Origin of the sequence: Pseudomonas sp. TH31 (genome assembly GCF_016650815.1) — a bacterium.
Taxonomy (GTDB): Bacteria; Pseudomonadota; Gammaproteobacteria; order Pseudomonadales; family Pseudomonadaceae; genus Aquipseudomonas.
Map to the genome: position 1 here is coordinate 1 of NZ_JAEKEZ010000034.1, position 56,630 is coordinate 56,630.

The 56,630-nt window shown below is 58.0% G+C and carries 46 protein-coding genes, 4 tRNA genes and 11 pseudogenes (1 of these 61 running past the window's edge); 38 read left to right on the forward strand and 23 right to left on the reverse strand.

What is annotated here, in order from left to right; all coding sequences use genetic code 11:
• Together JFV26_RS28445 and JFV26_RS28450 are read right to left on the reverse strand one after the other, a co-directional pair.
• Window positions 1-120: pseudogene (locus tag JFV26_RS28445) on the reverse strand (aldo/keto reductase); the annotation flags it as partial.
• Between the two features lie 185 nt (window positions 121-305).
• Window positions 306-1,453 (reverse strand): annotated as a pseudogene (locus JFV26_RS28450) (aldose epimerase family protein).
• Window positions 1,454-1,728: 275 nt separating this feature from the next.
• On the opposite strand from JFV26_RS28450, the pseudogene JFV26_RS28455 reads away from it, so the two are divergent.
• The 5 genes and pseudogenes from JFV26_RS28455 to JFV26_RS28475 all read left to right on the forward strand — a co-directional run.
• Window positions 1,729-2,465: pseudogene (locus JFV26_RS28455) on the forward strand (hypothetical protein).
• A gap of 70 nt (window positions 2,466-2,535) precedes the next feature.
• The gene (locus JFV26_RS28460) at window positions 2,536-2,700 is read left to right on the forward strand and encodes a hypothetical protein (protein ID WP_242487936.1); all 165 of its coding nucleotides are present in this window, start codon (window positions 2,536-2,538) and stop codon (window positions 2,698-2,700) included.
• Window positions 2,701-2,912: 212 nt separating this feature from the next.
• Window positions 2,913-3,698 (forward strand): sulfite exporter TauE/SafE family protein, encoded by a 786-nt coding sequence (locus tag JFV26_RS28465; RefSeq protein WP_201197025.1) that lies wholly within the window; start codon window positions 2,913-2,915, stop codon window positions 3,696-3,698.
• Window positions 3,699-4,038: 340 nt separating this feature from the next.
• Window positions 4,039-4,638, forward strand: a complete 600-nt coding sequence (locus JFV26_RS28470) for a biliverdin-producing heme oxygenase (protein ID WP_201197026.1) — start codon at window positions 4,039-4,041, stop codon at window positions 4,636-4,638.
• Window positions 4,635-4,763 (forward strand): annotated as a pseudogene (locus tag JFV26_RS28475) (hypothetical protein); the annotation flags it as partial. The gene JFV26_RS28470 and the pseudogene JFV26_RS28475, both read left to right, overlap by 4 nt.
• A gap of 36 nt (window positions 4,764-4,799) precedes the next feature.
• Here JFV26_RS28475 and JFV26_RS28480 read toward each other — a convergent pair.
• On the reverse strand, window positions 4,800-5,267 hold the full coding sequence (locus tag JFV26_RS28480) for a GNAT family N-acetyltransferase (RefSeq protein ID WP_207204077.1): 468 nt from the start codon (window positions 5,265-5,267) through the stop codon (window positions 4,800-4,802).
• Between the two features lie 227 nt (window positions 5,268-5,494).
• Here JFV26_RS28480 and JFV26_RS28485 point away from each other — a divergent pair, with 227 nt between their 5' ends.
• On the forward strand, window positions 5,495-6,058 hold the full coding sequence (locus JFV26_RS28485; RefSeq protein WP_201197028.1) for a DUF4174 domain-containing protein: 564 nt from the start codon (window positions 5,495-5,497) through the stop codon (window positions 6,056-6,058).
• Window positions 6,059-6,175: 117 nt separating this feature from the next.
• On the opposite strand, the gene JFV26_RS28490 is transcribed toward JFV26_RS28485, so the two are convergent.
• Window positions 6,176-6,970, reverse strand: a complete 795-nt coding sequence (locus JFV26_RS28490) for an SDR family NAD(P)-dependent oxidoreductase (RefSeq protein WP_201197029.1) — start codon at window positions 6,968-6,970, stop codon at window positions 6,176-6,178.
• Window positions 6,971-7,171: 201 nt separating this feature from the next.
• Complete coding sequence (ampC, locus tag JFV26_RS28495) at window positions 7,172-8,341, reverse strand: class C beta-lactamase (protein WP_201197030.1); 1,170 nt, start codon at window positions 8,339-8,341, stop codon at window positions 7,172-7,174.
• Window positions 8,342-8,487: 146 nt separating this feature from the next.
• On the opposite strand from ampC, the pseudogene JFV26_RS28500 reads away from it, so the two are divergent.
• Window positions 8,488-9,370: pseudogene (locus JFV26_RS28500) on the forward strand (LysR family transcriptional regulator).
• Here JFV26_RS28500 and JFV26_RS28505 read toward each other — a convergent pair.
• Window positions 9,367-10,314, reverse strand: coding sequence for a DMT family transporter (locus JFV26_RS28505; RefSeq protein WP_342215496.1), 948 nt, complete (start codon window positions 10,312-10,314; stop codon window positions 9,367-9,369). The pseudogene JFV26_RS28500 and the gene JFV26_RS28505 overlap by 4 nt on opposite strands.
• Window positions 10,315-10,388: 74 nt before the next feature.
• Between JFV26_RS28505 and JFV26_RS28510 the strand changes: the two genes are divergently transcribed.
• Complete coding sequence (locus tag JFV26_RS28510; RefSeq protein WP_201197032.1) at window positions 10,389-11,252, forward strand: LysR substrate-binding domain-containing protein; 864 nt, start codon at window positions 10,389-10,391, stop codon at window positions 11,250-11,252.
• 186 nt (window positions 11,253-11,438) lie between these two features.
• Here the strand turns inward: JFV26_RS28510 and trhP are convergent.
• Window positions 11,439-12,775 (reverse strand): annotated as a pseudogene (trhP, locus tag JFV26_RS28515) (prephenate-dependent tRNA uridine(34) hydroxylase TrhP).
• 160 nt (window positions 12,776-12,935) lie between these two features.
• Here trhP and JFV26_RS28520 point away from each other — a divergent pair.
• Complete coding sequence (locus JFV26_RS28520; RefSeq protein ID WP_201197033.1) at window positions 12,936-13,997, forward strand: AI-2E family transporter; 1,062 nt, start codon at window positions 12,936-12,938, stop codon at window positions 13,995-13,997.
• Here the strand turns inward: JFV26_RS28520 and JFV26_RS28525 are convergent.
• The 3 genes from JFV26_RS28525 to JFV26_RS28535 all read right to left on the reverse strand — a co-directional run bounded on the left by JFV26_RS28525 (window position 13,994) and on the right by JFV26_RS28535 (window position 15,058).
• Window positions 13,994-14,176, reverse strand: a complete 183-nt coding sequence (locus JFV26_RS28525) for a hypothetical protein (protein ID WP_201197034.1) — start codon at window positions 14,174-14,176, stop codon at window positions 13,994-13,996. The genes JFV26_RS28520 and JFV26_RS28525 overlap by 4 nt on opposite strands.
• 100 nt (window positions 14,177-14,276) lie before the next feature.
• Entirely contained in the window at window positions 14,277-14,471 is a 195-nt protein-coding gene (locus tag JFV26_RS28530) for a hypothetical protein (protein ID WP_123409983.1), read from the reverse strand.
• A 248-nt stretch (window positions 14,472-14,719) separates the two neighbouring features.
• Window positions 14,720-15,058: a hypothetical protein gene (locus JFV26_RS28535; RefSeq protein WP_201197035.1), complete on the reverse strand. Its 339-nt coding sequence runs from the start codon at window positions 15,056-15,058 to the stop codon at window positions 14,720-14,722.
• A 244-nt stretch (window positions 15,059-15,302) separates the two neighbouring features.
• Here JFV26_RS28535 and JFV26_RS28540 point away from each other — a divergent pair, with 244 nt between their 5' ends.
• On the forward strand, window positions 15,303-16,121 hold the full coding sequence (locus tag JFV26_RS28540) for a shikimate 5-dehydrogenase (protein WP_201197036.1): 819 nt from the start codon (window positions 15,303-15,305) through the stop codon (window positions 16,119-16,121).
• Window positions 16,122-16,290: 169 nt separating this feature from the next.
• Window positions 16,291-16,809 (forward strand): cupin domain-containing protein, encoded by a 519-nt coding sequence (locus tag JFV26_RS28545; RefSeq protein WP_201197037.1) that lies wholly within the window; start codon window positions 16,291-16,293, stop codon window positions 16,807-16,809.
• A gap of 159 nt (window positions 16,810-16,968) precedes the next feature.
• Here the strand turns inward: JFV26_RS28545 and JFV26_RS28550 are convergent.
• A pseudogene (locus JFV26_RS28550) lies at window positions 16,969-17,612 on the reverse strand (YceH family protein).
• 139 nt (window positions 17,613-17,751) lie between these two features.
• Between JFV26_RS28550 and JFV26_RS28555 the strand changes: the two are divergent.
• The gene (locus tag JFV26_RS28555; protein WP_201197038.1) at window positions 17,752-18,261 is read left to right on the forward strand and encodes a DUF1993 domain-containing protein; all 510 of its coding nucleotides are present in this window, start codon (window positions 17,752-17,754) and stop codon (window positions 18,259-18,261) included.
• A 165-nt stretch (window positions 18,262-18,426) separates the two neighbouring features.
• On the opposite strand, the gene sstT is transcribed toward JFV26_RS28555, so the two are convergent.
• A complete protein-coding gene (gene sstT, locus JFV26_RS28560) occupies window positions 18,427-19,659 on the reverse strand; it encodes a serine/threonine transporter SstT (RefSeq protein WP_201197039.1) in 1,233 nt (410 codons plus the stop codon).
• Window positions 19,660-19,994: 335 nt separating this feature from the next.
• Here sstT and JFV26_RS28565 point away from each other — a divergent pair, with 335 nt between their 5' ends.
• Window positions 19,995-21,149, forward strand: coding sequence for an MFS transporter (locus JFV26_RS28565; protein ID WP_201197040.1), 1,155 nt, complete (start codon window positions 19,995-19,997; stop codon window positions 21,147-21,149).
• Between the two features lie 4 nt (window positions 21,150-21,153).
• On the opposite strand, the gene nhaR is transcribed toward JFV26_RS28565, so the two are convergent.
• On the reverse strand, window positions 21,154-22,053 hold the full coding sequence (gene nhaR, locus JFV26_RS28570) for a transcriptional activator NhaR (RefSeq protein ID WP_201197041.1): 900 nt from the start codon (window positions 22,051-22,053) through the stop codon (window positions 21,154-21,156).
• 251 nt (window positions 22,054-22,304) lie between these two features.
• Here nhaR and JFV26_RS28575 point away from each other — a divergent pair, with 251 nt between their 5' ends.
• Window positions 22,305-22,547, forward strand: coding sequence for a hypothetical protein (locus JFV26_RS28575; RefSeq protein WP_201197042.1), 243 nt, complete (start codon window positions 22,305-22,307; stop codon window positions 22,545-22,547).
• Window positions 22,548-22,575: 28 nt separating this feature from the next.
• A complete protein-coding gene (locus JFV26_RS28580; protein WP_201197043.1) occupies window positions 22,576-23,325 on the forward strand; it encodes a TerC family protein in 750 nt (249 codons plus the stop codon).
• Between the two features lie 79 nt (window positions 23,326-23,404).
• Here JFV26_RS28580 and JFV26_RS28585 read toward each other — a convergent pair whose 3' ends face one another.
• Window positions 23,405-23,572, reverse strand: coding sequence for a hypothetical protein (locus JFV26_RS28585; protein WP_201197044.1), 168 nt, complete (start codon window positions 23,570-23,572; stop codon window positions 23,405-23,407).
• Between the two features lie 167 nt (window positions 23,573-23,739).
• Between JFV26_RS28585 and JFV26_RS28590 the strand changes: the two genes are divergently transcribed.
• The 3 genes from JFV26_RS28590 to JFV26_RS28600 all read left to right on the forward strand — a co-directional run bounded on the left by JFV26_RS28590 (window position 23,740) and on the right by JFV26_RS28600 (window position 25,018).
• A complete protein-coding gene (locus JFV26_RS28590) occupies window positions 23,740-24,468 on the forward strand; it encodes a peptidase C39 family protein (RefSeq protein ID WP_201197045.1) in 729 nt (242 codons plus the stop codon).
• A gap of 110 nt (window positions 24,469-24,578) precedes the next feature.
• On the forward strand, window positions 24,579-24,785 hold the full coding sequence (locus tag JFV26_RS28595; protein WP_201197046.1) for a DUF6021 family protein: 207 nt from the start codon (window positions 24,579-24,581) through the stop codon (window positions 24,783-24,785).
• Window positions 24,786-24,802: 17 nt separating this feature from the next.
• Window positions 24,803-25,018: a hypothetical protein gene (locus JFV26_RS28600; protein WP_201197047.1), complete on the forward strand. Its 216-nt coding sequence runs from the start codon at window positions 24,803-24,805 to the stop codon at window positions 25,016-25,018.
• A 54-nt stretch (window positions 25,019-25,072) separates the two neighbouring features.
• On the opposite strand, the pseudogene pbpG reads toward JFV26_RS28600, so the two are convergent.
• Both pbpG and JFV26_RS28610 read right to left on the reverse strand, forming a co-directional pair.
• A pseudogene (gene pbpG, locus JFV26_RS28605) lies at window positions 25,073-26,076 on the reverse strand (D-alanyl-D-alanine endopeptidase).
• Between the two features lie 629 nt (window positions 26,077-26,705).
• A complete protein-coding gene (locus JFV26_RS28610) occupies window positions 26,706-26,975 on the reverse strand; it encodes a hypothetical protein (RefSeq protein WP_201197260.1) in 270 nt (89 codons plus the stop codon).
• Window positions 26,976-27,493: 518 nt separating this feature from the next.
• Here JFV26_RS28610 and JFV26_RS28615 point away from each other — a divergent pair.
• The 4 genes and pseudogenes from JFV26_RS28615 to JFV26_RS35065 all read left to right on the forward strand — a co-directional run.
• Complete coding sequence (locus JFV26_RS28615; protein WP_201197048.1) at window positions 27,494-27,925, forward strand: hypothetical protein; 432 nt, start codon at window positions 27,494-27,496, stop codon at window positions 27,923-27,925.
• Between the two features lie 138 nt (window positions 27,926-28,063).
• Window positions 28,064-28,529, forward strand: a pseudogene (locus JFV26_RS33860) (anti-virulence regulator CigR family protein).
• A gap of 207 nt (window positions 28,530-28,736) precedes the next feature.
• Complete coding sequence (locus JFV26_RS28620; protein WP_201197049.1) at window positions 28,737-29,198, forward strand: hypothetical protein; 462 nt, start codon at window positions 28,737-28,739, stop codon at window positions 29,196-29,198.
• A gap of 214 nt (window positions 29,199-29,412) precedes the next feature.
• Window positions 29,413-29,496 (forward strand): annotated as a pseudogene (locus JFV26_RS35065) (phage tail protein); the annotation flags it as partial.
• A 252-nt stretch (window positions 29,497-29,748) separates the two neighbouring features.
• Here JFV26_RS35065 and folD read toward each other — a convergent pair.
• Window positions 29,749-30,603 carry a bifunctional methylenetetrahydrofolate dehydrogenase/methenyltetrahydrofolate cyclohydrolase FolD gene (gene folD / locus JFV26_RS28625; protein ID WP_201197050.1) on the reverse strand — a complete coding sequence of 285 codons (855 nt, stop codon included), beginning with the start codon at window positions 30,601-30,603 and terminating at the stop codon, window positions 29,749-29,751.
• Window positions 30,604-30,878: 275 nt separating this feature from the next.
• Between folD and JFV26_RS28630 the strand changes: the two genes are divergently transcribed.
• The 12 genes from JFV26_RS28630 to JFV26_RS34275 all read left to right on the forward strand — a co-directional run bounded on the left by JFV26_RS28630 (window position 30,879) and on the right by JFV26_RS34275 (window position 41,787).
• Window positions 30,879-30,955 (forward strand) — tRNA-Arg (locus JFV26_RS28630).
• Between the two features lie 32 nt (window positions 30,956-30,987).
• Window positions 30,988-31,063: transfer RNA gene (locus JFV26_RS28635), tRNA-His, on the forward strand.
• 57 nt (window positions 31,064-31,120) lie between these two features.
• Window positions 31,121-31,205: transfer RNA gene (locus JFV26_RS28640), tRNA-Leu, on the forward strand.
• A gap of 78 nt (window positions 31,206-31,283) precedes the next feature.
• Window positions 31,284-31,359: transfer RNA gene (locus JFV26_RS28645), tRNA-His, on the forward strand.
• Between the two features lie 403 nt (window positions 31,360-31,762).
• Window positions 31,763-33,073: a trigger factor gene (tig, locus tag JFV26_RS28650; protein WP_201197051.1), complete on the forward strand. Its 1,311-nt coding sequence runs from the start codon at window positions 31,763-31,765 to the stop codon at window positions 33,071-33,073.
• Between the two features lie 94 nt (window positions 33,074-33,167).
• Entirely contained in the window at window positions 33,168-33,803 is a 636-nt protein-coding gene (gene clpP / locus JFV26_RS28655) for an ATP-dependent Clp endopeptidase proteolytic subunit ClpP (RefSeq protein WP_201197052.1), read from the forward strand.
• 112 nt (window positions 33,804-33,915) lie between these two features.
• A complete protein-coding gene (gene clpX, locus JFV26_RS28660; protein WP_007901798.1) occupies window positions 33,916-35,199 on the forward strand; it encodes an ATP-dependent Clp protease ATP-binding subunit ClpX in 1,284 nt (427 codons plus the stop codon).
• Window positions 35,200-35,382: 183 nt separating this feature from the next.
• Complete coding sequence (lon, locus tag JFV26_RS28665) at window positions 35,383-37,779, forward strand: endopeptidase La (protein ID WP_201197053.1); 2,397 nt, start codon at window positions 35,383-35,385, stop codon at window positions 37,777-37,779.
• A gap of 148 nt (window positions 37,780-37,927) precedes the next feature.
• Window positions 37,928-38,200, forward strand: coding sequence for an HU family DNA-binding protein (locus tag JFV26_RS28670; RefSeq protein ID WP_002552737.1), 273 nt, complete (start codon window positions 37,928-37,930; stop codon window positions 38,198-38,200).
• Between the two features lie 234 nt (window positions 38,201-38,434).
• Complete coding sequence (locus tag JFV26_RS28675; RefSeq protein ID WP_201197054.1) at window positions 38,435-40,306, forward strand: SurA N-terminal domain-containing protein; 1,872 nt, start codon at window positions 38,435-38,437, stop codon at window positions 40,304-40,306.
• Between the two features lie 293 nt (window positions 40,307-40,599).
• Complete coding sequence (locus JFV26_RS28680) at window positions 40,600-41,454, forward strand: DUF2242 domain-containing protein (protein WP_201197055.1); 855 nt, start codon at window positions 40,600-40,602, stop codon at window positions 41,452-41,454.
• Window positions 41,455-41,661: 207 nt separating this feature from the next.
• The gene (locus JFV26_RS34275) at window positions 41,662-41,787 is read left to right on the forward strand and encodes a hypothetical protein (RefSeq protein ID WP_274610390.1); all 126 of its coding nucleotides are present in this window, start codon (window positions 41,662-41,664) and stop codon (window positions 41,785-41,787) included.
• Between the two features lie 4 nt (window positions 41,788-41,791).
• Here the strand turns inward: JFV26_RS34275 and JFV26_RS28685 are convergent, their stop codons facing one another.
• The 4 genes from JFV26_RS28685 to gltS all read right to left on the reverse strand — a co-directional run bounded on the left by JFV26_RS28685 (window position 41,792) and on the right by gltS (window position 45,631).
• Window positions 41,792-42,829, reverse strand: a complete 1,038-nt coding sequence (locus JFV26_RS28685) for an AraC family transcriptional regulator (protein WP_201197056.1) — start codon at window positions 42,827-42,829, stop codon at window positions 41,792-41,794.
• Window positions 42,830-42,832: 3 nt separating this feature from the next.
• Window positions 42,833-43,963, reverse strand: coding sequence for a carbon-nitrogen hydrolase family protein (locus JFV26_RS28690; protein ID WP_201197057.1), 1,131 nt, complete (start codon window positions 43,961-43,963; stop codon window positions 42,833-42,835).
• A 295-nt stretch (window positions 43,964-44,258) separates the two neighbouring features.
• Window positions 44,259-44,351, reverse strand: coding sequence for a helix-turn-helix domain-containing protein (locus JFV26_RS35070; RefSeq protein WP_446739954.1), 93 nt, complete (start codon window positions 44,349-44,351; stop codon window positions 44,259-44,261).
• 77 nt (window positions 44,352-44,428) lie between these two features.
• Window positions 44,429-45,631, reverse strand: coding sequence for a sodium/glutamate symporter (gene gltS / locus JFV26_RS28700; RefSeq protein ID WP_201197058.1), 1,203 nt, complete (start codon window positions 45,629-45,631; stop codon window positions 44,429-44,431).
• Window positions 45,632-46,351: 720 nt separating this feature from the next.
• On the opposite strand from gltS, the gene JFV26_RS28705 reads away from it, so the two are divergent.
• Window positions 46,352-47,623 carry an OmpP1/FadL family transporter gene (locus JFV26_RS28705; protein WP_201197059.1) on the forward strand — a complete coding sequence of 424 codons (1,272 nt, stop codon included), beginning with the start codon at window positions 46,352-46,354 and terminating at the stop codon, window positions 47,621-47,623.
• Window positions 47,624-47,981: 358 nt separating this feature from the next.
• Here the strand turns inward: JFV26_RS28705 and JFV26_RS28710 are convergent, their stop codons facing one another.
• Window positions 47,982-48,656, reverse strand: a complete 675-nt coding sequence (locus JFV26_RS28710) for a response regulator (RefSeq protein WP_201197060.1) — start codon at window positions 48,654-48,656, stop codon at window positions 47,982-47,984.
• Window positions 48,657-48,661: 5 nt separating this feature from the next.
• Window positions 48,662-50,051: pseudogene (locus tag JFV26_RS28715) on the reverse strand (ATP-binding protein).
• Between the two features lie 145 nt (window positions 50,052-50,196).
• On the opposite strand from JFV26_RS28715, the gene JFV26_RS28720 reads away from it, so the two are divergent.
• The 3 genes from JFV26_RS28720 to JFV26_RS28730 all read left to right on the forward strand — a co-directional run.
• On the forward strand, window positions 50,197-51,372 hold the full coding sequence (locus JFV26_RS28720; protein WP_201197061.1) for an efflux RND transporter periplasmic adaptor subunit: 1,176 nt from the start codon (window positions 50,197-50,199) through the stop codon (window positions 51,370-51,372).
• A 2-nt stretch (window positions 51,373-51,374) separates the two neighbouring features.
• Complete coding sequence (locus JFV26_RS28725; RefSeq protein ID WP_201197062.1) at window positions 51,375-54,476, forward strand: efflux RND transporter permease subunit; 3,102 nt, start codon at window positions 51,375-51,377, stop codon at window positions 54,474-54,476.
• A 223-nt stretch (window positions 54,477-54,699) separates the two neighbouring features.
• On the forward strand, window positions 54,700-56,630 hold the 5' portion of the coding sequence (locus JFV26_RS28730) for an oxidoreductase (protein ID WP_201197063.1). Its footprint extends 109 nt past the window's final position; only the first 1,931 of its 2,040 coding nucleotides appear in the window; the start codon lies at window positions 54,700-54,702; its stop codon lies beyond the right edge, outside the window.

Sequence of the window (56,630 nt, forward strand, 5' to 3'; positions counted from 1 at the left end):
TTCGATGCCCTGGCGCAGCGCTGCGACTTCATTACGGTGCGCCGAGCGATCCTCGCCCATGCGCCAAGTGCCCTGGCCAATGACCGGTACGTTGACGCCAGCCAGTTCAAGGGTCCGCATGAAAAACCTCCTTTCTTAAACGCGATCGATACTCCAGTGGGCAGCAGAATAGCTCAGGGGTTCCTTGGGTTGATGCCTGTAGGCTGAGCTTGCTCGCGATGGGGGCTGACATTCAACATTGAAGTTGGCTGACACGGCCTCATCGCGAGCAGGCTCGCTCCCACAGGGGATTTGCGCCAAGCGGGTTATTTGGCGGAGAACTTGATCAGCGTGCTCTGGGTATACGTCTTGCCTGGATCCAACCGCGTACTCGGGAAATTCGACTGATTCGGCGAGTCTGGATAATGCTGGGTCTCCAGGGTGAACGCGCCCCAATGCGGATAAACCTTGCCAGCCTTGCCCTTGACCGTGCCGTCAAGGAAGTTGCTGGTGTAGAACTGCAGGCCCGGTTCGGTGGTGTAGAGCTGCAAGCGGCGGCCGGAGGCCGGGTCGAGCACATCGGCAGCGAGTTGCCCTATGTCACCCTCGGCATCCAGGACCCAGTTGAAATCAAAACCACCGTGTTTTGGCTCGGCAAACTTCAACTGCGGATGATCAGCCTTGATGTTTTGGCCGATGGCCGTCGGTTGAGTGAAGTCCATGGGCGTGCCGCTGACCGCCAGCAGTTCGCCGGTGGGGATCAGTTTGGCATTGACCGGGGTGTAATGGTCGGCGTGCAACGTGACGAGTTGTTTGAGCACATTGCCATTGCCAGCGCCGGCCAGGTTGAAATAACTGTGGTTGGTCAGGTTCAGCACGGTGGGTTTGTCGGTGCTGGCCTTGTACTCGATGCGCAGTTCGTTCTTCTCGGTGAGGCTGTAAGTCACCTCGGTTTTCATGTTCCCGGGAAGCCCATTTCACCGTCCTTCGACAGGTACGTCAGGGTGACGCCCACTGAGTCATCGGTTTTGCTCGGTTCAGCTTTCCACACGTGTTTGTCGAAACCCTGGGGGCCTCCGTGCAAGGCGTTCGGGCCGTCATTTTTCGGCACTTGATAGTGTTTACCGTCCAGATCAAAAGCACCATTGGCCAGGCGATTGCCGTAGCGGCCGATGGTCGCGCCAAAATACGCGGTGCCGGCCTGATAACCCTGGACGTTATCGAAACCCAGGACGATGTCTTCGGCGTTGCCGTCTTTGTCCGGCACTTTCAGCGATTGCAACGTGGCACCATAGGTAATGACCGTGGCTTGCAGACCATGGCTGTTGCGCAAGATGTATTGCTCGACAGGTGTGCCGTCATTGGTCTTGCCGAAAGCTTTGTGCTCGCTGGACAGGCCGGCGGCGTAGGCGGGTAGGGTGGCGATCATCAGGGACAGTCCAAGGGCGCAAAGCAGAAAGCGGGGTTGAAGCATGGCTGAGCATCCTTTTTTGTTGTTTTCAATGGGTATTCAAATCTGACAGTCAGTTCTGAGGAACGGCTCACTAGTCATGCTAAATGATGTATTGATCTGGGTTTATAGCTGATAAGGCAAGTATTTCAACTGTAAAGTCTGACTAAACTGTTGGTGCTCATGACCATAGATCGCCTGGATGCCGTCGGCACTGCACTTTTGTGAATTAACCGGCTCTATCCATGGCCAGGCTGCGGCGACTCCCGCCGCGCAGGAATGTGTTAGCCCAATCACCCATGGTTCGAGCCTTACCCCACCTGAAAACCCGAATTCGCCTGCTGGCGTGTCTGTCGATGCTCCTTGCCAGCGGTTGCAGCCAGCAGCAGGGCAGTGATGTCATCAGCCAGTTCCGCGAAGGCAAACCCCAGGAATTTCTCCAGACCAGCGTTGATCGCATGGCCACGTTGTCGATGCACGACAACCTGCAAAGCCTCTATCTGTTGATGAGCAAACTCTATCTGCGTAACCCTGAAGAGCTGAAGAAATCCGGCTTCCTCGATGCCCGCACGGCTGAAAAACAGGTGCGCATGGCCATCGAACAGCAAGAGCCATTGCCGACCCTGGGTGGTAAAAAGACCTGGTGGCGTTGAGCTATGCGATGAGTCCGGAGTTTCTGGGCGACCGGGTCGGGGCCTTCATCTATGCCATCGGCAGCATGCTGGTCACGGCCCACGGCAATCGGCTGGAGTTCTACATGACGGATGCGATCAACCCGGTCTTCGTCAGCAACGCCGCGCGCAACATCGAGAAAGCCACCTGGATCTTGAGCCAACGGCAAAACAGGAACGGCGAACCGTTGCTGTTCTCCAACGAAATCTCGGAGGAGGGCAGCAACCTGAGTTTCGCCGTGGAATTCGGCAAGATCGTCGCGCGCCTGGACCTGCTGACCCAGATGCTGGACGAGCGTTATCGGCGTATCGGTTTGAATTATGCGCAGAGCCTGTTGTTTTTGAATTTCTTGCCGGTGCAGTGAATCGGGTAAAGTGGCGCGGGCTTTGTATACAATTTGCCGCCGACATTGACTGGAAGGAGCCGCAGACGTCATGACCGAGAACGCCACCGCCGGGGGGCTGTTTGGTGGCCTGCTGCTGGACCGCGCCGGGGTGATTTCATTTCCGTGGGCACTGCTGGTTCTGTCGCTGATTGCCTTCGCCACGGTGTGGATCAATCGCCACAACAGCTTCAAGCCAGGACGGCGGGTGCACTGACAACCCCATTTCTGTAGGAGCTGCCGAAGGCTGCGATCTTTTGACTTTGTTTTTCAAGATCAAGATCAAAAGATCGCAGCCTGCGGCAGCTCCTACGGGATTGAGGTTTTTGGGTTTGGGGCATAACGATAGACCGCATCGATATAAGTGGTTATAAGAAAAATCGCTATGCTGCGGGCCAGTTTTTTCATGCGTTTTTTGTGGGCGTGTTAATGGAATTCGGTAATTTCGGGTTAGTCGTTGCAGGCTTGGTGGTTGGCTTTATCGTCGGGATGACCGGCGTGGGTGGCGGTTCGCTGATGACGCCGATCCTCTTGTGGTTCGGCGTCAACCCGGCCACCGCGGTAGGCACGGACTTGCTGTACGCGGCCATCACCAAATCCAGCGGCGTGCTGGTGCACCGCAAGAACAGGAACATCGATTGGGCGATCACCGGTTGGCTGACCCTCGGCAGTGTGCCGGCGGTGGCCATGACCTTGTGGTTTCTGAGCAGCCTGCACACCGCGCCCGAGGCGATGAACGCCATCATCAAGCAAGCCCTGGGCTTGGTGCTGTTTGCCACGGCCCTGGCGATTTTCTTCAAGAAACGCCTGCTCGACTTCGCCCACAAACGTGCCGGTGGCAACTACAACCCCAGCGGCACGCGCCTGAACGTGCTGACGGTCATCACTGGCCTGATCCTCGGAACCATGGTCGCCCTGACCTCCATCGGTGCCGGCGCCTTGGGCACCGTGGCGCTGTTCATCCTTTATCCGCTGCTGCCAACCCGCCGCCTGGTCGGCACAGAAATCGCCCACGCCGTGCCATTGACCCTGGTTGCCGGCCTTGGCCATGCGAGCATGGGCAATATGGATTGGCACGTACTCGGCTTCCTGCTGATGGGTTCGCTGCCGGGGATCTGGCTGGGCAGCCACCTGACCGGCCGCATCTCCGACGAACTGCTGCGCCCGTGCCTGGCGACGATGCTGGTATTGATCGGCTATAAGCTGGCGTTTTGATCTCCCTGAGTTAATTGGTCCAACCCTGACTGGTGGGCGCGAGCCTGGGTCCTTGCAGTCAGCTATATGCTGACTGTTAGTCCGCCATCGCGAGCAGGCTCGCTCCCACAAGTCAGGGTTGGTCAAATCTTTATCGACAGCCCACTTCGCTCAGCCACTTGCAAACAAACCCCTTCTTGCACCCCATAGGTGCTACGGTGCAAAGCGACCCTTTCATTCGTCAGCGGATGACCTGTCGACATTTCCCGTGATCGACAACGAAGAGGCGATACATGCACGCGTTAATCGACGCCTCTGAGCATCAACTCCACACCGCCGGGTTTTGCCTCGACGCGTTGTCATGACCTCCCCGCCAAAAAGCCTGCCGCTGATTCTCAGCGAGCTGCGCATCGCCACCACCCAGCAGCACCAGTTGTTGGAAAAACGCATTCCGTTCTATACGGCCGATCAAACCCTCTATACCCGACTGATCGAAGCCTATTACGGTTTCTATCGGCCACTGGAAAGCCTGCTGTTCCAACTGGCAATGACCATTCCTGATCTGGACTGGCTGATTCGCAGCAAAACGCCCTCCCTGGAAGCCGACCTGAATGCGTTGGGTCTGGATGCGGATGAGATTGTGGCGATTCCCCAGTGCCGGTTTTCCCTGGAAATCACCACGGTTGCTGACGTGCTGGGCGTCTTGTATGTCCTGGAGGGCGCAACCCTGGGCGGACAATCCTTGCGCAACGGGTTGTACTCGCGCCTGGGGATTGATGAACACCGGGGTGGGCGGTTTTTCGCGGTGTATGGCACATCGACCTTGATGATGTGGCGAGGTTTTCTGGGCTGCCTGTATGAAGTGCGTGACCCTGGCGAACGTGCGCAATCGGTGGTGGCGGCCGAGGCGACCTTCAAGGCGTTCGAGGACTGGCTTGAGTACTGCGAGGTGTTGCAATGAGCCACCTGAGCGCGGAGCAACTCGATGCCGCGCTCGCCCAATGCGCCAGTGAGGCGATCTGCATTCCGGGGTCGATCCGGCCCCATGGCGTGCTGCTGACGCTGAGTGAACCTGAGTTGATCATCGGCAAGCGCCTCACCACCGATAGTTCTCGGTGTTGATCAAGGTGCAGTGCTGCGCTTCATCACCGTGACCAGGCCGTTGTCGTCCACGTCTTCGATTTCTTCCCAGCCTAACCTGGCGTATAGCGCCTGAGCGTTGGGGGTGCACAGATAGAGCTCCGGCACACCGACCTGCGCGGCTTCCTCAACAATGCGTGTCACCAGTTGCGAGGCAATTCCTCGGCCACGGTGTTCGGGCTTGACGTAGACCCCGGCCAGCCAAGGCGTCAACTGCGGGCGGGCGTCCAGATCGTGGGCCAGCAGCAAGGCGCCGCCAAGCAATTGCGAGTCTTCGATGGCCACCACCACCGTCGGCACCGAACCTCTGCCGCAACTGTCGCGCATGCGTTCGGTTTGTGCCTCAAGGGTGTTGCCGGGTTTGTAATGGCCCCACTCGTTGAAATTGAGTTCGGCGAATTCGGCGATCAGGGCCGGGTGATCGCAGAGATAGTCGAGATGAATGGCCAACTGAAACTCCTTTTCCGGGTGCCGGCGATTCGTTCGCAGGCCTGGAACTCCACCATAAAGCGCACATAAACCGTAATCAATCGCTGCTCACAATCCTTCACCGTCTGTTGCGCAATGCCGGCCCTGACCTAAGCTTTGGTCAACGCGAAACATATTCGTGGATCGTCACCCGGAACGATCGCCGCGATGCGCAATCATTAGAGCGTGGATATCAAAAGGAGATGCGCATGCTCATCAGGTCATTGACCCTGGCTACTCTGCTGGCATTCGCCGGCCCCCTGTTCGCCGCCGACAGCGACTCACCCCTGGCTGCGGATGTGGGCAGGGCCCGACCGCTGATCGTAATCGCGCCCAGTACCGTCGATCCGGTCTGGGTGAGCCTGAAAAAGTCGCTGGAGGATCCGGCCAACAAACAGGGGATCGCCCAACGCAACATCAAGGTCTACAGCGTGTTGAACATGTTCGGTCAGCTTGACGGCAAGGATCTCGGCCAGCAGGACACCATGGCGCTCATCCGCTCGCTGAAACTCGGTGCCGGGGCGTTGCCCAAAGTCATCCTGGTGGGCAAGGATGGCGAGACGAAGCTTGAGAGTTCGGGGGAAGAATCGAAGTCAGTCGACTTGAAGAAAATCTTCGACACCATCGACGCCCTGCCGGCGGCCGAGAAAGAGCTTGCACCGCCGACCCCGCCGCCAGTAGCCGCCGAACCGGCCACCACAAAAGGGGCCAAGGGCAGCAAACCGGGTAAACCGGCCAAGCCTGCCAAACCGGTTGAACAGCCGGATGATTGATTAATCACCTGTAGGAGCGAAGCTTGCTCGCGATAGCGTCGGCATATCCGGGATTCATGTGACTGATAGAGCGCTTTCGCGAGCAGGCTCGCGCCCACAGGTTTTGTGATAATCCGCTCAGGCGATGGTGTCCACGACACCGCCATCTACCCGCAGCGCTGCACCGGTGGTGGCCGACGCCTGAGGTGACACCACATAAACCACCATATTCGCCACTTCCTCCATGCTCGCCGCCCGCTGGATGATCGACGTCGGACGGTTTGCCATGACAAAGTCTGCTGCAACCTTTTCAATCGGCTCTGCGGACTTTTGCTGCTGGTCCTTAAGCATGTCCTGCAAGCCCTCGGACAACGTCGGCCCCGGCAGAACCGAATTTACCGTTACCCCGGTGCCCGCCATGCGCTTGGCCAAACCACGGGAGATCGACAGGTTCGACGTCTTGGTGAACCCGTAATGAATCATGTCCGCCGGAATATTCAGCGCTGACTCGGACGAAATAAACACCACCCGGCCCCAGCCGTTCCTGGCCATGTCCTGGAGATAAGCACGGGACAGCCGCACGCCGGACATCACATTCACTTCGAAGAACTTCTCCCAGACCTCATCGTCAGTCTCGAAGAAATCCTGCGGGCCATAGATCCCGACGTTATTTACCAGAATGTCCACGCGGGGCAGGGCCGCGACCATCGCGTTGCAACCCTCGGCGGTGCCGACATCGGCGGCAATGCCACGCACGCTGGCTGACGGGAGGAGGTGCTTGAGCTGGGTGACGGCGGCGTCTACGGCGTCTTGCTTGCGGCCGTTGATCACCACCTCGGCGCCGGACTGGGCCAGGCCTCTGGCGATAGCGAAACCGATGCCTTGGGTGGAGCCGGTGATGAGGGCGGTTTTGGTGGAGAGATCGATGTTCATGGAGGGATCGCTCTTGAAGGGAGGTAAGAGGGATGACTGCGCGGGTCTTAGCCTAGTTCAAGTGATCGCCAAACTTGTGTCCTGCACATAACCCCTGTGGCAGCGGGCTTGCTCACGAAAGCGCTCTATCAGTCACATTGATGTTGGATGTGTCGATGCCTTCGCGAGCAAGACTCGCTCCCACAGGTTATGTACTTCGGGTTACTCGGCCAGTGCACTCAGGATCTGGTGAGCAGCCTTGACCCGTTCCGGGATCGGGTAGTTTTTGTTGGCCAGGATCACGATGCCGATGTCTTTGGCGGGCACGAACGCCACATAAGTACCGAAGCCACCGGTAGAACCGGTTTTGTTGATCAACACATTGCCTGGCTCAGGCTGCGGCGGGTTCAGCCATTGGACTTTATGCGCTTGCATGGCCATTGGCGTCGAGTTGCCGGCGAGCAATTTATCGAGGGTGATCGGGTAGGTGTAGCGTTCCCAGCCCAGCCCCTGAGTCATGTCGCCAACCGTGTAGTAACCGGTGTGAGTGGCGGCAATTGCCTTCTGGATTGGCGCTTCAAGCCCCGAAGGTTTCAGGTTCGCCTGAACAAAACGAATCATGTCCGTCGCACTGGTTTTTACCCCATACGCCTCCGAATCCAGCGCCCCCGGTCCGACCCGCACAGGTTTACCGTCTTTGCTATAACCCTGAGCGTAAAGCCCCATCTGATCTTGCGGCACTTTGAGGTAGGTGTGTTTCAACCCGAGTTTCGGCAGCAGCGTTTTTTCCATCACATCATCAAAAGGCTGGCCCAGGCTTTGCGCGGCCAGATAGCCGAACAGCCCGATGCTGGGGTTCGAATACAGGCGATGGGTGCCGGCGCCGTACTCCGGTTTCCACTGCTTGAAGTAGCCAAGCATTTTATCTGCGTGATCGAACGCATCAGGGAACTGCAGCGGCAAACCGCCGGCGGTGTAGGTGCCCAGTTGCAACACGCTGACGTTATCGAGCGCACTGCCGCGCAACGCCGGTAACACCTGGCTGGCCTTGTCGCTAAAGGACAGTTTGCCGGTGGCCTGGGCGTAGCCGCCGACAGTGGCGGTGAAGGTTTTGCTTACCGAGCCGATTTCGAACAGGGTGTTTTCGGTGACCGCTTGGGCGTTTTCTTTGTTGGCAACGCCGTAGTTAAAGTAATGCGGCTTGCCATCGACGGTCACAGCCACCGCCAGGCCTGGAACGCCTTGGGTTTGCATGATCGGGCGAATGGCAGCGTCGACCGCACTTTGAATCTGCTGGTCTGTCTGGCCCTGTGCCAGGCACGGGCCGGCGCTGAGTAAGGCCGCGCAAGCCCCGAAAATAGAGAGTCTGGTCATGGTGATTGTGTCCTTCATTGGTTCTATTCCATGCGAATTGGTTCGGCTAAGCGGTAGACTGCCCGCCACCGACCGGTGAACGGCGCGGCAAATTTAGGCAGTCTGCCGCTGATCGACAACCGATGAAATTTCGCACGAGCCATTAGAAAAATTTTGGAGTGGCCATGATTCGTCCACAACTACCGTTGAACGCACTCCGCGCCTTCGAGGCCTCGGCGCGGCATTTGAGCTTTACTCGCGCGGCGGTGGAGTTGTGCGTCACGCAAGCGGCGGTGAGTCATCAGGTCAAAAGCCTTGAGGCTCAGCTTAACGTAACCCTGTTCAAACGCCTGCCCCGTGGCTTGATGCTGACCAGCGAGGGCGAAACCTTGCTGCCGGTGCTGCGAGAATCCTTCGACCGGATTGCCGAAACCCTGGAGCGACTTGAGGGCGGACATTACCGGGAAGTGTTGACGGTCGGCGTCGTCGGGACGTTCGCGGTGGGCTGGCTGTTGCCGCGCCTGGCGGACTTCCAGGCGAAACATCCGTTCATAGATTTGCGCCTGTCGACCAACAACAACCGGGTGGACGTGGCCGCTGAAGGGCTGGACTGCGCGATCCGCTTTGGCGCCGGGGCGTGGCATGGGATTGGCGGTGCGGCTGATCGAGGCGCCGCTGTCGGTATTGTGCGTGCCCGAGATCGCCCGGCAACTGGCATCGCCCGCCGATTTGTTGCAGCAGACGTTGTTGCGCTCTTACCGCACGGATGAATGGCCGGACTGGTTTCAGGCGTCTGGCCTCTCGACCCATGCTGCGCCGCCACAAAGCATTATCTTCGACTCATCGCTGGCGATGATGGAGGCGGCACTGCAGGGTGCCGGTGTGGCGTTGGCACCGCCGTTGATGTTTGCTCGGCAATTGGCGGCGGGGGCTATTGAGCAGCCGTTTGCCATTCATATCACCACGGGTAGTTACTGGTTGACACGCTTGCAGTCGCGGCCTGAAACGTCGGCGATGACGGCGTTCAAGGGATGGTTGCTGCAGGCTGCGCAGATGAATCCGGATTAATGCAGAACCTGTGGGAGCGAGCCTGCTCGCGATAGCGTCAGCAGCCCCACCACCCGCCGCTCCAGATTCAGCGCCAGCACACTGACCAACACCACTATCGCCCCCACAACCACCATCAACGCCGGCCGCTCGCCCAGCGCAACAGACGCAATCGCCATCGCCGTCGGTGGCACCAGATACAACGTCATCGCCGCACGACTCAAATCCATATGGGCCAGCACAAACGCCCACGCCAGGTACGCCAAGGCACTCGGAAACACGCCCAACCCCATCACCGTCATCTGCACTTCAACCGGTGCCCGCACCACTTGATCCGCCAGCCCCGGTAGATAAACCAATAACAACGCGGTCCCGCACCAGACGGTGTAGCAAGTCAGGGTCAAACCGTCATACCGCCCGGTGTGATGCTTGTGCAGCGCAAAGTAAAAACTCCACGACACCGCGGCCATCAGAATCAGCAAGCCGTGCGCATCAATGCTACCCAGCCCTTTATCACCGGCCACCACAATCACCACGCCGATCAACCCCAGCAACACACAACCCCAGCGCCAGCCACTCACCCGATCCTTGAACACGAAACGCGCCAGCAGCGTGCTGAACAGAGGCGTCGATTGCGCCAACACACTGGAAGCCCCAGCGCTGACGCCTTGTTGGCCGAAGTTCAGCAGGACGTGGTGCAGGCTCACGGCAAAGAACCCGAGGGTAATCAAGAACGGCAGGTCACGCATTTTCGGCAGGCTGATGCCGCGCCACGCCGCAATCACCGCCATGAACACCGACGCCACCAAAAACCGCAGCAGTGCCAGGTGGCCGGGGTCGTAGGTCTGCAAGCCGAGGTGAATACCGCTCGGTGAATAGCCCCAGCACGCCACGACAAACGCCATGGCCAGGATGATTTTGAGGGCGGGGGAAGTGACGGCATGATCGGATACCTGTGGGGTGATGCCCCCAGTATTGGAAGTCCGATCATTCGCCACAACTGACTTATACTGTGGTAATTATTCACTTTTGGTGATGTATGGAATTGGCTCAAATTCGCATGTTCAAGACCATTGCCGGTGTCGGCAGCATCGCCCGGGCGGCCGAGCTGTTGCACTGCGTGCCGTCGAACATCACCGCGCGGATCAAGGCGCTGGAGGCCGAATTGGGGGTGGCGCTGTTTCTGCGCGAGGGTCGTGGACTGCGGATCAGTCCGTCGGGGCAGACCTTTCTGGCCTACGCCTCGAAGATTCTGGCGCTAACGGTAGAAGCCAAACGAGCACTGGACCCGGCAGCCGAGCCATCCGGACCGCTACGCATCGGCGCCATCGAATCGTCGGCTACCGGTCGATTGCCGCGGTTACTCGCCAAGTTCCACAAGCGTTATCCCGGCGTAGCCCTGGAGCTGACCACCGGTACCTGGAGCCAATTGCTCGACGACACGGCCAATCACCGCCTCGACGGCGCAATCGTCGCGGTGGATGTCGAGCGCTCGCAGCTCATGCGCACGCCGATGTACCGCGAGGAGCTGTTGCTGATTGCTTCAACGTCGCTGGGGCCGGTGCGCGACGTCGCGGATTTGCAGGGCAAAACCGTGTTCATGTGGCCGCAGGGCTGTCCGTATAGGGCGGCGCTGGAACATTGGTTGCTGCGCCAGGGGCAGGCGTTGCCGATTGTCAGCCTGGCCAGTTATGGGGCGATTGTCGGTTGCGTCAGTGCCGGGGCTGGCGTGGCGTTGGTGCCAAAAGGGGTGTTTGATCAGTACGCGAAAGGGGCAGGGTGCGCGGGGTATGAATTCCCGGAACTGACGGCGGTGGAGAATTTGTTCTACTGGCATGAAAATGCCGGGGTTCACCCGGCGCGAGAGGCGTTTGTGGGGATGTTGCGCGAAGAGTTCGCCTGACTTCCGTGATGTCCGCGGTGAATGGATCCCCCCGTAGGAGCTGCCGAAGGCTGCGATCTTTTGATCTTTAGCAATCTTCGAATCGCCGAAGATCAAGATCAAGATCAAGATCAAAAGATCGCAGCCTTCGGCAGCTCCTACAGTATTGCGGTGCCGGCGAAGGCAGTGGTGCAAGCTGTATCGGAGTTACGTCGCGCTGATATCGCGCATCAACAACCCAAACCGCAAATCCAGCGCATCCGGGATCGGCACATACACCGTGTGCCCATCCCCCGGCGCCACTTCGATCGGCTCGCCCTTGACGTTTTGCAACTGATGTAAATCAAAGTGGAAGTTGCCCTTGGGCGTCATCAATTCCAGGTGGTCGCCCAGGCCAAAGCGGTTCTTCACCTTCACTTCGGCCAGTCGATCGTGCCGTTCGCCAGTCAATTCCCCGACAAATTGCTGGCGCTCCGACACCGAGCTGCCGTTCCGGTAGTTCTGATACTCATCATGCACATGCCGGCGCAGAAAACCTTCGGTGTAGCCGCGCTGGGCCAGGGACTCCAGATCAGTCATCAGATTGCGGTCGAAGGCGCGACCGGCCACCGCGTCATCAATGGCCTGGCGATACACCTGAGTAGTGCGGGCGCAATAGAAGTGCGATTTGGTCCGGCCTTCGATCTTCAGTGAATGCACACCCATTTGCGTCAAACGCTCGACATGCTGCACGGCGCGCAGGTCTTTGGCGTTCATGATGTAGGTGCCGTGTTCGTCCTCGAAGGCCGGCATCAGCTCGTCCGGTCGATTGGCTTCCTGCAACAGGAACACCTGATCGGTCGGCGCGCCGATGCCCAGGGTCGGTTCAGGCTGGAACTGCTGAACAATCTCGCCGAGCTGGTTTTCCGTGGCCTGCGTAGCCGAGTACTTCCAGCGACAGGCATTGGTGCAACTGCCCTGATTCGCGTCGCGCTTGTTCATGTAGCCCGACAGCAGGCAGCGACCGGAATAGGCCATGCACAACGCGCCGTGAACGAACACTTCCAGTTCCATGGCCGGCACTTGCTGGCGGATTTCGGCGATTTCTTCCAGGGACAGTTCCCGCGACAGGATAATCCGGCTCAAGCCCTGTTGCTGCCAGAACTCGACGCTCGCCCAATTCACTGTGTTGGCCTGCACCGACAGATGGATCGGCATCTGCGGGAAGTGCCGGCGTACCAGCATGATCAGGCCCGGTCGGACATGATCAGCGCATCCGGCGCCATGGTGATCACCGGTGCCAGGTCTTTCAGAAACGTTTTGAGCTTGGCATTGTGCGGTGCGATGTTCACCACCACGTAGAAACGCTTGCCCTGGGCCTGGGCTTCCTTGATGCCGAGGGCGAGGTTGGCGTGGTCGAATTCGTTATTGCGCACCCGCAAGCTGTAGCGCGGCTGCCCGGCGTACACCGCATCGGCGCCGTAGGCGAAGGCATAACGCATGTTTTTCAGGGTGCCGGCGGGGGCGAGCAGCTCCGGGGTTGAGAGCAGTGTGGCAAGGGGCATGGCGGTATCAATCGCAAAGCCGCCGAGGATAGAGGCGTTGCCCGCAGGGATCATTGATCTGGATCTATGCTTGATGAACAAACGGATGGCACTCGTGCGAACCGCGGCGGACTAAGCATCAAGGAGCGCCTGCTCCGTTGCGCACTGACATGGATCGGACATGAAAGAAACCACGCTACAAAACAGAGCGCTGCTGGTATTGCTGGTTGCCGTGACCTTCGCGTTTATCTGGATTCTCTTGCCGTTTTACGGTGCGGTGTTCTGGGCGGTCATCCTCGGCATCGTCTTCGCGCCGATGCAGCGGCGGCTGCAATCGAAGTTCGGCTGGCAGCGCAACCTGACGTCCCTGTGCACCCTGAGTATTTGTCTGGTGATCGCGATTTTGCCGGTGATCATCATCAGCGTCCTGCTGGTCCAGGAAGGCGCGTCGCTGTACAACCGCATCGAAAGCGGCGAGCTGGACATCGCCGGGTATGTGTCGCAGTTCAAGCATGGCTTGCCGCCGTATTTCCAGCATTTGCTTGATCGGTTTGGCGTGGGTGAGTTGAAGGGGGTGCAGGACAAAATCGTCAAGGGCGCGATGCAAGGCAGTCAATTCTTTGCCACGCAGGTTTTCAGTGTTGGTCAGGGGACGTTCGAGTTCATCGTCAGCTTTTTCATCATGCTGTACCTGTTGTTCTTCTTTCTGCGGGACGGCGCCGAGCTGGCGCGCAAAGTCCGCACCGCCGTGCCGTTGCAGGAACACCAGAAACGCCGTTTGCAGCTTAAATTCAATCGCGTGGTGCGGGCCACCGTCAAAGGTAACTTGCTCGTGGCGATCACGCAGGGCGCGTTGGGTGGCTTGATTTTCTGGTTTCTGGATATCCCCAGTGTGTTGCTCTGGGCGGTGTCGATGGCGTTTCTGTCGCTGTTGCCAGCGGTGGGGGCGGGGATTGTCTGGGCGCCGGTGGCGGTGTACTTCCTGCTCAGCGGGGCGATCTGGCAGGGCGTGGTGCTGGGGCTGTTCGGAGTGTTTGTGATTGGCCTGGTGGACAATCTGCTGCGGCCGATCCTGGTGGGCAAAGACACCCGGATGCCCGACTACTTGATCCTGATCTCGACCTTGGGCGGTATGGCCGTGTTCGGTCTGAACGGGTTTGTGATCGGGCCGTTGATCGCCGCGCTGTTTATGTCGAGCTGGGCGATCTTCATTGAAAGCAAGCCGCGGGTCCAGTTGCCTTAGGCGATGAGCCGGACGACGCCGATACGTAGTGACAGGGCCTGGGCGGCGGGAAGCGAGGTGAGCGGGCCGCTGATCGGTTCGCCGTCGCGCACCACATACCAGCAGGCGAGCAGTCCCAGCTCTCTGAGCGATGCGGGAACGGCGCTGCCAATAACGGACATGATCTGAACCTGGGACATAAGTACCTCCATCAATCTATGGAGCTACCTTACGGACCGCGCGGTTCAACGGACAATCAACGTTCTTGATAGTGGTCATTGATGCCAGCGAGTGTGGCGGTCAATCGACTACCAGATCGAGCATATGCACCACTTCCTGCTCGTTGAGCAGGCCTTTGCGCACCAGGTTTTCTGCCAGCAGCGAGAGAAACTTGGCGCTGCGATGGCCTTCCAGGTGCTTGAGTTCGGTCAGTGCGTTGTACACCTTGCTGGAGGTACACAAGCCGACATTGCGGTGCGGGTTTTGCGTTGGCATGAGATCGTCCTTGTTTTTATCAACCTGTTGTTTACGGACAGGCCCAAGCTTGCGGACCTGACATGACATAAATATGACCGTTTTCTTCAATGTGAAGGAAGGGCTGGCGTCAATCATGCCGATTCTAGTCGCAAGCACTGTCCTGGCAGCGACCTTGGTGACATTTATTCAGACTTCAGAAACAAAAACAGGCCCCGCCTTGCGGCGGTGCCTGTTCCAGTTCCAGCTGAACGCTACGTGTGTGGGCCTTAATAGCGAGGCTGAACGTAGTAGCCCTGTGGCTGGTAGTAAACCGGTGGCGGTTGGACATAGACCGGCTGCGGCTGGACATAGACCGGCTGCGGTTGGACGTAGACCGGTTGCTGTACGTAAACCGTACGCGGACCCGAGTTGGCGTACACAGAACCCGCTACCACAGCGCCCAGGACTGCACCGACAGCGGCCGGCCCGACCCAGCCACCGTGACCGCCACCCCAGCAGCAGCCGCCGTGGCCACCACCGTGATAATAGTAACCACCGGCTTGCGCCTGTCCGGCGACAGCTAATGCACCGATCAGCAAAGCTAAGACAGGAAGTTTACGGATCATGATAATTCCTCGTTGTTCGACCCGCGCTTGAATCTGCAATAGACCCAAGGATTGTCGCGGGGATACTTCTAAGACAGCGCTTTTTTGAAAAACTGCACAATCGTTAGGTAAATTTTGTGTAAGGTCTGTACCGGCTTCTTTACGGTCCTGCAAAGCCGAGTGCAGGCAGGCCTCTATGATCGAACAGAACAGGATGGAATGGCCAATCCCGTCCATCTGAAAGTGCATTGGAAGGAGATGTTTCATGCAGATGAACCCCAACAAAGACACCCAGCTGTGCATGTCCCTGTCAGCACGCCCCGGGAACTTTGGCCTGCGATTTCACAATCATCTGTACGAACAACTGGGGTTGAATTTTTACTACAAGGCCTTCAGCAGCCAGGACCTTCCCGGCGCTGTGGGCGGCATTCGTGCCTTGGGCATTCGCGGTTGCGGCGTGTCGATGCCGTTCAAGGAAGCCTGTATCGCGCTGGTCGATGAGCTGGACGCCTCGGCTGCGGCCATTCAATCGATCAACACCATCGTCAATACCGACGGCCACCTCAAGGCCTACAACACCGATTACATTGCCATCGCCCAGTTGCTGGAAACCCATCAAGTGCCGAAGCAGTCGACCTTTGCCCTGCGCGGCAGTGGCGGCATGGCCAAGGCGGTGGCCAGTGCCTTGCGTGATGGCGGTTACGAAAACGGCCTGATCGTCGCCCGAAACGAGCGCGCCGGGCGGGGGTTGGCCGAGTCCCTGGGCTATGCGTGGCAAGCAGAACTGGGGACGCGGAGCCCACAGATGTTGATCAACGTTACGCCGATCGGCATGACCGGCGGCTCGGACGCCGATCAACTGGCGTTTGACGCTGAAACCATCGCTTCTGCCGAGACTGTCTTCGATGTAGTGGCGATCCCCTCGGAAACACCGCTGATCGTGCGCGGTCGAGCTGAAGGCAAGCGGGTGATTACCGGGCTGGAAGTAATTGCGATCCAGGCGTTGGAGCAGTTTGTGCTTTATACCGGCGTGCGGCCGACGGATGAGCAGTTCAAGGCCGCGGTGGCGTTTGCCCGGAGTTGATAACGGCTAAAGATCAAAAGATCGCAGCCTTCGGCAGCTCCTACATGGATTGCGTACACCCTGTAGGAGCTGCCGAAGGCTGCGATCTTTTTGCGTCTGGCCAGCTCTATACTGGTCCCCAGCAAACGAAGATTTGCCTCCTACAACAAACACCGTGACCGAGGTCCCCATGCATCCCGCCATTCTCAATCTGGATCAGGCCGAGCTGTTACCGTTGCCTCAATCGCTGGCCCCGACCGGTGACACCGCCGGGCGCTATCAACAACGCATGGCCCGAATTGGCCAGCAACTGGGCGCGCAGAAGCTCGGTTATCGCTTGTATGCGCTGGAACCGGGGATGCGCGGCAGTCCGTTTCATAGTCATCGGGTCAACGAGGAGATGTTTTTCGTCGTGGCCGGGGAAGGGGAGGTTCGTCTCGGTGCCGAGCGTTTCCCGATTCGCGCCGGCGACGTGATCGCCTGCCCGCCGGGCGGTCCTGAGGCGGCGCATCAGATCATCAATAGCAGCAACGCGGAACTGCGTTATCTGGCGGTCAGTACCCAGCAATCGCCGGAAATCTGCGAATACCCGGATTCCGGCAAGTATGCGGTGATGGATGACTTCAAGGTTGATGCCCAGGGCAATGCCTCGGGGTTTGTCGCAGTCGCCAGACAGGCCGACGGGATCGATTACTGGGACGGCGAGTAACCCATTTTTTGTAGCAGCTGCCGAGGCTGCGAGGCTGCGTTCGGCTGCGAAGCAGTCGTGAAATCAAGCACTGCGATCATTTCAGTTAAACCGCGTGTGCGAGGACTTCGTCCTCGAACGCAGCCTCGCAGGCTCGGCAGCTGCTACGGATAGCATCAATTATTCGAGGCGTGCCAGACGCTCTTCCAGCGCCGCAATCCGTGCCTCAAGCTCTTCAATCCGCTCTACCGACACACTGCCAGCGCCACGTTCCACCGGGTTCTGCCGAGCGGCGAGGATCACTTCGATATCTGCTGGATCGCCCAGTGCATGCATATAACGGTCTTCACGCTGACCGGCCTGACGCGCAATCAGCAACGCCAGACCCGGGCAATCAAACGTTCGAGCTGATGCACTACCTGCTCGGCATCTTCGAACTCATGCATGCGGCCGCTGCGGGTCAGCAGTTCATTGACCGTTTGCGGGCCGCGCAGAAACAGCAGGCCGGTCAGAATCACCTGGGCCGGCACCAGTTCCAGCGCCTTGTCCACCTTGTGTTCCCAGCGGTCGGCACGGCTGCCCATCACCAATTTGCTGAAGCCTCGGCCTTCGAGGGCGCGCAGGCTCTGGCCGACCTGACCTTGGGTGAGGTTCATCACCGGTTCGCGGCTGGTTTTCTGGTTACAGGCGATGACCAGCGCGTTGAGGGTTAGCGGATAGGTTTCCGGGCTGGTGGCCTGCTTCTCGATCAACGAACCCAGGATGCGGATTTCCGTGCTATTGAGGCGCGGTTCGTCGGAGGTCGTTTCTTGCTCAGTGCTCATCGCGCTTTTCCCTTTGCTGTCAAAGCGTGCAGTCGAAGCCACCTAGCGTAATCCTTGCTGGATAAAAGACAAGCCGCAGAGCGCTCGGGCATGGCTATAATCGGCGCATGTTTCAACCCCGCCACAACACGAGACTGCCATGACCATTTCCCTGTACGCCGCTTCCGTCCCGGTTTTCAAACAAATGCTCAACGCCCTGAGCGACGTTTTGAACAAGGCTGAAGCCCACGCTACCGCCAAGAACATCGACCCGAACGCGTTCCTGCAAGCCCGTCTGTACCCGGACATGTTCCCGCTGGTGCGTCAGGTGCAGATCGCCGTTGATTTCGCCAAGGGCGTTTCCGCGCGTCTGGCTGAAGTCGAGCTGCCGAAGTACGACGACACTGAAACCACCTTCGCCGAGCTGCAAGCGCTGATCGCCAAGGTTCTGGCCTTCATCGGCGAGTTCAAGCCTGAGCAGATCGATGGCAAGGAAGGGATCGAGATCATCACCCGTCAAGGCACGCCGAAAGAGAAACGCTTCACTGGCCAGGCTTACCTGCTGACCTACGGCCTGCCTCAGTTCTTCTTCCACGTCACCACCACCTACGCACTGCTGCGTCATAACGGTGTTGAAGTGGGCAAGCGCGATTACATGGGCGCGTTCTAAAGCACCCGGATACAAAAAAGCCCGCCAAGGTTTGCGCCTTGGCGGGCTTTTTTAGATGAAATTGGCGTTGCTGCGGCTGACGCTAAAAGATCGCAGCCTTCGGCAGCTCCTACATTGGATCGACGTATACCCTGTAGGAGCTGCCGAAGGCTGCGATCTTTGACCTTATGCCAAACGTTGCGCTTTTTCGTCTTCGCCCAAACACGCCGCGGCGGTAAACAATACATCGGTGGACGAATTCAACGCTGTCTCCGCCGAATCCTGCAACACACCGATGATGAAACCGACTGCCACCACCTGCATGGCGATCTCACTCGGAATCCCAAACAGGCTGCACGCCAGCGGAATCAGCAACAACGAACCGCCCGCCACACCCGAGGCGCCACACGCGCAAATCGCTGCAACCACGCTGAGCAAAATGGCAGTCGGAATGTCCACGGCAATCCCCAGCGTATGCACGGCGGCCAGGGTCAGCACAGTAATGGTGATCGCCGCGCCTGCCATGTTGATGGTCGCGCCGAGCGGGATCGACACCGAGTAGGTGTCTTCATGCAGGCCCAGGCGTTTGCTCAACTCCAGGTTGACCGGAATGTTCGCCGCCGAACTGCGGGTGAAAAACGCAGTGATGCCGCTTTCTCGCAGGCACATCAGCACCAGCGGATAGGGGTTGCGGCGCAGTTTCCAGAACACGATGATCGGGTTCATCACCAACGCTACAAACAGCATGCAGCCGAGCAATACCGCCAGCAGGTGCACGTAGCCAATCAAGGCGCCGAAGCCCGAGCTGGCCAGGGTCGAAGCCACCAGCCCGAATATCCCCAGCGGCGCGAAACGGATCACTAGGCGCACGATCAAGGTCACGCCGTTGGACAAGTCGCCGAGTACCTCGCGGGTCGTATCACCGGCATGGCGAATGGCGACACCCATGCCGATCGCCCACGCCAGAATGCCGATGAAGTTGGCATTCATCAGCGCGCTGACCGGGTTGTCGACCACGCTCAACAGCAGACTTTGCAGGACTTCACTGATGCCGCCCGGTGCGGTCACCGCAACGTCGTGCGTCGCCAGGACCAACGTCGAAGGGAACAACGTGCTGGCGACGACCGCGACCACGGCGGCGGCGAAGGTGCCCAGCAAGTACAGAAACAGAATCGGCCGGATGTGGGTTTCCTGACCGTGCTTATGGTTGGCGATCGAGGCCATGACCAGCACGAACACCAGGATCGGCGCGACGGCTTTCAGGGCTGACACAAAGACTTTGCCAATGAACGCGGTGGCCTTCGCCGCTTCAGGGGCGAACAGGGCCAGGGCAATGCCCGCGATCAAGCCGATGATGATTTGCGTGACCAGGCTGGTGCGTTTCAAACGGTGCAATAGGGAAGGGGATGAAGCGCTCATAACGGTATCTCTGATTTTTTTGGGTGCAGGGTTTCGTAGGTCATGCAGCAAAAAGCCGGGCAGGCCACATGAAAGGAACCGAGGGGGTAACGCGACATCAATGCCAAAAACTGGCCGATGAACAGGGTGTACGAATCGCAGGGCGCGGACTTTATCACAGGGTCGTCTCGATCCTTCAGACCTGTGACGATCTGCCACCCGGTTATATAAGCGGATATGTCCGAGTTGAGCCACCGCTGTCGGAAACACTCTGATAAGATTCGCCCTCCTCATTTTCAAATCCGCCAGCGGGCCTTCGGGCTGTCGCTGGCGTCGTCGTTTTTCTGGAGTTCCACATGCTTGTGCCCATTCTTCTGTTGTCTGCCGCCGGTTTTACGGTGCTGACCACAGAGTTCATCATCGTCGGCCTGTTGCCGGCGCTCGCTCGGGACCTGGACGTCAGCATTCCCCAAGCGGGTTTACTGGTGACCTTGTTCGCCTTCACCGTGGCCGCATTCGGCCCGTTCCTGACCGCGTATTTCGCAAGGTTCGAGCGGCGCAAGCTGTTCATCTCGGTGCTGATCATGTTCGGGCTGGCCAACACCCTCGCGGCGTTTGCGCCGAATATCTGGGTAATGGCTGCCGCCCGGTTGATCCCGGCGTTGGGGTTGCCGGTGTTCTGGGCCCTGGCCAGTGAGACCGCGGTGGACATAGTCGGGCCGGATCATGCGGGACGGGCCATTTCCAAGATCGGCTTTGGCATTGTCTGCGCGATGGTGTTCGGTATTCCGGTGGGTACGCTGATTTCCGATGCGTTCGGCTGGCGCAGCGCCTTTGGCATTCTGGCGGTGATCGCGTTTGCCAAGGCCTTGCTGCTGTATATCTACTTGCCGAGAACCCTCCTGCATCAGAATCAGGTGAGCTTTGGTTCACAGTTCAAAATCCTGCGCAGCCCGTTGATGATCGGTCATGTGCTGCTGTCGATCCTGGTGTTTACCGGCATGTTCACCGCTTATACCTACCTGGCGGACATTCTTGAACGCCTGGCCGGTTTCAACGGCACGCTGGTGGGTTGGTGCCTGATGGGCTTCGGTGCGGTGGGGTTGATCGGCAACTGGTGGGGCGGCCGCGCGGTGGATCGTCATCCGCTGATCGCGTCGATGATGTTCTGCGCGTTCCTGATTGCCGGCCTGATTGCGCTGGTGCCGAACATTCAGTCGCCGCTCGGTCTGGCAGCGGCGATGGGCATTTGGGGAATTACTCAGGCTGCGCTGTTCCTGGTCAGCCATGTGCGTTTGATGAAGGCTGCGCCTGAGGCGCCGGCCTTTGCTGCGTCGCTGAACATCGCCGGGGCCAACCTGGGGATCGGTTTGGGCGCCATGGTTGGCGGTCGAGTGATCAACGCCGTTGGCCTGGGCGGCCTGGGTTTCGCGGCGGCTGCGTTTATCCTTGCTTCGATCCTGCTGGCCATGGCGCTGATGACCATGAAGCCGCGCGAAATCTGCGCCTGAGGCTTCACAGTTCGGTAAACAGCTCGCGTCGGGCACCTTCGGTAATCGCCACAATACCGGGGTGCTTGACCTTGCGTTCCACCGAAATGGCGTAGAACGACTCGGTGACCGTGTCGGTCTGGCCGATCAACTCCACGCCGTATTGGCGCTTCACCTCGTCGGCAATCACGCTCGGGCCGATAAAAATCCCGCTGCCGGATTGGCCGAAGGCCTGCATCAGCGCGCTGTCGTCGAACTCGCCAACGATACGCGGTTGAATCTGCTGCTCGGCAAACCAGCGTTGCAAGCGACCGCGCACCACGGTTTCCGGCCCGGGGATCAGCAAGGGTGCACCGTGCAGGCTGCGGGGGAAGTCCTGGCCGTACTGCGCCGCCAGTTCTGTGGTCCCGAAGAAGCTGATCCCGCATTCCCCGAGTTTCTGGCTGTAGCCCTTGATGTCCAGGTGCGATGGCATCGGGCTGTCGGAGATCACCAGGTCCAGGCGCTGGATCGCCAGGTCGGCGAGCAAGCGTTCCAGTTTGTCCTCGCGGCAGGTGATGCGCAGAGGCTCGCTCAACGCCATGGTTGGCGCAATCAGGCGATAGACGATGGATTTGGGCACCACGTCCGCCACGCCGACCCGAAACAGAATCTGTTGCTCGTTGGGCTGGGCGCGGAGCATCAGCTCCAGTTCGCCACCGAGCTGGAACATCTGCTCGGCATAGGGCAAGGTCTGGCGCCCGGCCTCGGTGAGCTCCAGATTGCGACCGACGCGCCGAAACAATTCAATGCCATAAGTTTGTTCGAGCAAGGAAATCTGCCCACTGATGGTCTGCGGCGTCAGGTTCAACTGCTCGCAGGCGCGCACGATGCTGCCGGTCTTGGCCACTACCCAGAAGTAATGCAGCTGTCGATAATTGAGCATATTGCCAACATCCCCTGTAGGAGCTGCCGCAGGCTGCGATCTTTTGATCTTGCTCTTAAAGACAAAAGCAAAAGATCGCAGCCTGCGGCAGCTCCTACGTAAAAGCGATTTATGCGAGATTGTTCTGGGTTCGTATAAATCGAAGTATAACCGCTAAAAATACGAATTTTCCTGAAGTGTTTGTCTCCTTAGAATGCCTCGCTATCGACAGGGCGCCTTTTCGCGCCTGTCCGTTCTATCGAGGAAACCCCATGAAACTTACCGCCACGGTGCTGTTGATCACGTCTTTACTGGTATTGGCCGGTTGCGACCAGGCCGAAAAGAGCGCCCAGCAATTGATGGGCAAGGCCGCCGAAACCGCCAAACAGGCCATCGACGACACGCATAAGGCCGCCGAACAGGCGATCAGCGATGCCTCCGGCGGCCTGATTGGCAAGAAAGAACAACCGGAAAAAGAGTCGGAAAAAACCGAATCCTCCTCCCAGGACATCTAAACCGTCTTAAACGAGTCAGGACTGACCCATGGAATACCTTTTAGAACTTGCTGCAAGCCCCACCGCCTGGGTTGCCCTGGCCACGTTGATCGTTATGGAAATCGTGCTCGGCATCGATAACCTGATCTTTATTTCGATCCTGACCAACAAGCTGCCGATGCAGCACCGCCAGAAAGCGCGGCGTATCGGTATCGGCATGGCGCTGATCCTGCGACTGGCGCTGTTGAGCACCATCGCCTTCATCGTGCAGTTGACTGAGCCGGTGATCGATATCCTTGGCCAGGTGTTCTCCTGGAAGGACATCATCCTGATTGCCGGTGGCCTGTTCCTGTTGTGGAAGGCGACCACCGAGATCCATCACAGCATGGACCCGGCGCTGGAAGATCCGAAGTCGGCCACCTCCGGGGTGAGCCTGGGCTTTGCGGCAGCGATTGGTCAGATCCTGATGCTGGACATGGTGTTCTCCATCGACAGCATCATTACTGCTGTCGGCATGACCGAGCATTTGCCGATCATGATTATCGCGGTGGTGGTGTCGGTGCTGGTAATGTTGTTGGCCGCTGACCCGCTGGCCAAGTTCATCAACGACAACCCGACCGTGGTGATGCTGGCTCTGGGCTTCCTGATCATGATCGGCATGACGCTGATCGCCGAAGGCTTCGGCGCCCATGTACCGAAAGGCTACGTCTACGCCGCCATGGCATTCTCGGCAACGATCGAGGGGTTGAACATGATGTCCCGGCGGGCAAAGCACAAGCGACTGACTGCTGAAGCTTAACCGGCGCTAAAGGAAACGGCCGCCTGCGCTCGAAAGAGCCCAGGCGGCCGTTTTTGTCTGGTGCGCTGAAAAGCGTGAGTCAGTGGGCGGTGGCGTTGCGCGCCGCCGGTTGATCGGCTTTCGCCACGGATACCGACTGCACAGGGTGCTGGTGCCGGCGAGCGATACGCAGGATTCCCCACAACATGGCGGCGGCTACGGCCAGCCAGCCACAAATCAGCATCAAGATTGTCATTGTCAGGCTCATCGGTGCCTCCTCTTTGCCCTGCATCGGGCACACACGCTTTGCAAATGACAGTCTAGTCGCTGCCATGTTTCAGGCTATTGACCAAAGGTCGCCTGTCACCAACCCGTTCGCTCTATCGAATGCAAACGACTACCGCTTAAGGCTATACCGCTGCGGCGCGGCATCCTATGATCAACAGCCAAGCCGGGAGTGCGGTTGCCTGGCGTCTGAACAAGAGAGTGATGATGGTGCGGGTATTTTCTCGAATTCGAGCTGCGGTACTGGTGATGGGCTGTATGGCCGGGCTGGCGGGTTGCGCCGGCAGCGTAGCGCCTGAGGTCAAGCGTCTGCCGGAACGAGTGGAACTCAGCGGTACGTTCTACCGGGGCAAAGCCAATGAAAGCGGGCCCCAGGTGCTGGCCAGCATCCTGTCCCAGCAGGGCGTAGTGATCACGCCGGGGTTGCTCGAAAAGCCTCTGCATTTGCCGGGTGCCGAGGCGCAGTTGCAGCAGAACATGCAGAATCTGGCCCGCGAGTACGGCATGGTGGTCTATCCCGTCGACAGCAATCTGCCGGCGCTATTGACCCAGGTCGCGGCCGGTTATCCGGTGATGGTGCGTTTCACCGAAGGCTCGGCGTTCTGGGCCGAGCCGCGATACGCCATCCTGGCCGGGTACAACCGTCATAAGCAGACGGTGTTGTTGCGTTCCGGGATGAACCGCCGGTTGCTGATGAGCTTCAGTTCATTTGAGTCGTCCTTCAAGGACGCTGGCGGCTGGGCGGTGTTGATCCAGAAGCCAAACCAGATTCCGGCCAAGGTCGATGAGCAGCGCTGGCTCAAGGCGGCAAGCGATTTGGGGCAGGCCGGTCAGGAGCAGGCGGCTGCACGCGCGGCCAAGGCGTTGAGGGCTCAGTAGTCCTGTTCGTCATGTAGCTCCGTTCGTCACCTCCAGGGCACCGTCGTGTGCCCTTGGCCTCTTATGGATAAGACCCGGATGTTTTGCGGGTCAGCCCCAGGGAGGCGTCTATGGCACAGCCCACTTTCCCAAGCGGCCCTCACTCATCCGAGCACTCGTCCGGCCATGAGTTGGGCTTCGATCCCGATTCGCCGGACCTCGCCGATCCTCAGGTCGATCCTGTCGGACCTGCCAGGGCGCCGAAGGATGTAGAGCCGGGCGAGGACGATAAGAAACCAGCGAAGCCTTACGACCCGCTCGCCGATCTCAAACCCTGACGTACAGTGAGGTGTTTATGTCTACCGATTCGAGTTTTGACGACAAACGTCCGGACAGCGTCCCGACGACTCCCGAAGACGATTTGGACCCGGTGATGGATCCGGACAGCCCGTTGAGGGATCCCATGGCTCGCCCAATGGTTGTATCGACGGAGCATCCCCATGGCCACAGAGACCCGAGTGCCGGGGATGGCATTCCGGATGACGACCAGATGCCGTTGCCTAACGATTAACCCAGGACGAAAAAAAGCCCCGAATGTTCGGGGCTTTGTTTTGGCTGTCGCGGATTACTTTGAAGCTTCAACCACACCGCTTTGACGGTGTTTCAGGTTCTTCGCCGCTTTGTACTGCAAGGCCACCGACGGCGCGTTATTGCTCTTGCCGGTTTCAACCCAGCTGCGGATCCGCGTGGCGTCGGCAAAGTGCGTGTACTTGCCGAACGCATCGAGGATTACCAGGGCAACCGGGCGATTGGCCATGGTGGTGACCAGTACCAGGCAGTGGCCGGCATCGTTGGTAAAGCCGGTCTTGGTGATTTTGATATCCCAGTTGGCCTTGTTCACCAAATGATCGGTGTTATGAAAACCCAGGGTGTAGTTGGGTTTTCGGAACGAAACAGTGGTTTCCTTGGTCGTGGTCAGTTCGGTCAGCAATGGGTACTTGTGCGCGGCGATCAGCAATTTGCTCAGGTCGCGAGCGGTCGAGACGTTACGCGGGGAAAGCCCGGTCGGTTCGACAAAGTGGGTGCTGCTCATGCCCAGCGCCTTGGCCTTGGCATTCATTGCCGCAATAAACGCGACGTAACCGCCCGGGTAGTGGTGGGCCAGGGTAGCGGCGGCACGGTTTTCCGACGACATCAGGGCGATCAGCAGCATTTTCTTGCGTGGCAGCTCACTGTTGAGCTTGACCCGGAGAACACACCTTTCATTTCCGGTGTGTGGCTGATATCGACGTTGATGTATTCCTCCATGTTCTGGTGGGCTTCAACCACCACCAGGCCGGTCATCAGCTTGCTGACCGAGGCGATCGGTACAACCACGTCCGGGTTGCTGGAATAAATGACTTTGTTGGTCTGCAAATCCATCAGCAAAGCGCTGCCGGAAGCGATCTTCAATTGTGAGGCGTCTCGGGGTGCTGCGGTGGTTTCCGCAGCATTGGCCATTGGCGTGATAACAGTCCCTGTAAATGCAAAAAATAGGCTCAGGATAGAAAGACGGATTTTCACGCGGGCGAACTCATAAGGGTGGATATGCCGTTTTTGTAACGGGCTATTTCTTAAAAAGCGACGCATTTTAGGAGTATGTGCCAGGAAAACGATAGGCGCCTGTAAACAAAGGCCAGAAAGTGAAAGATATTTAATGTTGTACCCATTTTGTACCAATCTGGCTTTCCAGCTTCCCGACTTCTGACCAGTCGGTAGTGGAGCTCAGCCAGCGAGCGACAGTCGACAAAAGCACCTGGACACTGTGCCCAAGCTGCCCGGCAATGAACGCGGGGCTCATGCCCGCCATCAGACACATCGTAGCGCACGTGTGACGGCGGTTATATTGCCTGCGGGGCTTTATTCTCAAGGCTTCCAAGGCCTTGGTGAAGTGGCTGCCGGGTGTTGACGACGAAAGGATGAACACTGATCCGCCAGATGGCGCAAACAATAGGGCGACTCCTTGCGCTTGCGAGGGGGCTGCGGCCGCCTTGATCCCCTTTGGCGTCTGGCTGTTTTGAGTTGTTCAAGGATGCGCACGGTGATGCTTTATAGCGCTCTGTGAAACATCACCTGTAGCTAACCAATGAGAGGTTGCTACATGCGATTAATATTCGAACAGTTGTTGCTGCAGGTAATCACGGACTTATTGGTGGGAATGCTCTACCAGCTCGTAGAGTGGTGTAACGCCTACCCGTGGTGGTCACTACTCACGTGAGCTATGCGGCAAGACGCTGGTAAAGCTCGATGATGTCAGCAGCGTTTGCCCGGACCAAAGCCTCCGCTTCGTCCGGACAGACGCTGCTGCCGATCAGCCGGACTTGGTCCGTTTGGTCGCTCGGGTTGGACCCGGTAGGGCAGTCGCGCCGCCCGAAGTCTTCGATGAGCACGGTAATCCGGTCGAGCCGCGGCGCGCCAGTGATGACCAGCTTCGTTACGGTCGAGCGCTCAATCTTCAGTGGATCAATGATTTCGTTTTCCTTGGGCATGGGAAGAGCCTTGGCCGGCGATCGGCTACAGTAATTAGGTCATCGAGAAGGAGATCGGACATGCAATGCTTAATTTGCCAAGCTGCCTCTAAAACTGCACACATCACTGGAAGCTGGTCCGAGGTCAAATGCTCGGCTGGGTGTGGACACTTTAGGGTCTCAGCGAACCTGGTTGCGAAGATGAAGTTCAAGAACGAATTCTTTGACATTGAAAGAGCAAGGCAATGGCTCGAGATGGCTCGGCGCGAGAGGCTCGTGCCGTTGATATCGACCTATGACTACAACGTTGCTTTATTGCATCGTGTCACTAAAGACCGATCTGACCGCTTGTCGGGTCGTTCTGGTAAACCAATAACTTCGGAATAGATGGATTTCTTATTTCACTCCGCCGGAGCGCTAGCTACATCGCCGCGATGCTCTGTCTCCCGCGCCTTGCGGGCTTTGCCTATGCCGTTATTGACTAGGTATTCGGCAATCAGCGCTTGTGCCTGCCGAAGAGCCGGATCAAGGAGAACTCGATGCTTTATCGTGGTGAGTGCAAGACAACGCATGATGCTAATAATGGGAAACTTCTCCCCCGGAATACGCATGGAGAAAAAGAGGTTGTGGCCCTCTACGATGGTCGCATCCGCGCTGACGGTCGTTTCACATACGGCCCAACAGAGTCCAACAGAGTCGCGGCGCACCAGATCGAAACAGGGTTGTATGGTGGCTGCTCCGTTTCCACGACACGCTCCTACGATGAGGCTAAGCGATTCGCCTTGTATGGCGATGACCAGGGTGTTGTTTATTGGATTGACGACGATAAATTTGAATCGCATGGCGTTGTAGCGATAGAACCAGAAGATCCTGAGCTCCCGAGTGAACAGGAAGTGACAATTCGTGCTGCCGATGGTGGCGAAATTTCAGCAGCACTTATCGTCCGTATTGATTCTGTTGAGCGAACCTGACCCAACTGCCTATAGCTGGTGTTGATTTCGGAACTGGTTAGGCGCGGCCCTCCGTGACCGTATGTGACAGGGGGGAACTTCTTTCCTCAATGCCGTCTACATTTCAGTGGGGTATTCCCCCTTTCTGAGAGTATGGATATGTTCAAGTCTCGCTCGTTTATTGCTGCGTTTACTTGCTTCGCCTTGGTAGCTGGCACCGCTACAGCGTTGGCTGATCCTGGGAACGGGAACGGCCAGGGAAACGGAAAGGGGGGCTGAAGACGTCCAAGGCCATGGCAATCAAGGTGGCCACGGCAAAGGAAAAAAATCAGGTGGCGGTGATTGGGATCACGGTCCAAGCGTCGATCAAGGAATGGTCATAGGGGTACTTGGTGGGCACCGAGATTACTGGCGCCCGGGGCCTGCATTGCCGCCGGGAATTCAGAAAAATCTGGCGCGAGGAAAACCTCTTCCGCCGGGCATCGCCAAAAAATTGGATGGTCGACTTCTGGGACGACTGCCTCACTACGACGGGTATGAGTGGCAGCAGGCGGGAACAGATTTGATTCTGGTGGCTATCACGAGCGGGATCATCTACGAAGTTCTAAATGGCGCTTTGGATTAGCATGGTTTTGCACCGCCCACTCTGACATTGCACCGCCCACTCTGACATTGCATCGTCGTTTTGACCATTTCGTTGGGGGTAAAAGCAATACGTTCGCACTCACTTTATATGTGGCGCATTGGCGCTTCCGCTTGTCGCTCGTCTTTGAACCGGATGTAACTAACTGTGTCGGAGAAGACGCACAAACCAATCCTTGTGGAAGCCATCATGCGTTTTAAAAAGAAAAACCTAATTGCCGTTATGTCATGCGTAACGATGCTTGCTGCTGCGCCATTACTGCCTGCTGAGCTGTCCATCATGGCTTCCGCCTATGCCAAAGATGGGAGTGGTCACGGCGGTGGCGGTGGCGCTGGTAGCCACGGCGGCGGTGTTGGCGGTACCGGGCATAGTGGAGATAGTGCCGGTCACTCAGCTAGCTCCACTAGTAAAGGCCGCGCCGAAGGCCAGGAAACCGATCACGACGGCAAGGCCGTTCGAGATCATGGTCTGAGTGGTAATCACATTGGGCGCGGCCACAAAACTGACCGTGGTCGCGGGGTAGCTACTTCGGGTGTAGCGAACTCTAAAACAACCCGAGGGCTGTCAAAGGCCACGGCGATCTCGGCCACAACGCCAGGAGATCACAATGACAAGGGATTGAGTAAGTCCAGCACCTCGACCTTCAAATAAACGCGGTTCACTACTCGCCAGGCCACTGTGTTCAGTTGAAAATTTGGTCTGACGGGTCACCCGGATCTCGCTTCAGCTCTGCCAAACGCTCTTCTCGAAACATCCGCGCCACGTTTTCGCTAATTACGATTTCGTGGTGCGCCTTAAGCGCTTTCCGTGCACCTTCAGTACCGAGCGAATGCACGTACCGCAGGCAACTTTCTATCTCTGAGGCTTCGGGCCTGGCCCTTGTCTGCTGCGCCACCTCCATGGCAGGCCTTCGAAGATCATTGTCTTTGGCTGCTCATGGCAGGACTGAAGCTGGGCTCTTTCGATTCTGGCGCCTGGTGCTAGATTGCAGGCCTTTCCACAGGAGTGCCTTTCATGAAGTTTGTCGTAGGAGCGTCGGCTCTGGCATTGCTTTCTGGCTGCACAGACAGCGGCCCGATAAAGGTTGGTCCTGACACCTACACGATTTCAACATGCATTCCTTTGTTTCATCCGGCGTGCGGCCGATAACAAAAAGCCCCGCTAAATAGCGGGGCTCTGTTTGTACGCCAAACCAGTGAAATCAGCTGTGCAGGGTTTCGGCTGCGTACAGGGTGTTTTCCAACAGGCAGGCACGGGTCATCGGGCCGACGCCACCCGGTACCGGGGTAATCCAGCCGGCGCGGGGCAGGGCGGTTTCGTAGATCACGTCACCGACCAGTTTGCCGTCTTCCTGACGGTTGATGCCGACGTCGATCACGATCGCGCCTTCCTTGATCCACTCACCCTTGACCAGGCCCGGCTTGCCGGCAGCAACCACGACCAGATCGGCGCGGCCGACGTGGCCTGCCAGATCCTTGGTGAAGCGGTGGGTGACGGTGACGGTGCAGCCCGCCAGCAGCAGTTCCATCGCCATCGGACGGCCAACAATGTTGGAGGCGCCGACAATCACTGCGTCCATCCCGTAAAGATCCACGCCGGTGCTTTCCAGCAGGGCCATGATGCCTTTAGGGGTGCAGGGGCGCAGCAGTGGAATGCGTTGGGCCAGGCGACCGACGTTATAAGGGTGGAAGCCGTCGACGTCTTTATCCGGACGAATGCGTTCCAGCAATTTGGACGCGTCCAGGTGGGCAGGTAAAGGAAGCTGAAGCAGAACGCCGTCAATTGCCGGGTCGTCGTTCAGACGATCGATCAAATCGGTCAGTGCTTCTTGAGTGGTTTCAGAAGGCAGGTCGTAAGCCTGGGAAAGGAAGCCGACCTCTTCACAGTCTTTACGCTTGTGCGAGACATAAACCTGAGAGGCAGGATCGCTGCCGACCAGGATCACCGCGAGGCCGGGGGTGCGCAGGCCTTGCTGGCGACGCTCGGCAACTCGTTTGGCGATCTGCTGGCGCAGGCTGGCGGCGATCGATTTGCCGTCGATTAGTTGTGCAGTCATTGCGCGTGGTTAACCATCGAGAGGGGAAAAAAAGAGAGCGCATTCTCGCATGTCAGAAGGTGAGGGCAAAGGCGCTTGGTCTGCAAATTCCCCTAACCCCTTTAATTAAATGAATTTTTTTCAAAAAGGATTTGACGGCCTTTGGGGCGCTCTATACTATTCGTCGCACTTGTCGGGCACAGCCTAGCACTGGATGAGAAGGTCGAGCGGGATTACGGTTCTGCAAGACTGGAAAGCACTTAGTTTGTAGTCCTCCAAGAGTACAGATTAATAAGGCGCCCGTAGCTCAGCTGGATAGAGCATCCGCCTTCTAAGCGGATGGTCGCAGGTTCGAGTCCTGCCGGGTGCGCCATTAGGCAGCTTTGGCACAAGTAGCGCAATATGGTGGGCGTAGCTCAGTTGGTAGAGCACGGGATTGTGACTCCCGTTGTCGAGGGTTCGATCCCCTTCGTCCACCCCATATTTCGAAAGGCGCCAGATTAACAGTCTGGCGCCTTTGCTTTAACAGCTTCAAACCGCGGATGTGGTGGAATTGGTAGACACACTGGATTTAGGTTCCAGCGCCGCAAGGTGTAAGAGTTCGAGTCTCTTCATCCGCACCAAATAAAGCTTCACTCAGGCCGGTTGGCTTGGCTGGGGCGCAGCAAGGAAGTTGTTTGGCTTCTTTGTAAGGCAATATGGTGGGCGTAGCTCAGTTGGTAGAGCACGGGATTGTGACTCCCGTTGTCGAGGGTTCGATCCCCTTCGTCCACCCCATATTTCGAGAGGCGCCAGATTTAACAGTCTGGCGCCTTTTTTGTTTTAGTGGTTCGAGTGTTCAGCGGCTGCAGGTTCTGGGTCGCAGGGGCGAGGTGTTTCGTCGTATTCAAATTTCTCGATGATGCCGCGCCACCCGCCGGCCTTGCTCGCAAGATCGGCTGTCAGGGCGATAATTGGCAACTTCTTCTCTATATAGAAGGGTTGGTGCAGAGCCCTGGTTTCATTGCCTGTATTTGCTAACAGGGCGAGGCACAACCGTTTGTCCCTCGCCTATAAATTGCCTGCTGCTTTTTTACCCGTTTTCAGTAGGGTGACTTCTTGAGTTTGACCCACTAGAATGCATGCCCTTGATTCTGGGGTCGGAAACGGCCGGCTAACGTCTGTGCAACGAGGAATATCCATGCAAGTTTCTGTTGAAAATACTTCTGCTCTTGAGCGCCGCATGAGCATCACCGTGCCGGCTGAGCGCATCGAGACTCAGGTCAACAAGCGTCTGCAGCAGACCGCGCAAAAGGCCAAGATTGCTGGCTTCCGTCCAGGCAAGGTGCCAATGAGTGAAATCAAGCGTCGCTTTGGCGCTGATGCACGTCAGGAAGCCGTAGGCGATGTGATCCAGTCCTCCTTCTACGAAGCTGTTGTTGAGCAGAAGCTGAACCCGGCTGGCGCTCCTTCGATCGAGCCTAAGTCGATCGAAGCGGGCAAGGATCTGGAATACGTCGCGATTTTCGAAGTGTTCCCGGAGTTTACTGTAGCCGGTTTCGACGGCATCGCCGTTGAGCGCCTGAGCGCTGACGTGGCTGACGCCGATCTGGACAAAATGCTGGACGTGCTGCGCAAGCAGAACACCCGTTTTGAAGTGGCCGATCGCGCTGCTCAGAGCGATGACCAACTGAACATCGATTTCGTTGGCAAGGTTGACGGTGAAGTGTTCGCTGGCGGTTCCGCCAAAGGCACTCAGCTGGTTATCGGTTCCGGCCGCATGATCCCGGGTTTCGAAGACGGTCTGGTTGGTGCTAAAGCCGGCGAAGAACGCGTTCTGAACCTGACCTTCCCGGAGGACTACCAGAACCTCGACCTGGCTGGCAAAACCGCTGAGTTCACCGTTACCGTGAACACCGTTTCCGAGCCAAAACTGCCAGAGCTGAACGAAGAATTCTTCGCTCAATTCGGCATCAAGGAAACCGGCCTGGAAGGCTTCCGCACCGAAGTTCGCAAGAACATGGAGCGCGAACTGCGTCAGGCGATCAAATCCAAGGTCAAGAATCAGGTAATGGACGGTCTGCTGGCCACCAACCCGATCGAAGTGCCTAAGGCTCTGCTGTCCAACGAAGTTGACCGTCTGCGCGTGCAGGCTGTTCAACAGTTCGGTGGCAACATCAAGCCTGATCAACTGCCGGCCGAGCTGTTCGAAGAGCAAGCCAAGCGCCGCGTTGTACTGGGTCTGATCGTGGCTGAAGTGGTCAAGCAATTCGACCTCAAGCCTGACGAAGTCCGCGTTCGCGAAATGATTCAGGAAATGGCTTCGGCCTACCAGGAGCCTGAGCAGGTTGTGTCCTGGTACTACAAGAACGACCAGCAACTGAACGAAGTCCGTTCGGTTGTGCTGGAAGAACAAGTTGTGGATACTGTTCTGCAGAAGGCTAACGTGACCGACAAATCGGTCTCTTACGAAGAAGCAGTCAAGCCGGCAGAAGCTCCACAAGCCGACTGATCGCTTTTTGCGGTAAGAAGTAATCACCATAAGCCAGCCTTCGTGCTGGCTTATGTGTATTCAAGACATAACTATTTGGGAGTGACTGCAGAGCATGTTCCGTAATTCGTATATTCAGCAGAACTCTGATATCCAGGCCGCAGGCGGCCTGGTCCCGATGGTTGTCGAGCAGTCTGCTCGTGGCGAGCGCGCCTACGACATCTATTCGCGCCTGCTCAAGGAGCGAGTGATCTTTCTGGTTGGCCCGGTAGAGGACTACATGGCCAACCTGATTTGTGCGCAACTGCTGTTCCTTGAAGCGGAAAACCCGGACAAGGACATCCATCTCTATATCAACTCCCCGGGCGGTTCGGTGACGGCGGGCATGTCGATCTACGACACCATGCAGTTCATCAAGCCAAACGTGTCGACCACCTGTATTGGTCAGGCGTGCAGCATGGGCGCGTTCCTGCTGACGGCCGGTGCCCCCGGCAAGCGTTTCTGCCTGCCGAACTCGCGTGTGATGATTCACCAGCCATTGGGCGGCTTCCAGGGCCAGGCCTCGGATATCGAAATCCATGCCAAGGAAATCCTCTTCATTCGTGAGCGTCTCAACACGCTGATGGCCAAGCATAGCGGGCACACTCTTGAAGAAATCGAGCGCGACACCAACCGCGATAACTTCATGAGTGCAGAAGCCGCGCGTGACTATGGGTTGATCGATGAAGTGATCAGCCAGCGCCCCGCTTAAAATAAGCAGCTCAAAATAGGCTTGGTCGGCTGCTCCGATCACTTGCGGGCTTGAAAAAGCCCGCAATAGCCTTCATCTTGTGTTGCAAGCCTATCGGATTTGGATCGAACGAATGACTGACACCCGCAACGGCGAGGACAACGGCAAGCTGCTCTATTGCTCCTTCTGTGGCAAAAGCCAGCATGAAGTGCGTAAGTTGATTGCCGGCCCCTCGGTCTTTATTTGCGACGAGTGCGTCGACCTGTGCAACGACATCATCCGTGAGGAGGTGCAGGAAGCCCAGGCCGAGAGCAGCGCGCATAAATTGCCTTCGCCTAAAGAAATCAGCGGCATCCTTGATCAGTACGTGATTGGTCAGGAGCGTGCGAAGAAGGTTCTGGCCGTAGCGGTGTACAACCACTACAAGCGCCTCAACCAGCGTGACAAAAAGAATGACGACGTCGAACTCGGCAAAAGCAACATCTTGCTGATCGGCCCGACAGGCTCGGGTAAAACCCTGCTTGCCGAAACACTGGCTCGTTTGCTGAACGTTCCGTTCACCATCGCCGACGCAACCACCCTCACCGAGGCGGGTTATGTAGGTGAAGATGTCGAGAACATTATTCAGAAGCTGCTGCAGAAGTGTGATTACGACGTAGAAAAAGCCCAGATGGGCATTGTCTACATCGATGAGATCGACAAGATCTCGCGCAAGTCTGACAACCCGTCGATCACCCGGGACGTTTCCGGTGAAGGCGTGCAGCAGGCCTTGCTCAAGTTGATCGAAGGCACGGTCGCTTCCGTTCCGCCACAAGGTGGTCGCAAGCATCCGCAGCAGGAATTCCTGCAGGTCGATACCCGTAACATCCTGTTCATCTGCGGTGGTGCGTTCTCCGGTTTGGAGAAAGTCATTCAAAACCGTTCCACCAAGGGTGGCATCGGTTTCAACGCAGAAGTGCGCAGCAAGGAAGAAGGCAAGAAGGTCGGTGAATCCCTGCGTGAAGTCGAGCCTGACGATCTGGTCAAGTTTGGTCTGATCCCGGAGTTCGTCGGTCGTCTGCCGGTACTTGCCACGCTGGACGAGCTTGATGAAGCTGCTTTGATGCAGATCCTCACCGAGCCGAAAAATGCTCTGACCAAGCAATACGCCAAGCTGTTCGAGATGGAAGGCGTGGACCTGGAATTCCGGGCCGACGCACTGAAATCGGTCGCCAAACGTGCCCTGGAACGCAAAACCGGTGCCCGTGGACTGCGCTCGATTCTCGAAGGTGTATTGCTCGACACTATGTATGAAATCCCCTCGCAGTCCGAGGTGAGTAAAGTAGTGATCGATGAAAGCGTTATCGAAGGCAAATCCAAGCCACTGTATATCTACGAAAACAGTGAGCCGACTGCCAAGGCCGCGCCAGACGCTTAAGCGTCACGCTGCTGGAATAAAGAAGGGGCCTTCGGGCCCCTTTTCTTTTGTAGGAGTTGCCGAAGGCTGCGATCTTTTAAGCGGTTTTTTAATCCGCTTGTTTTTTTCAAGATCAGCCCCCATCTTGGTTTCAAGCTTACTTCCATCTGTTTACGGCCTTATGGCCGCCGTAGAGGCGAAATCATGAAGACAACCATCGAATTGCCTCTCCTGCCATTGCGTGATGTTGTGGTTTATCCGCACATGGTTATCCCGCTGTTCGTGGGGCGCGAGAAATCCATCGAAGCCCTCGAGGCTGCGATGACGGGCGACAAGCAGATCCTTCTGCTGGCTCAGAGAAACCCTGCTGACGACGATCCCGGTGAAGAAGCACTTTATCGCGTAGGTACCATCGCAACCGTTCTGCAACTGCTCAAGCTGCCTGACGGCACCGTCAAGGTCCTGGTCGAAGGCGAGCAGCGGGGCGCCGTAGAGCGCTTCAGCGAAGTGGACGGTCACTGCCGTGCCGAAGTCGCGCTGATTGACGAAGTCGACGCGCCGGAACGTGAATCGGAAGTGTTCGTTCGCAGCCTGCTGGCTCAGTTCGAACAATATGTACAGTTGGGCAAGAAAGTCCCGGCTGAAGTCCTGTCCTCGCTCAACAGCATCGACGAGCCAGGCCGCCTGGTCGACACCATGGCCGCACACATGGCCCTGAAGATCGAGCAGAAGCAGGAAATCCTCGAAATTATCGATTTGTCGGCCCGGGTCGAGCACGTTCTGGCGTTGCTGGATGCCGAGATCGATCTGCTGCAGGTCGAAAAACGCATTCGCGGTCGTGTCAAAAAACAAATGGAGCGCAGTCAGCGCGAGTACTACCTGAATGAGCAGATGAAGGCCATTCAGAAAGAGCTCGGCGACAGCGAGGAAGGCCACAACGAAATCGAAGAGCTGAAAAAGCGCATCGATGCCGCCGGCCTGCCCAAAGATGCCTTGGCCAAGGCCCAGGGTGAACTGAACAAGCTGAAACAAATGTCGCCAATGTCTGCGGAAGCGACAGTGGTGCGTTCGTACATCGACTGGCTGGTTCAGGTGCCGTGGAAGGCTCAGAGCAAGGTGCGTCTGGACCTTGCCCGTGCAGAAGACATTCTCGACGCCGACCACTACGGTCTGGACGAAGTCAAAGAACGCATCCTCGAATACCTCGCCGTGCAAAAGCGTGTGAAGAAGATTCGTGGTCCGGTGTTGTGCCTGGTCGGTCCTCCAGGGGTTGGTAAAACCTCCCTGGCGGAGTCGATTGCTCACGCTACCAACCGTAAATTTGTCCGTATGGCCCTCGGTGGTGTGCGCGATGAGGCGGAAATTCGTGGTCATCGCCGTACTTACATCGGTTCGATGCCAGGAAGATTGATTCAAAAGATGACAAAGGTGGGGGTTCGCAACCCGCTGTTCCTGCTCGATGAAATCGACAAAATGGGCAGCGACATGCGAGGTGACCCGGCGTCGGCGTTGCTGGAAGTGCTCGACCCCGAGCAGAACCACAATTTCAACGATCACTATCTGGAAGTCGACTACGACCTGTCCGATGTGATGTTCCTTTGCACCGCCAACTCCATGAACATTCCACCGGCGCTGCTGGACCGGATGGAAGTGATTCGTCTGCCGGGCTACACCGAAGACGAAAAGATCAACATCGCCGTCAAATACCTCTCGCCGAAGCAGATTGCGGCCAACGGCTTGAAGAAAGGCGAGCTGGAATTCGAAGCCGAAGCGATCCGCGACATCATCCGTTATTACACCCGCGAAGCCGGTGTGCGGGGGCTTGAGCGCCAGATTGCCAAGGTTTGCCGCAAGACGGTCAAAGAGCACGCACTGGAAAAACGCTTCTCGGTGAAGGTCACTGCCGAGATGCTCGAACACTTCCTGGGTGTGCGCAAATTCCGCTATGGCCTGGCTGAATCCCAGGATCAGATCGGTCAGGTGACCGGCCTGGCATGGACTCAGGTGGGTGGCGAATTGCTGACCATCGAAGCTGCCGTCGTGCCGGGCAAAGGCCAGTTGATCAAGACCGGTTCACTGGGTGATGTGATGGTCGAATCGATCACCGCAGCCCTGACCGTTGTCCGCAGCCGTGCGAAGAGCCTGGGGATCCCCCTGGACTTCCACGAGAAGCGCGACACGCACATCCATATGCCGGAAGGGGCGACCCCGAAGGACGGCCCTAGCGCTGGCGTAGGCATGTGCACGGCCCTGGTGTCGGCATTGACCGGGATTCCTGTCCGCGCAGACGTCGCCATGACCGGCGAAATCACCTTGCGTGGCCAGGTGTTGGCGATCGGCGGCTTGAAAGAAAAACTGCTCGCTGCACACCGTGGCGGAATCAAGACGGTGATCATTCCTGAAGAGAACGTACGCGATCTGAAGGAAATTCCTGACAATATCAAGCAAGATCTACAGATTAAACCGGTTAAATGGATTGACGAGGTCCTGCAAATTGCGCTGCAATACGCGCCGGAGCCCTTACCGGATGTGGCTCCTGAGATAGTTGCAAAGGATGAAAAACGCGAGTCTGACTCTAAGGAAAGAATTAGCACGCATTAGTACGCATTTGCCTGGGGGGCTTCCTTGACAGCTTTTTAGAGCCCTTGTTATAAAGCGGCTCTTAAGTGTCTGTAGGCCATTCAGCACTCGTTTTTGCTTTCACCAAAAAACTTAGAATCATACTCAAATAGATATAAGGGGACTTAGAGTGAACAAGTCGGAACTGATTGATGCTATCGCTGCATCCGCTGATATCCCGAAAGCTGCTGCTGGCCGTGCGCTGGACGCAGTAATCGAATCCGTCACTGGCGCTCTCAAGGCTGGCGACTCTGTTGTTCTGGTTGGTTTCGGTACTTTCTCCGTCACGGATCGTCCAGCTCGCATTGGTCGTAACCCGCAGACCGGTAAGACGCTGGAAATCGCAGCAGCCAAAAAACCAGGTTTCAAAGCCGGTAAAGCACTGAAAGAAGCTGTCAACTAAGTTCGATTCAGGTTTTTGCCTATCCGGGTCGGGGTCATGCCTGACCTGGCAGCGGAGCGGTAGTCCAGTCAGCACATCGCCGATCTGAGACACCGAGGGTCGCATGTTCGAACCCTCGGTCCGCTCCGTCAGTTACGAGAAGGCGCATCCTCGGATGCGCCTTTCTTCTATCCGGATTCTACCCACGCTCCACGGTTGCCTAATTTTTGAAGTTCAACCGTTTCTGGGGGACGCATGCTGCAGAATATCAGGGACAATTCACAAGGCTGGATTGCCAAGACCATTATCGGGGTCATCGTTGCACTGATGGCTTTGACCGGTTTCGACGCCATTTTCAAGGCCACGACGCACAGCAATGATGCGGCCAAGGTCAACGGCGAAGAGATCAGCCAGAACGAGCTGAGCCAGGCTGTCGACATGCAACGCCGTCAGCTGATGCAACAGCTGGGCAAGGATTTCGACGCTTCCTTGCTCGACGAAAAAATGCTGCGCGAATCGGCCCTCAAAGGCCTGATCGATCGCAAACTGCTGCTGCAAGGCGCAGAAAAATCGAAATTCGCTTTCTCCGAAGCCGCTTTGGACCAAGTGATCCTACTGACGCCTGAATTCCAGGTCGACGGCAAGTTCAGTTCTGAGCGTTTCGACCAGGTGATCCGTCAACTGGGTTACAGCCGTATGCAATTCCGCCAGATGCTGGCTCAGGAAATGCTGATCGGTCAGTTGCGCGCTGGCCTGGCGGGTAGTGGGTTTGTCACCGACGCGCAGGTCCTGGCCTTCGCCCGCCTGGAAAAACAGACTCGTGATTTCGCTTCCTTGAACATCAAGGTTGACCCGGCAGCTGTGAAGCTGACCGACGATGAGGTCAAGGCTTATTACGACGAGCACGCCAAGGAATTCATGACACCGGATCAGGTTGTCATCGATTACCTGGAGTTGAAGAAGGCTTCCTTCTTCGACGAAATCAGCGTTAAAGACGAAGACCTGCAAGCGGCCTATCAGAAAGAAACCGCCAACCTGGCCGAGCAACGCCGGGCTGCGCATATTCTGATCGAAGTGAACGACAAGGTCACCGAGGCGCAAGCCAAGGCCAAGATCGAAGAAGTTCAGGCGCGTCTGGCCAAAGGCGAGAAGTTCGAGGCTCTGGCCAAGGAGTTCTCCCAGGATCCGGGTTCGGCGAACAGCGGTGGTGACCTCGGTTACGCCGGTCCTGGTGTCTACGATCCAGCGTTCGAAAAAGCCCTGTATTCGTTGGCCAAGGATCAAGTGTCCGAGCCAATTCGTACCGACTTTGGTTTCCACCTGATCAAGCTGCTGGGTGTTGAAGCGCCGGAAGTTCCGACGTTTGCCAGCCTCAAGGACAAGCTGACCCGCGAGCTGAAAACCCAGCAGGTCGAGCAGCGTTTCGTAGAGGCGACCAAGCAACTGGAAGACTCCGCGTTCGAAGCTTCTGATCTGGCTCAGCCGGCACAGGACTTGAAACTGACTGTTCACACTTCCGCGCCGTTCGGCCGTGAAGGTGGCGAAGGTGTTGCGGCCAACCGTGCCGTGGTCACTGCTGCGTTCAGTCCGGAAGTACTGGATGAAGGTGCCAACAGCACCGCCATCGAGCTGGATCCGGAAACCGTGATCGTGCTGCGTGCCAAAGAGCACTTGAAGCCTTCGCAGTTGCCGCTGGAAAGCGTGACTGCCAGCATCCGCACGCAATTGGCCAAGGAGCACGCCAGTGCTGCCGCCAAGACCAAGGCTGATGGGCTGATCGCCAGCCTGCGCGATGGCAAGACACCGCTGGACAAGGCGATCGACGGCCAGAACTGGAAAGTCACCGCAGCAGCTACTCGTGCACAGGAAGGGGTTGACCCAACCGTGCTGCAAGCGCTGTTCCGTATGCCTAAGCCAGCCGCCAAGGACAAGCCGACGTTCAGCAGCGTGACCCTGGCCGATGGTAGCTTGGTGATCGTGCGTCTTAATGGCGTGAATGAAGCCGCAGCACCGACCGATGAAGAGAAGGCTCAATACCGTCGCTTCCTCGCTTCGCGCATTGGCCAGCAAGACTTTGCGGCCTACCGCAAACAGTTGGAAAGCGAAGCGGACGTCAAGCGTTACTGATGGCTGACTGAGTTTTGCGCTAGACAAGAACCCCGGCTGAAAGGCCGGGTTTTTTTGGAGAGAAAAAGCAAAAGATCGCAGCCTTCGGCAGCGCCCACAGGCGCGTAGGAGCTGCCGAAGGCTGCGATCTTTTGATCTTTGCTCTGTCCATCGGGAATCTGTCGCTCCCGTGCGACTTTTCCTGCATATAACGGTCAACACACCTGTAACCGTTTTAAGACACTAATCGATGCGCACCTAAGCATCGTTCTGTTGCACAATACGCCCCGGACCGTTTCCCCTCAGGATGTTCAATGTTTAAGTCAATTCCCATGCGTGTCGTCGGGCTGGCGCTGGTGCTAGTCGCTGCTGCCGGTTGTTCGTCGAAAAAAGCCGCCATCTATGAGCATGAGAACTTCGACGATTCCGGAACGTTTTCACGCAACTACCCGGTGAGCGATGCACAGACCTGCGAAGCCGCCCGTCGCGCCTTGCTCAGCCAGGGCTATATCATCACCAGCAGCGATCCGAAACTGGTCAGCGGGCACAAGAGCTTCCAGCAGACTGGCGAGACCCACATGGAGATCAGCTTCAGTGTGGTCTGTGCCGATGACGGCACCGAGGGGCACCACGCGACCATGTTCGCCAACGCCTTGCAGGACCGCTACGCGCTGAAGAAGACCAATAATTCTGCAAGTCTCGGTGTAGGCGTGTTGGGCTCGGTGTCGATGCCGATCGGCTCGTCTGATGATTCGATGGTCAAGGTCGCCAGCGAAACCGTGTCCTCGGCCAAGTTCTACGAGCGTTTCTTTACCTTGGTGGAGTTGTTCCTGCCGCCGGAAGCGAAGAAAGCGGCGCACATCGTCGAGAAGCCTAAAACCGACCTGGGCGTACCCGAAGCCAAAGCGGCACCCGCAGCACTGGTGCCAACACCAACCGCCGCACCTGCCGCAGTACCTGTAGTGGTTCCGGTTGCCGCGCCCGCCGCTGTTGAGGTTGCTCCTGCCGCTTCGGAGCCAGTCGCACCGCCGCCGGAAGCTGCGCCAATCACCCCGGCTCAAACGCCTGAGCCAGCCCCAGGCACCGAGACCATTACCCCGCCGGTGCACCCGGACAGCATGCCGGCGCCAAGCGAGCCAATCCCGGCCATGCCGTCCTCCGGCCAGTAAGCGACCCAGGCGTTGCGGGAGCGTGTGCCCCGTAACCGCCATCAAGATTGACCCATGTCAAACCAGGCCGTTGTCCTACGGACTGTATCGAAAAAATCCTCTGATAAATTCCTGACCACCTGCTACGTTTTATCAAGTAGCGGTTGAGTGTGGTGCCGGCGTCATTTTTCTTTCACGCGGGCACTTTATGCTCAAGGCGCTGGTCATTTGATCAGGCATTTTTCAAGAGCGATAGGGGACACCACGATGGACGATTATCAAGAAGAGTTGCTCGAGTATCAGGCGTTTGAACTGGATCCGCTGGAACCGGCCGAAGACGCTACCGAGCTGTAAGGCTTTACGCGGATTGGCGATGACTGCGGCGAAATTCGCCGGGTGTCTGGCCGTTCCAGCGTTTGAAGGCCCGTTGAAAGGCTTCGGCTGAGGCAAAGCCGAGTAGATAAGCGATCTCTCCGAACGCCAGTTCGGTATCGCGGATGTAGGTCATGGCCAGGTCGCGGCGCGTGTCGTTGAGAATTGCACGAAACTGCGTGCCTTCCTCGGCGAGTTTGCGACGCAAGGTCCAGGTAGGCAGCTTCAGGCGTGCCGCCACTTCTTCCAGGTCGGGTTCCCGGCCACCGTTGAGCAACGGACCCAGTAACTGAGTGATGCGTTCACGCAGGCTACGGGTGCGTGTCAGTTGCTCCAGTTCCCGTTCACATAATTGCAGCAGGTGCCGCCAGGTGCTCGGGCAATGTTGCGGGTTGCGCTGGGCGAGGCTGGCCAGGCTCAGGCGCAATTGATTGAGTTCGGCGCCGAACTGGATCGGGCAATCAAACACGTTGTAGGCTTCTCTATACTGCGGCTCTTCGAATTCGATCTCGATGCGTTCGGCCCGCAGCGGGGCAGGGCTCACGCTGGACAATTGCTGCAACCAGCCGGCGACGATCGAGTCCACCACGAAGCGGTTGTAGGCGTTGTAAGGGCTGATGGAATAGAACCGAAGCCAGGCGCCCCGGGCGTCTTCGTGAAAACTCGACTGGCCGCGATAGTTGGAGCCGTACAAGGCTTCGAAGCGAATCAGGCAGCGCGCCGCTTCCCGCACTGTCGGCGCCTGGGCCGCGGTGACACCGGCCAGGCCCGCCTGACTCAAGCGACTGAACTGACCCATGCGCAAGCCCAGTGCCGGGTCGCCGGTCAGTTGAATAGCCCCGTAGCCCAGGCGCATGTAGCGCGGGATCGAGAGCCTGGCGCCTGCTTCGCTCAGGCGGGCGGCGTCGAGGCCGTACTGGTCGAGCAAGGGCTCAGGATCGGTACCGTGGCTGCGCACAGCGTCGGCCAGGCTGTGAACAAAGCCCACTGACAGATCCCCGAGGCGCATTGGCAGCGGTTTCATTGTTTACAACCAGAGGTTCAACAGGCGCGCGCCACGGACATTGCTGTCGGCAGAGTGCTGGCCGTTGGCGCTAAGAAAGCTCTGGCCGGCGCTGCCCTTGTCCCAGAATTGCCCGCGCAGGAACACGCTGATGCCGGCGATGGCCTGGCTGCTGGGTGGCTGGGCAATCAGTGTCAGGCGATGCCAGGCCTGGCCTTCGCTCAGTTCGCCAGCCTTGAGGCTGACTGAACCTGGCGTCGACAAGCCCTTGTAACCGCGCCACGGTTTGTCCCAGGTGCCGTGCCCGACGACGAACGCCGGGACCGCCACCAGTTGCGCACCCTGTTCGTCGAGTTTGCGGTAGTTGTCCGGGTACCAACTGTCGCTGCCGATCAAGATGCCCAGGCGTCCAGCCGGGGTGTCGACAACATTGACTGTGTGATCGGTGTTGGCGGCGAGGGTGTCCTGCTCATCGAAGATCGGGTGCATTTGCCGCTGCGGCTGACCAATCGGCAAACCGTCGCGACCGAACACCACGCTGCTGTTGAACAGTGCGCCGTGACCGATTTTCAGGGTGCCGTCGATAACGCTGGGCTCAGGCAGCACGATGGAGCCGGCCACCAGCGTCACATGGAATTCTTTCGCCAACCCACCGAACAGCGCCTGGTAATCCTTGGCCATGCTTTTGGCTTTCATGCGCAGGTGAGCGTCATCGAGACGGCTGGCGCCCTTGGCACTGATCAGGGCACGGACAAACTGCAGCGGATTGCTCGCTGCCAGCCAGTTCATGGCTTCCTGAAGGGTGCTGGCCTGGTACAGCTCGTCCTTCTCGCCGCTGACCATCAGCCAGGTGCCCACATGTTCCGGCAGCACGACGATGGTTTTTTCATTCAGCAGGCCCTGGTCCCGGGCTTTTTGCAGATAGGCCGCGAGCTTGCGGTGCAAGCGCTCGGGGCTCTGGTAATCAGTGGGGAACAGCTCGGGCTGGATGCCCAGCAGGTTGCCGCGATCTGCCGGCATCCCTTGATCGACCGCCAGATTGATCCGTAGGTCCGACAGGTAATGACCCACCGGGCGGTCCGCGGCCCACATGGCGTAGGTCGTGAGGGCGGCGATCAACGCCATGGAAAATGTCAGGTACAGAAGTTTACGCATGGGAAAGCAGTCAACGGCCGTGTGCGGGACATGGCTTTTCATTTGGATTTGGATCGAGGATAAAGGGAATCAACGGGTTAGTGGGCAATTTTCTGATTTCTATAGTTTATTTTTCGCTTGCGGCTGAATATCCGTGTCGCAAAACAGAATGAGTGAAATGAGCCATAACCTGAAAGCCGGTAGCTGCCAGCTCAAGTGTGGACCGGCAAAAATCTGCGCGGCGTCATTGAAGCGGGCATAGCGAGTTTGCCGCCATCACTGAGGAATGACTGTTGCTCGACATCGGCAACATGGATCAACAAGTTGCCGGCTGACAATTCAGGTGCTTGCATATTGCGTCAAAAGTGGCCAGTCGAAACCCCTTTGCCTTGCCTTGTTTCAATCGCAAGAGGTTTGCACCGGTGGCGATGCTGCTCTGTTTGAGCAGCTAAGACGTGACAGAACACCGGCCAAGTGGCTTGAACGTCAACCGCCGATGAACGGCAACGCCAAGTACAACTTGATCACGATGACATTGATGATGTCGATGAAGAACGCCCCCACCATAGGCACCACCAGAAAGGCCATTTGCGAAGGCCCGTAGCGTTGGGTCACCGCTTGCATGTTGGCGATGGCGGTGGGCGTGGCACCCAGTCCAAACCCGCAGTGCCCTGCCGCCAGTACCGCTGCATCGTAGTTACTGCCCATGACCCTGAACGTTATGAAAATGGCAAACAGCGCCATGACCAGCGTTTGCGCCGCCAGGATGATGAAGAACGGCAATGCCAGTGCGGCCAGGTCCCAGAGTTTGAGTGACATCAGGGCGATCGCCAGAAACAGCGACAAGCTGACGTTCCCCAACACCGAGACTTCACGCTCAAATACCTTATACAGGCCAAGTGCTGAAAGCCCATTGCGCAAAATCACAGCCACGAACAACACGCAAACGAACGTCGGCAGCTCTAATGCCGTGCCCTGTAGCAGGCCATTCAGGAGAGTGCCTGCTTGTAAGCTGACCGCGATCAGCGCGATGGTTTCAATCAGTGAAAAAGGTGTGATCGAGCGCTCTTTATTCGGCTGTTCAAAACCCTTTGGCAGAACCGGCACTTCTTGCACGAGGCCGGGTGTCTGGACACGTTTGATCAGCAGGCGAGCAACCGGGCCACCAATCAAGCCGCCCAGTACCAGGCCAAACGTTGCAGAGGCCATCGCCAGTTCGGAGGCGGACGCCAGACCGAATTTCTCGCTGAACATCGTTCCCCACGCAGCGCCAGTACCGTGGCCGCCCGACAACGTAATCGAGCCAGTAAGCAGACCCATCAGCGGATCGAGCCCCAACGCCTTCGCGAGCCCGATGCCCATGGCATTCTGGACGACCAGTAGCCCGGTGACCGCCAGTAGGAAAATCCCCACGACGCGTCCGCCTTTCCTCAGGCTGGCGAAGTCTGCACTCAAGCCAATGGTGGCAAAAAACGCCAGCATCAAGGGCGTTTGCAGTGATGTATCGAAGCGGACCTCAATATCAAAGATTCGCAAAGCCAGGAGCAGTAAGGCAACCACCAGGCCGCCGGCGACAGGTTCAGGGATGTTATAGGTGCGTAAGAATCCGACACGTGCGACCAGCCCGCGCCCCAGCAACAGCACTAAAGAGGCGGCCACAAGTGTTCCATAAAAATCGAGCTGAACCATCGGGATATTCCTGGGTATACATTCAGGGGCGGACTTTTTACCTGGACACGCCTCTTGAACAGGTTGATTCGTCTCAACCCTGATTGCTTTTGAGATTCAGGCGACCGTCAATGGCCTGCCAAACAGATCGAAACGTTTCTTGATATATGTTGCCGGGCGCGACTTTATCAATCTCCAAGTCTCATTACAAAGTTCATAGACGATCCAGACGCTGTGCAGTTGTGTCTAAAAGTGTATGCGGGGGGCACGAATGATTTTTATCTAAATCTGACAAAAGACGCCATGAGCCACGTCTGGATTGCTGAGTGAGCATTGCGTCGATTGATCGTAAGGTGAAAAATTTGGAAAATATGTAACAAATTTAATGTTTTGGTGGCGGGTGTGCGGGTTTATTTAATGGGTCGGGTAAGTCCGCTCACAGGCCAGATTGAGAACGCATACGGCCAGGTCGAATCTGTACCAGAAAAAACCACTGTGCTTTTAAGACAAATCTTATAAGTGTAGATGTGCATCTGCTTTACATTTCTTATTTGCGAAATTGTCTTGGTCGAAAATACACCAGGTTATGCATCTAGTTGATTCTGGCGTGGCGTGACTCGTTGCTGGCTGGATATCGCGTAAGTGTCTAAACGAAGGTTTAAGCGGCCTCTATCGATGCAGTTTGTTTTGCAGGGGAAAGTGTTGGTTTTGTTTGTCTAATTATTACTGGGGGCGCAGTCCATGAAAAAAACAATGCTGAAAACCACTCTGGGTCTCGCCTTGAGCTTCGCATCCACCCAGCTCTTAGCCGCAGGGTTTGCCCTTAATGAACAAAGCATCAGTGGGATGGGCACCGGCTTCGCCGGGCGCTCGTCGGCTGCCGACGATGCCAGTACGGTGTTCGGTAACCCTGCGGGCATGTCGCGCCTCAAACGCGAACAAGTCACAGGTGGTGCCACCCTGATCGATGCGCATTCTGATATCAGCCATGCCAGCGCCAGCCCGAACGGCGGCACCAACAAAGGCGACATGGTTCCTTTAATTGCGGTGCCGATGGGCTTCTACGTCAAGCCTGTCAATGAGCAATGGGCTGTCGGTGTGGGCGTGTATGCACCCTTTGGCCTGGTCGCCGACTACGAAAACGGTTTTGCCGGAAAATACTTTGGCAGCAAGAGCGAAGTGCAGGTCATCACGTTACAGCCAACCGTCAGCTACGCCTTCAACGACAAGCTTTCCATCGGCTTTGGTCCGACTTTCAACCATATCGAAGGGACCCTGGAGTCCAAGCTCTCGCTCACCCAAGCCGCACCGGATGGCGACGTGCATATCAAAGGCAGTGACACGGCATTGGGCTACAACTTCGGGATTCTGGCCCAGTTGACCGACAGCACGCGCGTCGGCCTGACCTATCACTCGAAAGTGGAATACAAGCTGGAAGGCCACACCAAGGTCAGCTACGGCCTGCTGGCAATGGCGGGCCAGAACACCGATCAGAAGTACGATGCCTCTCTGGAGGTGACCACGCCGGAGTCGGTGGACTTTTCGGTGACTCACGCACTCAATGACCAGTGGACCTTGTATGCAGGCAGCACCTGGACCCGCTGGAGCCGCCTGAAAGAAATCAGCGTCAAGAACAGCGGCGTGCCTGGCGCTCTGGCAGGGCAGTTTGGCGAAATCACCGAAAATCAAAACTGGCATGACACCTGGGCTCACGCCATCGGTGCTTCGTACCAGTTGAACAAGCAATGGGTGCTGCGCACCGGTCTGTCGATTGACCAGTCGCCGACCAATAACGCCGACCGCTCCCCACGCATTCCTACGGGCGATCGCAAAATCCTCAGTCTTGGTGCTGGCTGGAGCCCGACCGACGACCTGACCATCGACGTCGCTTACTCCTATCTCAAGGAGGAGTCGGTCAAGGTCAACAACCGTAACGAGCGTGGCCAAGCCTACAACGCCGAGTATCAAAACCGGGCGAATGGTTTTGGTGTGGGCGCCACTTATCGTTTCTGATTTATGACGCTCTGAATAGGGCGCTAATTAAACACCAAACAGCCCCCGTTCTCTTGCGTTGAGGCGAGGGCTTTTTTTTGTGGTGGGTAGCATGCGAGCAACGCGGCTCGGCTACAGGCCTGCGCGAAATCTACTGTCGGGTGACTGCGCCAACGTGAGTAATTCTTCAATGATCAGCCGGACAGACCCCGCAGTTCTAAGAGTTTATCCGCCCTGCAGTCCGGTTGGCTGGCAGCCTGACGATCACTCACGTAAACGTCGCTTGGCCACGCTCGTTTGACGCACAAAGAAACGCCCCACAACGGGTTCTTGCCTGGATAGAAGGACCCTTTTTCATCACCGCCAGACATGATCCGCATCACAGCTCCAGCTTGTAGCCCACGCCGTAGATCGAGCGAATCGGATCATCACCGGGGCTGGCATCGTCCAGTTTACGTCGCAAGTTGCGGATGTGACTGTCCACGGTCCGGTCGGTGACGACGCGGTGATCGAAGTACAGTTTGTCGAGCAATTGATCCCTGGAAAATACCCGTCCCGCAGCGTCGCTCAGCGTCTTGAGCAGGCGCAGTTCAACCGGTGTCAGGTCAAGATCGATGCCGTCGAACGACGCACTGTAGCGCGCCTCATCGATGCGCAGGCGCACCGTCGCGGGTTCTTTCAGCAACGGACCACGGCGTAGAATAGCCTTGACCCGAGCCATGACTTCCCGAGGGCTGAAGGGTTTGCAGATGTAGTCATCGGCGCCCAGCTCCAATCCAAGCAAGCGGTCGATTTCCTCTACCCGAGCGGTGATCATGATCACCGGCACGGCGCTGAAAGTACGCAGCTCACGACAGACTTCCAGGTCATCGCGTCCCGGCAGCATCAGGTCCAGGAGGATCAGTCGCGGGTTGAATGCCTGCACGGCCGACACCACGTCCAGACCGTTGTCCACGCAATGCACGGTGTAGCCGTCGCTGACCAGGTAATCACGCAATAGCGCCGCCAGTTTGGGTTCGTCTTCGACCACCAGGATCGGCACGTCTTGGCTCATGGGTTTCAGTGTCCATAGGGTAAGTGGATGATCAGCCAAAGGCCGCCCAAGGGCGAAGGCATTGCGCTGATCTGGCCGCCGTGGGCTTCGACGATGTTGCGACAGATCGCCAGGCCCAGGCCTGCGCCACCGTAGGCCCGGTTACGTGACGCATCACCCCGGTAGAAGCGCTCGAACAGGCGCGGCAAGTGCTCGGGGGCCACGCCGGGACCGGTGTCGAAAAAATCGATGGTCAGTACCTTGGGCGTCGGTATCAGACTGATTTGCACACCGCCACCCGCCGCGGTGTAGCGCATGGTGTTTTCCAGCAAATTGCTGAACAGCTGCTGCAAGCGGTCGGCGTCGACTTCAAGCACATAAGGCTTGGCCGGCAGTTTCAGCTCCATGCTCAAGCCGCAGGCCTGACTTCGCTCGCGGAACATTTCAATGCTCTCGCTGAGCAGCGCGCCGACATCACATTTGCTTTTGCGGTAGGCGAGGGCGCCAACCTCTGCCAGGGACAGCCTCGTAAAGGTCCTCGATCAGTTTGCCGAGCCTGCCGACTTCGCTTTGCAGCGAACTCAGGGCGGTGCTGTCGAGGGCGCGCACGCCGTCTTCGAGCGCTTCCAGTTCACCGCGCAAAATGGCTAAAGGTGTGCGCAGCTCATGGGAAATGTCAGCCATGAAATCGCGGCGCATGCGTTCGTTACGTTCCAGGGTATGGGCCAATTGGTTGAAGTCCCGTGCCAGTTGCCCGACCTCATCCTGAGCGGCGACCGACACTCGGCAGCTGTACTCGCCGACAGCCAGCCTATGGGTGGCAGCCGCCACGCGCTTGACCGGGCCGAGCAGTGTCCGGGAAATCCACCAGGCAATCAGCGTGGCCAACAGCAAGGAGCCAACGCCGACGATCAGGCTGGTATGGAGCTGATAGCGGCGGAAGATTTCCCCGCCGCCCTCTGAAACGCTTTGGAACGGTGCGAGGGTCACCCAGCCCACTGTTTTCCCTTCGAAGACGATGGGCCGGGTGATCGCGTCGTCAGTGGTTTTCTTGTAACCGGCTACTCGGTTCTTTTGCGCATCGAGCAGGGCCGTGCGAAACAGAGCGCCGGTAGATTCCGGCATGATCGCATCTTCTTTTGGCACATCCAGCGGGAAGTCGACACCGGGAATGGGCCGCATCAAATCGAACAGCCGGCGTGGATCCTCTCGCATTGCATCCCAACTGCCTTCCTGGCCGTAAAACTCGGCCAACCGGGGCAACGCTTTTTCCAGACGTGTAATCCCCTGATCATTGAGGTAACCAATAAAGCCGCGTTGAAAACTCCAGCCGGTGGCAACGCTCATGGCAAGGATGACCAGCAACACACTGGCGAACACCGCGGCGAACAATTTGGTGGAAATACTCAGCTTCATGAGGACGCACAAGTCGTGGGATGTGTGCCATTTAGGCCTTCTGGTGCGCAGGATTCAAGGGCGCACGGCAATCTTCAATTTTCCTGCACATTTGCCACTCAACATGGTGTCAGGCCAAAGCCTTCCCTTTGTTGCAGAGGCACTAATGTCGATAAAAATCATTACCCGGTTTCGAGTGACCTGTGTGTGCGTCATGACGCTGATTGCAGTTTCACTCTTGAGCGGCTGTTCATCGGACAAAGAGCCTGTCGCTGCCAGTGTGCCCGAGGTCAGCGTGGTCACCATCAAGGCGCAAAGCCAGGTGCTGCGCACTGAGCTGGCCGGCCGAACCCAGGCCTTTATGGTGGCCCAGGTGCGTCCGCAAGTGGGCGGTCTGGTGCTGCGCCGCTTGTTTGTCGAAGGCAGTGAAGTCAAAGCCGGGCAGGTGTTGTACGAGCTGGATGCGGCGCCTTATCGTGCCGCCGTGGCTCAGTCCGAAGCGTCGCTGGCCAAGTCCCGCGCGAGCCTTAAGGCCGCGCAGGTCACCGCAAAACGTACCGCTGAACTGGCGAAGTTCGAGGCCATCAGTCGCCAGGACAATGACGATGCCCAAGCCAGCGTGCAGACGGCCGCGGCGGACGTGAAACTGGCCGAGGCGGCGCTGCAGATCGCCCGGATCAACCTGACCTACACTCGCATTGTTGCGCCGATTTCCGGGCGCATAGAAACCTCCACCATCACCCCCGGAGCACTGGTTGTAGCCAACCAGGAGAAGGTGCTGACCACCATTCAACAACTTGATCCGCTCTACGTCGATGTCACCCAATCCACCACCGAGCTGTTGCGTTTACAGCGCGAATTGGCGGCCGGCACCCTGCGTAGCGCCGCTGATGGAGAGGTGGACATGGCGCTACGACTGGAAGACGGCAGCCTTTACAGCCATACCGGGCGTTTGAAGTTCAGCGGCGCCCGCGTTAATGAGAGTACCGGCACCGTCACTTTGCGCGCCGAGATCGCCAACCCCGAGCGGCAACTGTTGCCGGGCATGTACGTGCGCGGTGTGCTGGAACAGGCTCGGGATGACCATGCGATTCTGGTGCCGCAACAAGCGGTGACCCGCGCGGCCAGCGGCACCACCTCGGTGTTGCTGGTGGTGGACGGCAAGATCGAGCAACGGCAAATCAGCGTCGGCAGGGCCGTGGACCATCAGTGGTGGGTGACTTCAGGACTGGCGGTTGGCGAACAGGTGGTTGTTGAGGGCGGGCAGAACGTGCGGCCCGGCAACCAGGTATCGGTCGTGGATAACGCCGCCCCGCAAGTTGCTATGACGAGGCAGGGCTGAGCATGGCGCATTTTTTCATTGATCGACCGATTTTTGCCTGGGTCATCGCCATCGTCATCATGTTGGGCGGCGCCCTGTCCATCAGCCAGTTGCCCCTGGAGCAATACCCGGACATCGCCCCGCCCGGTGTGCGCATCGTCGCGACCTACACCGGTGCCTCGGCAAAAACCGTCGAAGACTCCGTCACGCAGATCATCGAACAGAAGATGACCGGGCTGGATAACCTGCTGTACATGGCATCCTCCAGCAGCTCGGCGGGCACCGCGAATATCACCCTGACGTTCGCACCCGGCACCGACCCGGATGTGGCGCAGATGCAGGTGCAGAACAAATTGCAGCAGGCTCAATCGCGCCTGCCACAATCGGTGCAAGCCCAAGGATTGACCGTGCGCAAGGGCAGTGCCGACTTCTTGATGATGGTGGCGCTGAAGTCTTCGAACAGTCAGGTGTCCAGCAACGAAATTGGCGACTACATCGACAGCTCCCTGCTTGACTCACTCAGTCGCGTCAACGGCGTGGGCGAGGTGATGTTGCTCGGGTCCGGGTTTGCCATGCGTATCTGGCTGGATCCGGCCAAACTGGCCAAGTACGCATTGATGCCCTCGGATGTCAGCGCCGCGTTGCAGGCACAAAATACTGAAGTTTCCGCCGGGCAGTTGGGAGCGATGCCGGCGGTGGCGGGGCAACAGTTGAACGCCACGATCACCGCTCGCAACAAATTGCAGACCATGGAGGAGTTTCGCAACGTGGTGGTCAAGTCGACGGGTGATGGCGCGCTTGTGCTGCTCAGCGATGTAGCACGGGTCGAGGTCGGTGCCGAAAGCTATGACGTGATCACCACCCTCAATGGCCAGCCCGCGGCGTCCATGGGCGTGACTTTGGCCACCGGGGCCAACGCGCTGGAGGTCGGCCATGCGGTGAAAGCCAAACTGGCTGAGATGGCGCCGTTTTTCCCCAGTGAACTGAGCCTTGAAGCCGTTGTGGCTTATGACACCACGCCATTTGTCAGCCTGTCGATCAAGGAGGTCGTGAAGTCGTTGGGCGAAGCCATCGTGCTGGTGGTGCTGATCATGTACCTGTTTCTGCAGAACGTGCGGGCGACGCTGATCCCGACCATTACCGTACCGGTGGTGTTGTTGGGGACCTTCGGGGTGCTGGCGCTGTTGGGGTATTCGATCAACACGCTGACCATGTTTGCCATGGTGCTGGCCATCGGGTTGTTGGTGGACGACGCGATTGTGGTGGTGGAGAACGTCGAGCGGGTCATGGCTGAAAAGGCCGTGTCGGCCCTGGAGGCAACGCGCGAGTCCATGGACGAAATCACGGGCGCGCTGGTGGGTATCGCCCTGGTGTTGTCGGCGGTGTTCATTCCCATGGCGTTTTTCAGTGGTTCCACGGGGATCATTTATCGGCAGTTTTCGGTGACCATCGTCGTCGCCATGCTCTTGTCCGTACTGGTCGCCATGACCCTGACTCCGGCGCTGTGCGCCACGTTGCTACGCCCCGGCGATGTTAACCATGGTGCCCGGGGCGGGTTCTTTGGCTGGTTCAACCGTATGTTTGCGCGCAATACCGAACGCTACGAGGGCGGTGTGGCAAAACTTCTCAAGCGCAAACGCTCGGGAATGCTGGTGTACGGTTTGATCACCGTAGCGATGGCGGTGGTCTACCTGCAATTGCCGACAAGTTTTCTGCCGGATGAGGACCAGGGCACGCTGATGGCCCAGATCAAGTTGCCGGAGGGCGGGACCAATGTCCGCATGGATGAGGCCATGCGACAGTTCGAGGCGTACATGCTGGTACAGCCGGAAGTCGAGGCGGTGATCGGCCTTGCGGGCATGGGGATCGGCGGCAAGGGGCAAAGCACCGGGCGGGCGTTTATCAAACTGCGGGACTGGAGCGAGCGTACTGGCCCGGGCCAGGATTCGGCGTCTATTGCTCGGCGTGCCAGCCTGGCGATGTCCAGCGTGCGCGACGCCAGTATCTTTGTCAGCTTGCCACCGGCCATCCGTGGTCTGGGGCAGAGTTCCGGCTTCGACTTGCAACTCAAGGACCTTGGCGGGTTGGGGCACGATGAGCTGGTCAAGGCGCGCGACGAGTTCGTTCGTCTGGCCAACCAGAGCCCGTTGCTGCAACGGGTGCGCAGCAATGGGCTCAACGATACGCCGCAGCTGCGGGTCAATATCGATGATCGCAAGGCCGGTGCCTTGAGCCTATCCACCAGCGATATCAACAACACCTTGTCCGCAGCGCTTGGGGGGAACTACGTCAACGATTACCTCAATGAGGGACGGGTCAAACGGGTGTACATCCAGGGCGAGGCCGAGGCGCGGATGCAGGTCCAGGACCTGGACCGCTGGTTTGTGCGCAACAGCCTGGGAGAAATGGTGCCGTTTTCCTCCTTTGCCAGCGCCACCTGGAGCTATGGCTCGCCGCAACTGGAACGCTACAACGGTAGCGCGGCCCTGGGACTGGTAGGTGATCCGGCACCGGGCGTCAGCTCGGGCGAGGCCATGGCCGAGGTAGAAGCGATCATCAAGCAATTGCCCGAAGGCATTGGTCATGAGTGGAGTGGGCAGTCCTATCAGGAGCGCCAGGCCGGTTCCCAGGCACCCTTGCTGTACGCGGTGTCCATTGTATTTGTGTTCTTGTGCCTGGCGGCGCTGTATGAGAGTTGGTCGGTACCGTTCTCGGTGATATTGGTCGTGCCATTGGGGGTGATTGGTACAGTGCTGGCGATCCGGGCGACGGGGCTTTCAAACGATGTGTATTTCCAGGTGGGGTTGCTGACCACCGTCGGCCTGGCGGCCAAGAACGCGATCCTGATCGTCGAATTCGCCAAGCATCTGCAGGAACAGGGGCAAAGTTTGGTCGACGCTACCCTCACTGCCGCGCGCTTGCGTTTGCGCCCGATTCTGATGACGTCGCTGGCGTTCATGTTCGGCGTTCTGCCACTGGCCTTGAGCAGTGGTGCAGGTTCGGCAGGGCGGCAGGCTATTGGTATCGGTGTGCTGGGCGGGATGTTCAGTGCGACGTTGCTGGGGGTGTTTTTTGTGCCGCTGTTTTTTGTGCTGATTCGTGGGCGGTTTACCAGGAAGGTCTGAACGCCTCGGATCAGGGTCAAAGGCGGGCGCGAGCCTTGCCCCTCGGACACGGGGGGGAGGGCGCATACCGGCGCGTGCCAAGAGCTGCTGCACATTTTGATCATTAATTTGTCACTTACAGTCATTGAGCGACAGCGACGTGACTCTTAGTCTGTCCAACATGACTGACGGGGGCCGAAGAGCTCCTGCACTTTTTCCGTGATCGCTTGATGTGGAGTTACCGATGGCCGCCGCTCACTACCCGCACCTGTTGGCCCCGCTGGACCTGGGTTTTACCACGTTGCGCAACCGCACCCTGATGGGCTCGATGCACACCGGTCTTGAGGAAAAGCCCGGTGGCTTCGAGCGCATGGCGGCGTATTTTGCCGAGCGCGCCCGGGGCGGCGTTGGCCTGATGGTCACCGGCGGTATCGGCCCGAACGATGAGGGTGGCGTGTATTCCGGCGCGGCCAAGTTGACCACCGAGGAAGAAGCCCTCAAGCACCAGATCGTCACCCGCGCGGTGCACGAGGCGGGCGGCAAGATCTGCATGCAGATCCTTCACGCCGGTCGTTATGCCTACAGCCCAAAGCAAGTCGCACCCAGCGCGATCCAGGCACCGATCAACCCGTTCAAGCCCAAAGAGCTGGACGAGGAAGGCATCGAGAAGCAGATCAGCGATTTCGTGACGTGCTCGGTACTGGCGCAAACTGCCGAGTACGACGGCGTCGAGATCATGGGTTCCGAAGGTTATTTCATTAACCAGTTCCTCGCGGCCCACACCAACCACCGCACCGACCGTTGGGGTGGCAGCTACGAAAACCGCATGCGCCTGCCGGTGGAAATCGTCCGTCGCGTACGTGAAGCAGTCGGTCCGAACTTCATCATTATTTTCCGCCTGTCGATGCTTGACCTGGTGGAAGGTGGCAGCAGTTGGGAAGAAATCGTCACCCTGGCCAAAGCCATCGAGCAAGCCGGTGCGACCATCATCAACACCGGCATTGGCTGGCACGAAGCGCGGATTCCAACCATCGCCACCAAGGTGCCGCGAGGGGCGTTCAGCAAGGTTACGGCCAAGCTGCGCGGTTCGGTGAACATTCCGCTGATCACCACCAACCGTATCAACACCCCGGAAATCGCCGAGCAGATCCTCGCCGAAGGCGATGCCGACATGGTGTCCATGGCGCGGCCGTTCCTCGCCGACCCGGACTTCGTCAACAAGGCTGCCGCTGGCCGCGCCGATGAAATCAACACCTGCATCGGCTGCAATCAGGCCTGCCTGGACCACACCTTCGGCGGCAAGTTGACCAGTTGCCTGGTTAACCCGCGGGCCTGCCACGAAACCGAGCTCAATTACCTGCCGGTGCAGCAGATCAAGAAAATCGCCGTGGTTGGCGCCGGCCCTGCAGGCCTGTCCGCTGCAACCGTGGCCGCCGAGCGTGGCCATCAGGTGACGTTGTTCGATTCGGCCAGCGAAATCGGTGGCCAGTTCAACATCGCCAAGCGCGTGCCGGGCAAGGAAGAGTTCTTCGAAACCCTGCGCTACTTCAACCGCAAGTTGCAGACCACTCACGTCGAGGTGTGCCTGAACACTCGCGTGGACGTGGCGCAACTGGTGGCCGGCGGTTACGACGAGATCATTCTCGCCTCCGGTATTGCGCCGCGTACACCGGCAATTCCGGGCGTCGAAAACGCCAAGGTGTTGAGTTACCTGGACGTGATCCTTGAGCGTAAACCGGTGGGCAAACGCGTTGCCGTGATTGGCGCCGGTGGTATCGGTTTTGACGTCTCGGAGTTTTTGGTTCACGAAGGCGTTGCCACCAGCCTGGACCGTGAAGCGTTCTGGAAAGAGTGGGGCATCGACACGCATCTGGAAGCACGTGGCGGCGTGGCCGGCATCAAGGCCCAGCCCCATGCGCCGGCCCGCGAGGTGTTCCTGCTGCAACGCAAGACGTCCAAGGTCGGCGACGGTCTGGGCAAGACCACTGGCTGGATTCACCGGACCGGTTTGAAGAACAAACAGGTGCAGATGCTTAACAGCGTTGAATACCTGAAGATCGACGACGAAGGCCTGCACATCCGCATCGGCGAAACCGGCGAGCCGCAAGTGCTGGCGGTGGATAACGTCGTGATCTGCGCCGGGCAGGACCCGTTGCGCGAGTTGCAGGACGGTCT

Excerpts from the sequence above, each read along its gene's own strand:
- folD (WP_201197050.1), bottom strand. The coding sequence starts at position 30,603 with ATGACTGCACAACTAATCGACGGCAAATCGATCGCCGCCAGCCTGCGC.
- JFV26_RS28680 (WP_201197055.1), top strand. The coding sequence starts at position 40,600 with ATGTTTAAGTCAATTCCCATGCGTGTCGTCGGGCTGGCGCTGGTGCTA.
- nhaR (WP_201197041.1), bottom strand. The coding sequence starts at position 22,053 with ATGCTCAATTATCGACAGCTGCATTACTTCTGGGTAGTGGCCAAGACC.
- JFV26_RS28705 (WP_201197059.1), top strand. The coding sequence starts at position 46,352 with ATGAAAAAAACAATGCTGAAAACCACTCTGGGTCTCGCCTTGAGCTTC.
- JFV26_RS28615 (WP_201197048.1), top strand. The coding sequence starts at position 27,494 with ATGCTTTATCGTGGTGAGTGCAAGACAACGCATGATGCTAATAATGGG.
- JFV26_RS28535 (WP_201197035.1), bottom strand. The coding sequence starts at position 15,058 with ATGATCCGTAAACTTCCTGTCTTAGCTTTGCTGATCGGTGCATTAGCT.
- JFV26_RS28690 (WP_201197057.1), bottom strand. The coding sequence starts at position 43,963 with ATGCGTAAACTTCTGTACCTGACATTTTCCATGGCGTTGATCGCCGCC.
- JFV26_RS28485 (WP_201197028.1), top strand. The coding sequence starts at position 5,495 with ATGCTCATCAGGTCATTGACCCTGGCTACTCTGCTGGCATTCGCCGGC.
- JFV26_RS28460 (WP_242487936.1), top strand. The coding sequence starts at position 2,536 with ATGACCGAGAACGCCACCGCCGGGGGGCTGTTTGGTGGCCTGCTGCTG.
- JFV26_RS28575 (WP_201197042.1), top strand. The coding sequence starts at position 22,305 with ATGAAACTTACCGCCACGGTGCTGTTGATCACGTCTTTACTGGTATTG.
- JFV26_RS28595 (WP_201197046.1), top strand. The coding sequence starts at position 24,579 with ATGGCACAGCCCACTTTCCCAAGCGGCCCTCACTCATCCGAGCACTCG.
- JFV26_RS28530 (WP_123409983.1), bottom strand. The coding sequence starts at position 14,471 with ATGCCAACGCAAAACCCGCACCGCAATGTCGGCTTGTGTACCTCCAGC.
- JFV26_RS28585 (WP_201197044.1), bottom strand. The coding sequence starts at position 23,572 with ATGAGCCTGACAATGACAATCTTGATGCTGATTTGTGGCTGGCTGGCC.
- sstT (WP_201197039.1), bottom strand. The coding sequence starts at position 19,659 with ATGAGCGCTTCATCCCCTTCCCTATTGCACCGTTTGAAACGCACCAGC.
- ampC (WP_201197030.1), bottom strand. The coding sequence starts at position 8,341 with ATGAAGGACACAATCACCATGACCAGACTCTCTATTTTCGGGGCTTGC.
- JFV26_RS28555 (WP_201197038.1), top strand. The coding sequence starts at position 17,752 with ATGACCATTTCCCTGTACGCCGCTTCCGTCCCGGTTTTCAAACAAATG.
- JFV26_RS28600 (WP_201197047.1), top strand. The coding sequence starts at position 24,803 with ATGTCTACCGATTCGAGTTTTGACGACAAACGTCCGGACAGCGTCCCG.
- lon (WP_201197053.1), top strand. The coding sequence starts at position 35,383 with ATGAAGACAACCATCGAATTGCCTCTCCTGCCATTGCGTGATGTTGTG.
- tig (WP_201197051.1), top strand. The coding sequence starts at position 31,763 with ATGCAAGTTTCTGTTGAAAATACTTCTGCTCTTGAGCGCCGCATGAGC.
- JFV26_RS28610 (WP_201197260.1), bottom strand. The coding sequence starts at position 26,975 with ATGCCCAAGGAAAACGAAATCATTGATCCACTGAAGATTGAGCGCTCG.
- JFV26_RS28465 (WP_201197025.1), top strand. The coding sequence starts at position 2,913 with ATGGAATTCGGTAATTTCGGGTTAGTCGTTGCAGGCTTGGTGGTTGGC.
- clpP (WP_201197052.1), top strand. The coding sequence starts at position 33,168 with ATGTTCCGTAATTCGTATATTCAGCAGAACTCTGATATCCAGGCCGCA.
- JFV26_RS28685 (WP_201197056.1), bottom strand. The coding sequence starts at position 42,829 with ATGAAACCGCTGCCAATGCGCCTCGGGGATCTGTCAGTGGGCTTTGTT.
- JFV26_RS28725 (WP_201197062.1), top strand. The coding sequence starts at position 51,375 with ATGGCGCATTTTTTCATTGATCGACCGATTTTTGCCTGGGTCATCGCC.
- JFV26_RS28565 (WP_201197040.1), top strand. The coding sequence starts at position 19,995 with ATGCTTGTGCCCATTCTTCTGTTGTCTGCCGCCGGTTTTACGGTGCTG.
- clpX (WP_007901798.1), top strand. The coding sequence starts at position 33,916 with ATGACTGACACCCGCAACGGCGAGGACAACGGCAAGCTGCTCTATTGC.
- gltS (WP_201197058.1), bottom strand. The coding sequence starts at position 45,631 with ATGGTTCAGCTCGATTTTTATGGAACACTTGTGGCCGCCTCTTTAGTG.
- JFV26_RS28545 (WP_201197037.1), top strand. The coding sequence starts at position 16,291 with ATGCATCCCGCCATTCTCAATCTGGATCAGGCCGAGCTGTTACCGTTG.
- JFV26_RS28520 (WP_201197033.1), top strand. The coding sequence starts at position 12,936 with ATGAAAGAAACCACGCTACAAAACAGAGCGCTGCTGGTATTGCTGGTT.
- JFV26_RS28675 (WP_201197054.1), top strand. The coding sequence starts at position 38,435 with ATGCTGCAGAATATCAGGGACAATTCACAAGGCTGGATTGCCAAGACC.
- JFV26_RS28580 (WP_201197043.1), top strand. The coding sequence starts at position 22,576 with ATGGAATACCTTTTAGAACTTGCTGCAAGCCCCACCGCCTGGGTTGCC.
- JFV26_RS28510 (WP_201197032.1), top strand. The coding sequence starts at position 10,389 with ATGGAATTGGCTCAAATTCGCATGTTCAAGACCATTGCCGGTGTCGGC.
- JFV26_RS28720 (WP_201197061.1), top strand. The coding sequence starts at position 50,197 with ATGTCGATAAAAATCATTACCCGGTTTCGAGTGACCTGTGTGTGCGTC.
- JFV26_RS28470 (WP_201197026.1), top strand. The coding sequence starts at position 4,039 with ATGACCTCCCCGCCAAAAAGCCTGCCGCTGATTCTCAGCGAGCTGCGC.
- JFV26_RS28540 (WP_201197036.1), top strand. The coding sequence starts at position 15,303 with ATGCAGATGAACCCCAACAAAGACACCCAGCTGTGCATGTCCCTGTCA.
- JFV26_RS28490 (WP_201197029.1), bottom strand. The coding sequence starts at position 6,970 with ATGAACATCGATCTCTCCACCAAAACCGCCCTCATCACCGGCTCCACC.
- JFV26_RS28620 (WP_201197049.1), top strand. The coding sequence starts at position 28,737 with ATGCGTTTTAAAAAGAAAAACCTAATTGCCGTTATGTCATGCGTAACG.
- JFV26_RS28710 (WP_201197060.1), bottom strand. The coding sequence starts at position 48,656 with ATGAGCCAAGACGTGCCGATCCTGGTGGTCGAAGACGAACCCAAACTG.
- JFV26_RS28590 (WP_201197045.1), top strand. The coding sequence starts at position 23,740 with ATGATCAACAGCCAAGCCGGGAGTGCGGTTGCCTGGCGTCTGAACAAG.
- JFV26_RS28525 (WP_201197034.1), bottom strand. The coding sequence starts at position 14,176 with ATGTCCCAGGTTCAGATCATGTCCGTTATTGGCAGCGCCGTTCCCGCA.